64 protein-coding genes, 1 pseudogene and 1 riboswitch (1 of these 66 only partly in view) are annotated in these 52,089 nt (G+C 71.2%); of the genes and pseudogenes, 29 read left to right on the top strand and 36 right to left on the bottom strand.

Features of this window, described 5'->3' with window-relative positions; all coding sequences use genetic code 11:
• Window positions 1–116: the beginning of a metal-dependent transcriptional regulator gene (locus tag HNQ09_RS17645; RefSeq protein WP_184031780.1), read on the bottom strand. It extends 586 nt beyond the left edge of the window; the window shows 116 of its 702 coding nt (coding positions 1–116); its start codon is at window positions 114–116; its stop codon lies off the left edge, out of view.
• Window positions 117–324: 208 nt separating this feature from the next.
• Here HNQ09_RS17645 and HNQ09_RS17640 point away from each other — a divergent pair, with 208 nt between their 5' ends.
• From HNQ09_RS17640 to HNQ09_RS17615, 6 genes are read left to right on the top strand one after another with little or no spacing between them, the layout of a single operon-like run.
• On the top strand, window positions 325–873 hold the full coding sequence (locus HNQ09_RS17640; RefSeq protein ID WP_184031779.1) for an RNA polymerase sigma factor: 549 nt from the start codon (window positions 325–327) through the stop codon (window positions 871–873).
• 43 nt (window positions 874–916) lie between these two features.
• Window positions 917–1,207: a hypothetical protein gene (locus tag HNQ09_RS17635; protein WP_184031778.1), complete on the top strand. Its 291-nt coding sequence runs from the start codon at window positions 917–919 to the stop codon at window positions 1,205–1,207.
• Complete coding sequence (locus tag HNQ09_RS17630; RefSeq protein ID WP_343057944.1) at window positions 1,204–2,031, top strand: transcriptional regulator; 828 nt, start codon at window positions 1,204–1,206, stop codon at window positions 2,029–2,031. The genes HNQ09_RS17635 and HNQ09_RS17630 overlap by 4 nt, the downstream gene beginning before the upstream one ends.
• Window positions 2,032–2,072: 41 nt before the next feature.
• Window positions 2,073–3,353 (top strand): DUF1800 domain-containing protein, encoded by a 1,281-nt coding sequence (locus HNQ09_RS17625; RefSeq protein ID WP_184031777.1) that lies wholly within the window; start codon window positions 2,073–2,075, stop codon window positions 3,351–3,353.
• A gap of 35 nt (window positions 3,354–3,388) precedes the next feature.
• Window positions 3,389–4,570 carry a DUF1501 domain-containing protein gene (locus HNQ09_RS17620; RefSeq protein ID WP_184031776.1) on the top strand — a complete coding sequence of 394 codons (1,182 nt, stop codon included), beginning with the start codon at window positions 3,389–3,391 and terminating at the stop codon, window positions 4,568–4,570.
• On the top strand, window positions 4,558–5,037 hold the full coding sequence (locus HNQ09_RS17615) for a hypothetical protein (RefSeq protein ID WP_343057943.1): 480 nt from the start codon (window positions 4,558–4,560) through the stop codon (window positions 5,035–5,037). The genes HNQ09_RS17620 and HNQ09_RS17615 overlap by 13 nt, the downstream gene beginning before the upstream one ends.
• A gap of 67 nt (window positions 5,038–5,104) precedes the next feature.
• Here the strand turns inward: HNQ09_RS17615 and HNQ09_RS17610 are convergent, their stop codons facing one another.
• The 4 genes from HNQ09_RS17610 to HNQ09_RS17600 all read right to left on the bottom strand — a co-directional run bounded on the left by HNQ09_RS17610 (window position 5,105) and on the right by HNQ09_RS17600 (window position 7,193).
• Window positions 5,105–5,308, bottom strand: a complete 204-nt coding sequence (locus HNQ09_RS17610) for a hypothetical protein (protein WP_184031775.1) — start codon at window positions 5,306–5,308, stop codon at window positions 5,105–5,107.
• An 81-nt stretch (window positions 5,309–5,389) separates the two neighbouring features.
• Window positions 5,390–5,638 carry a GNAT family N-acetyltransferase gene (locus tag HNQ09_RS19050; protein ID WP_343057942.1) on the bottom strand — a complete coding sequence of 83 codons (249 nt, stop codon included), beginning with the start codon at window positions 5,636–5,638 and terminating at the stop codon, window positions 5,390–5,392.
• Window positions 5,620–6,288: a GNAT family N-acetyltransferase gene (locus HNQ09_RS17605; protein WP_246363468.1), complete on the bottom strand. Its 669-nt coding sequence runs from the start codon at window positions 6,286–6,288 to the stop codon at window positions 5,620–5,622. The genes HNQ09_RS19050 and HNQ09_RS17605 overlap by 19 nt, the downstream gene beginning before the upstream one ends.
• Window positions 6,285–7,193: a GNAT family N-acetyltransferase gene (locus HNQ09_RS17600; protein WP_184031774.1), complete on the bottom strand. Its 909-nt coding sequence runs from the start codon at window positions 7,191–7,193 to the stop codon at window positions 6,285–6,287. Before HNQ09_RS17600 ends, HNQ09_RS17605 begins: the two co-directional genes overlap by 4 nt.
• A 377-nt stretch (window positions 7,194–7,570) precedes the next feature.
• Between HNQ09_RS17600 and tkt the strand changes: the two genes are divergently transcribed.
• Complete coding sequence (gene tkt, locus HNQ09_RS17595; protein ID WP_184031773.1) at window positions 7,571–9,550, top strand: transketolase; 1,980 nt, start codon at window positions 7,571–7,573, stop codon at window positions 9,548–9,550.
• Between the two features lie 61 nt (window positions 9,551–9,611).
• Here tkt and HNQ09_RS17590 read toward each other — a convergent pair whose 3' ends face one another.
• Together HNQ09_RS17590 and HNQ09_RS17585 are read right to left on the bottom strand one after the other, a co-directional pair.
• Window positions 9,612–10,097, bottom strand: a complete 486-nt coding sequence (locus tag HNQ09_RS17590) for a hypothetical protein (protein WP_184031772.1) — start codon at window positions 10,095–10,097, stop codon at window positions 9,612–9,614.
• Window positions 10,094–10,372 (bottom strand): helix-turn-helix transcriptional regulator, encoded by a 279-nt coding sequence (locus HNQ09_RS17585; RefSeq protein ID WP_184031771.1) that lies wholly within the window; start codon window positions 10,370–10,372, stop codon window positions 10,094–10,096. Before HNQ09_RS17585 ends, HNQ09_RS17590 begins: the two co-directional genes overlap by 4 nt.
• A 126-nt stretch (window positions 10,373–10,498) precedes the next feature.
• Here HNQ09_RS17585 and HNQ09_RS17580 point away from each other — a divergent pair, with 126 nt between their 5' ends.
• Window positions 10,499–11,407, top strand: coding sequence for an SDR family oxidoreductase (locus tag HNQ09_RS17580; protein ID WP_184031770.1), 909 nt, complete (start codon window positions 10,499–10,501; stop codon window positions 11,405–11,407).
• A 68-nt stretch (window positions 11,408–11,475) separates the two neighbouring features.
• Here HNQ09_RS17580 and ahbA read toward each other — a convergent pair whose 3' ends face one another.
• The gene (ahbA, locus tag HNQ09_RS17575; protein ID WP_184031769.1) at window positions 11,476–12,543 is read right to left on the bottom strand and encodes a siroheme decarboxylase subunit alpha; all 1,068 of its coding nucleotides are present in this window, start codon (window positions 12,541–12,543) and stop codon (window positions 11,476–11,478) included.
• 581 nt (window positions 12,544–13,124) lie between these two features.
• Here ahbA and HNQ09_RS17570 point away from each other — a divergent pair.
• Entirely contained in the window at window positions 13,125–13,808 is a 684-nt protein-coding gene (locus tag HNQ09_RS17570; protein WP_184031768.1) for a YqhA family protein, read from the top strand.
• Here the strand turns inward: HNQ09_RS17570 and HNQ09_RS17565 are convergent.
• The gene (locus HNQ09_RS17565; RefSeq protein ID WP_184031767.1) at window positions 13,783–14,295 is read right to left on the bottom strand and encodes a Na+/H+ antiporter subunit E; all 513 of its coding nucleotides are present in this window, start codon (window positions 14,293–14,295) and stop codon (window positions 13,783–13,785) included. The two genes, HNQ09_RS17570 and HNQ09_RS17565, sit on opposite strands and share 26 nt — an antisense overlap.
• A 78-nt stretch (window positions 14,296–14,373) precedes the next feature.
• On the bottom strand, window positions 14,374–14,805 hold the full coding sequence (locus HNQ09_RS17560; protein WP_184031791.1) for a response regulator: 432 nt from the start codon (window positions 14,803–14,805) through the stop codon (window positions 14,374–14,376).
• Window positions 14,806–15,032: 227 nt separating this feature from the next.
• Here HNQ09_RS17560 and surE point away from each other — a divergent pair, with 227 nt between their 5' ends.
• Entirely contained in the window at window positions 15,033–15,818 is a 786-nt protein-coding gene (gene surE / locus HNQ09_RS17555; RefSeq protein ID WP_184031765.1) for a 5'/3'-nucleotidase SurE, read from the top strand.
• A 1-nt stretch (window position 15,819) separates the two neighbouring features.
• Here surE and HNQ09_RS17550 read toward each other — a convergent pair whose 3' ends face one another.
• The 4 genes from HNQ09_RS17550 to HNQ09_RS17535 all read right to left on the bottom strand — a co-directional run bounded on the left by HNQ09_RS17550 (window position 15,820) and on the right by HNQ09_RS17535 (window position 18,663).
• Complete coding sequence (locus HNQ09_RS17550) at window positions 15,820–17,049, bottom strand: hypothetical protein (protein ID WP_184031764.1); 1,230 nt, start codon at window positions 17,047–17,049, stop codon at window positions 15,820–15,822.
• The gene (locus HNQ09_RS17545; RefSeq protein WP_184031763.1) at window positions 17,046–17,375 is read right to left on the bottom strand and encodes a PadR family transcriptional regulator; all 330 of its coding nucleotides are present in this window, start codon (window positions 17,373–17,375) and stop codon (window positions 17,046–17,048) included. Before HNQ09_RS17545 ends, HNQ09_RS17550 begins: the two co-directional genes overlap by 4 nt.
• A 128-nt stretch (window positions 17,376–17,503) precedes the next feature.
• A complete protein-coding gene (locus HNQ09_RS17540; RefSeq protein ID WP_246363477.1) occupies window positions 17,504–17,758 on the bottom strand; it encodes a hypothetical protein in 255 nt (84 codons plus the stop codon).
• On the bottom strand, window positions 17,755–18,663 hold the full coding sequence (locus HNQ09_RS17535; protein ID WP_343057941.1) for a M23 family metallopeptidase: 909 nt from the start codon (window positions 18,661–18,663) through the stop codon (window positions 17,755–17,757). Before HNQ09_RS17535 ends, HNQ09_RS17540 begins: the two co-directional genes overlap by 4 nt.
• A gap of 67 nt (window positions 18,664–18,730) precedes the next feature.
• Here HNQ09_RS17535 and truA point away from each other — a divergent pair, with 67 nt between their 5' ends.
• Window positions 18,731–19,555: a tRNA pseudouridine(38-40) synthase TruA gene (gene truA, locus HNQ09_RS17530; RefSeq protein WP_184031761.1), complete on the top strand. Its 825-nt coding sequence runs from the start codon at window positions 18,731–18,733 to the stop codon at window positions 19,553–19,555.
• 59 nt (window positions 19,556–19,614) lie between these two features.
• On the opposite strand, the gene HNQ09_RS17525 is transcribed toward truA, so the two are convergent.
• From HNQ09_RS17525 to HNQ09_RS17490, 8 genes are all read right to left on the bottom strand, one after another.
• Window positions 19,615–20,169 carry a class I SAM-dependent methyltransferase gene (locus HNQ09_RS17525; protein WP_246363467.1) on the bottom strand — a complete coding sequence of 185 codons (555 nt, stop codon included), beginning with the start codon at window positions 20,167–20,169 and terminating at the stop codon, window positions 19,615–19,617.
• A 50-nt stretch (window positions 20,170–20,219) separates the two neighbouring features.
• Window positions 20,220–21,038 (bottom strand): class I SAM-dependent methyltransferase, encoded by an 819-nt coding sequence (locus HNQ09_RS17520; RefSeq protein WP_184031760.1) that lies wholly within the window; start codon window positions 21,036–21,038, stop codon window positions 20,220–20,222.
• A gap of 67 nt (window positions 21,039–21,105) precedes the next feature.
• Window positions 21,106–22,014, bottom strand: coding sequence for an N-carbamoylputrescine amidase (gene aguB / locus HNQ09_RS17515; RefSeq protein ID WP_184031759.1), 909 nt, complete (start codon window positions 22,012–22,014; stop codon window positions 21,106–21,108).
• A complete protein-coding gene (locus HNQ09_RS17510) occupies window positions 22,011–23,189 on the bottom strand; it encodes a GNAT family N-acetyltransferase (protein WP_184031758.1) in 1,179 nt (392 codons plus the stop codon). The genes aguB and HNQ09_RS17510 overlap by 4 nt, the downstream gene beginning before the upstream one ends.
• Window positions 23,174–24,247 carry an agmatine deiminase family protein gene (locus tag HNQ09_RS17505; RefSeq protein ID WP_184031757.1) on the bottom strand — a complete coding sequence of 358 codons (1,074 nt, stop codon included), beginning with the start codon at window positions 24,245–24,247 and terminating at the stop codon, window positions 23,174–23,176. Before HNQ09_RS17505 ends, HNQ09_RS17510 begins: the two co-directional genes overlap by 16 nt.
• Before the next feature lie 127 nt (window positions 24,248–24,374).
• Window positions 24,375–24,662 carry a hypothetical protein gene (locus HNQ09_RS17500; protein WP_184031756.1) on the bottom strand — a complete coding sequence of 96 codons (288 nt, stop codon included), beginning with the start codon at window positions 24,660–24,662 and terminating at the stop codon, window positions 24,375–24,377.
• 89 nt (window positions 24,663–24,751) lie between these two features.
• On the bottom strand, window positions 24,752–25,012 hold the full coding sequence (locus HNQ09_RS17495) for a hypothetical protein (RefSeq protein WP_184031755.1): 261 nt from the start codon (window positions 25,010–25,012) through the stop codon (window positions 24,752–24,754).
• A gap of 109 nt (window positions 25,013–25,121) precedes the next feature.
• Window positions 25,122–26,519 carry a ribonuclease R family protein gene (locus HNQ09_RS17490; RefSeq protein WP_184031754.1) on the bottom strand — a complete coding sequence of 466 codons (1,398 nt, stop codon included), beginning with the start codon at window positions 26,517–26,519 and terminating at the stop codon, window positions 25,122–25,124.
• A 193-nt stretch (window positions 26,520–26,712) separates the two neighbouring features.
• Between HNQ09_RS17490 and HNQ09_RS17485 the strand changes: the two genes are divergently transcribed.
• From HNQ09_RS17485 to HNQ09_RS17465, 5 genes are all read left to right on the top strand, one after another.
• Window positions 26,713–27,588, top strand: coding sequence for a hypothetical protein (locus HNQ09_RS17485; protein WP_184031753.1), 876 nt, complete (start codon window positions 26,713–26,715; stop codon window positions 27,586–27,588).
• Window positions 27,585–27,839, top strand: coding sequence for a hypothetical protein (locus HNQ09_RS17480; protein WP_184031751.1), 255 nt, complete (start codon window positions 27,585–27,587; stop codon window positions 27,837–27,839). Before HNQ09_RS17485 ends, HNQ09_RS17480 begins: the two co-directional genes overlap by 4 nt.
• Entirely contained in the window at window positions 27,836–28,462 is a 627-nt protein-coding gene (locus HNQ09_RS17475; protein ID WP_184031750.1) for an SHOCT-like domain-containing protein, read from the top strand. The genes HNQ09_RS17480 and HNQ09_RS17475 overlap by 4 nt, the downstream gene beginning before the upstream one ends.
• An 81-nt stretch (window positions 28,463–28,543) precedes the next feature.
• Window positions 28,544–28,900, top strand: coding sequence for a DUF2089 domain-containing protein (locus tag HNQ09_RS17470; protein WP_184031749.1), 357 nt, complete (start codon window positions 28,544–28,546; stop codon window positions 28,898–28,900).
• Between the two features lie 101 nt (window positions 28,901–29,001).
• Window positions 29,002–30,087, top strand: a complete 1,086-nt coding sequence (locus tag HNQ09_RS17465; RefSeq protein WP_184031748.1) for a GGDEF domain-containing protein — start codon at window positions 29,002–29,004, stop codon at window positions 30,085–30,087.
• Window positions 30,088–30,106: 19 nt separating this feature from the next.
• On the opposite strand, the gene HNQ09_RS17460 is transcribed toward HNQ09_RS17465, so the two are convergent.
• The gene (locus HNQ09_RS17460) at window positions 30,107–30,775 is read right to left on the bottom strand and encodes a flavin reductase family protein (RefSeq protein WP_184031746.1); all 669 of its coding nucleotides are present in this window, start codon (window positions 30,773–30,775) and stop codon (window positions 30,107–30,109) included.
• 43 nt (window positions 30,776–30,818) lie between these two features.
• Between HNQ09_RS17460 and xseB the strand changes: the two genes are divergently transcribed.
• The 6 genes and pseudogenes from xseB (at window position 30,819) to HNQ09_RS17430 (ending at window position 35,326) form a co-directional block, all read left to right on the top strand.
• Window positions 30,819–31,121: an exodeoxyribonuclease VII small subunit gene (gene xseB / locus HNQ09_RS17455; protein WP_184031744.1), complete on the top strand. Its 303-nt coding sequence runs from the start codon at window positions 30,819–30,821 to the stop codon at window positions 31,119–31,121.
• Between the two features lie 152 nt (window positions 31,122–31,273).
• Entirely contained in the window at window positions 31,274–31,915 is a 642-nt protein-coding gene (locus tag HNQ09_RS17450) for a lysophospholipid acyltransferase family protein (protein ID WP_184031742.1), read from the top strand.
• Between the two features lie 37 nt (window positions 31,916–31,952).
• A riboswitch (cobalamin riboswitch) is annotated at window positions 31,953–32,089 on the top strand.
• A 173-nt stretch (window positions 32,090–32,262) separates the two neighbouring features.
• The gene (locus tag HNQ09_RS17445; RefSeq protein ID WP_184031740.1) at window positions 32,263–33,141 is read left to right on the top strand and encodes an ABC transporter substrate-binding protein; all 879 of its coding nucleotides are present in this window, start codon (window positions 32,263–32,265) and stop codon (window positions 33,139–33,141) included.
• Between the two features lie 54 nt (window positions 33,142–33,195).
• Window positions 33,196–34,179: a FecCD family ABC transporter permease gene (locus tag HNQ09_RS17440; protein WP_343057946.1), complete on the top strand. Its 984-nt coding sequence runs from the start codon at window positions 33,196–33,198 to the stop codon at window positions 34,177–34,179.
• A 97-nt stretch (window positions 34,180–34,276) separates the two neighbouring features.
• A pseudogene (locus HNQ09_RS17435) lies at window positions 34,277–34,990 on the top strand (ABC transporter ATP-binding protein); the annotation flags it as partial.
• Complete coding sequence (locus tag HNQ09_RS17430; RefSeq protein WP_184031734.1) at window positions 34,991–35,326, top strand: (2Fe-2S) ferredoxin domain-containing protein; 336 nt, start codon at window positions 34,991–34,993, stop codon at window positions 35,324–35,326.
• A 412-nt stretch (window positions 35,327–35,738) separates the two neighbouring features.
• Here HNQ09_RS17430 and HNQ09_RS17425 read toward each other — a convergent pair whose 3' ends face one another.
• A complete protein-coding gene (locus tag HNQ09_RS17425; protein WP_184031732.1) occupies window positions 35,739–36,026 on the bottom strand; it encodes an antibiotic biosynthesis monooxygenase family protein in 288 nt (95 codons plus the stop codon).
• 47 nt (window positions 36,027–36,073) lie between these two features.
• A complete protein-coding gene (locus HNQ09_RS17420; protein WP_184031730.1) occupies window positions 36,074–37,828 on the bottom strand; it encodes an HRDC domain-containing protein in 1,755 nt (584 codons plus the stop codon).
• 148 nt (window positions 37,829–37,976) lie between these two features.
• On the opposite strand from HNQ09_RS17420, the gene HNQ09_RS17415 reads away from it, so the two are divergent.
• Window positions 37,977–38,975, top strand: coding sequence for a hypothetical protein (locus tag HNQ09_RS17415; protein WP_184031728.1), 999 nt, complete (start codon window positions 37,977–37,979; stop codon window positions 38,973–38,975).
• Window positions 38,976–38,996: 21 nt separating this feature from the next.
• Here the strand turns inward: HNQ09_RS17415 and HNQ09_RS17410 are convergent, their stop codons facing one another.
• Both HNQ09_RS17410 and mutY read right to left on the bottom strand, forming a co-directional pair.
• Window positions 38,997–39,827, bottom strand: coding sequence for an isoprenyl transferase (locus HNQ09_RS17410; protein ID WP_184031726.1), 831 nt, complete (start codon window positions 39,825–39,827; stop codon window positions 38,997–38,999).
• Window positions 39,828–40,257: 430 nt separating this feature from the next.
• Window positions 40,258–41,301, bottom strand: a complete 1,044-nt coding sequence (gene mutY / locus HNQ09_RS17405) for an A/G-specific adenine glycosylase (protein ID WP_343057930.1) — start codon at window positions 41,299–41,301, stop codon at window positions 40,258–40,260.
• Between the two features lie 74 nt (window positions 41,302–41,375).
• Between mutY and HNQ09_RS17400 the strand changes: the two genes are divergently transcribed.
• A complete protein-coding gene (locus HNQ09_RS17400; RefSeq protein WP_184031722.1) occupies window positions 41,376–41,567 on the top strand; it encodes a hypothetical protein in 192 nt (63 codons plus the stop codon).
• A 69-nt stretch (window positions 41,568–41,636) separates the two neighbouring features.
• Here HNQ09_RS17400 and HNQ09_RS17395 read toward each other — a convergent pair whose 3' ends face one another.
• From HNQ09_RS17395 to HNQ09_RS17370, 6 genes are all read right to left on the bottom strand, one after another.
• Window positions 41,637–42,053 (bottom strand): c-type cytochrome, encoded by a 417-nt coding sequence (locus HNQ09_RS17395; RefSeq protein WP_184031720.1) that lies wholly within the window; start codon window positions 42,051–42,053, stop codon window positions 41,637–41,639.
• Complete coding sequence (locus tag HNQ09_RS17390; protein WP_184031718.1) at window positions 42,053–43,825, bottom strand: cbb3-type cytochrome c oxidase subunit I; 1,773 nt, start codon at window positions 43,823–43,825, stop codon at window positions 42,053–42,055. The genes HNQ09_RS17395 and HNQ09_RS17390 overlap by 1 nt, the downstream gene beginning before the upstream one ends.
• A 31-nt stretch (window positions 43,826–43,856) precedes the next feature.
• Window positions 43,857–44,408 (bottom strand): cytochrome c oxidase subunit II, encoded by a 552-nt coding sequence (locus tag HNQ09_RS17385; protein ID WP_184031716.1) that lies wholly within the window; start codon window positions 44,406–44,408, stop codon window positions 43,857–43,859.
• Window positions 44,409–44,412: 4 nt separating this feature from the next.
• Window positions 44,413–44,589: a hypothetical protein gene (locus HNQ09_RS17380; RefSeq protein WP_184031714.1), complete on the bottom strand. Its 177-nt coding sequence runs from the start codon at window positions 44,587–44,589 to the stop codon at window positions 44,413–44,415.
• Entirely contained in the window at window positions 44,586–45,032 is a 447-nt protein-coding gene (locus HNQ09_RS17375; protein WP_184031712.1) for a CBS domain-containing protein, read from the bottom strand. The genes HNQ09_RS17380 and HNQ09_RS17375 overlap by 4 nt, the downstream gene beginning before the upstream one ends.
• A gap of 149 nt (window positions 45,033–45,181) precedes the next feature.
• Window positions 45,182–45,964 carry an AfsR/SARP family transcriptional regulator gene (locus tag HNQ09_RS17370; protein WP_184031710.1) on the bottom strand — a complete coding sequence of 261 codons (783 nt, stop codon included), beginning with the start codon at window positions 45,962–45,964 and terminating at the stop codon, window positions 45,182–45,184.
• Window positions 45,965–46,104: 140 nt separating this feature from the next.
• Here HNQ09_RS17370 and HNQ09_RS17365 point away from each other — a divergent pair, with 140 nt between their 5' ends.
• The 4 genes from HNQ09_RS17365 to otsB all read left to right on the top strand — a co-directional run bounded on the left by HNQ09_RS17365 (window position 46,105) and on the right by otsB (window position 50,153).
• Window positions 46,105–46,986 carry an SMP-30/gluconolactonase/LRE family protein gene (locus HNQ09_RS17365; protein WP_184031708.1) on the top strand — a complete coding sequence of 294 codons (882 nt, stop codon included), beginning with the start codon at window positions 46,105–46,107 and terminating at the stop codon, window positions 46,984–46,986.
• Between the two features lie 278 nt (window positions 46,987–47,264).
• Window positions 47,265–48,041: an SDR family oxidoreductase gene (locus HNQ09_RS17360; protein WP_246363466.1), complete on the top strand. Its 777-nt coding sequence runs from the start codon at window positions 47,265–47,267 to the stop codon at window positions 48,039–48,041.
• A 31-nt stretch (window positions 48,042–48,072) separates the two neighbouring features.
• Window positions 48,073–49,446: an alpha,alpha-trehalose-phosphate synthase (UDP-forming) gene (locus HNQ09_RS17355; RefSeq protein WP_184031704.1), complete on the top strand. Its 1,374-nt coding sequence runs from the start codon at window positions 48,073–48,075 to the stop codon at window positions 49,444–49,446.
• Window positions 49,443–50,153 (top strand): trehalose-phosphatase, encoded by a 711-nt coding sequence (gene otsB / locus HNQ09_RS17350; RefSeq protein ID WP_184031702.1) that lies wholly within the window; start codon window positions 49,443–49,445, stop codon window positions 50,151–50,153. Before HNQ09_RS17355 ends, otsB begins: the two co-directional genes overlap by 4 nt.
• Here otsB and HNQ09_RS17345 read toward each other — a convergent pair.
• Genes HNQ09_RS17345 through HNQ09_RS17335 form a run of 3 tightly spaced genes read right to left on the bottom strand, consistent with a single transcriptional unit; the run spans window position 50,150 to window position 50,950 of the window.
• Window positions 50,150–50,350, bottom strand: coding sequence for a YwbE family protein (locus tag HNQ09_RS17345; protein WP_184031699.1), 201 nt, complete (start codon window positions 50,348–50,350; stop codon window positions 50,150–50,152). The two genes, otsB and HNQ09_RS17345, sit on opposite strands and share 4 nt — an antisense overlap.
• Before the next feature lie 25 nt (window positions 50,351–50,375).
• Window positions 50,376–50,717, bottom strand: coding sequence for a type II toxin-antitoxin system PemK/MazF family toxin (locus tag HNQ09_RS17340; RefSeq protein WP_343057928.1), 342 nt, complete (start codon window positions 50,715–50,717; stop codon window positions 50,376–50,378).
• On the bottom strand, window positions 50,714–50,950 hold the full coding sequence (locus tag HNQ09_RS17335; RefSeq protein WP_184031696.1) for a type II toxin-antitoxin system VapB family antitoxin: 237 nt from the start codon (window positions 50,948–50,950) through the stop codon (window positions 50,714–50,716). The genes HNQ09_RS17340 and HNQ09_RS17335 overlap by 4 nt, the downstream gene beginning before the upstream one ends.
• Window positions 50,951–51,083: 133 nt before the next feature.
• On the opposite strand from HNQ09_RS17335, the gene HNQ09_RS17330 reads away from it, so the two are divergent.
• Window positions 51,084–51,254 (top strand): hypothetical protein, encoded by a 171-nt coding sequence (locus tag HNQ09_RS17330; protein ID WP_184031695.1) that lies wholly within the window; start codon window positions 51,084–51,086, stop codon window positions 51,252–51,254.
• The last annotated feature ends 835 nt before the right edge of the window (window positions 51,255–52,089 follow it).

Here is a 52,089-nt window from a genome sequence, read left to right as displayed (position 1 = left end):
GGCACCACGCCCAGCGCCCCGGCCAGCGCCTGCGTGTTCACCTTGCCGCGCTGGCCCAGCACATACAGGTGTTTGAGATAGTCCTCGGCAGAGGGCGAGAGCGTGCGGGGGGTCATGCTTTTATTTTAGGCATGACTAAAAGTAAAGTTCAAGGTAGAAAAAGCGGCGGCCAGCCGCCAGAGGAGGACGCTGGCTTCTGAACATGGGGCGGATGTTCGGTGCAGCTCTGCCACGAAGCCGGGGGCCGAAGCTGAATGCCCGGCGGGGCAGCGGCCAGCCGGGAACTTTTTGCCCTCCCCCTGACTCCTACCCTGTGAGGCGCCGTTGAACACCCTCACCGACCCCCAACTCGTGCCGCTGGCGGCGCACCCCGGCCCCCACCGGGAGGCGGCCTTCGAGGCGCTGGTGCGGCGGCACTCGCCCCGGATTCACCGGGTGGCGGCGGGGATGGTGGGGCCGGGCGCCGCCGACGACGTGGTGCAGGAGGTGTGGATCAGCGTGTACCGCCATCTGGCCGGTTTTCGCGCGGGGGCGCAGTTCACGACCTGGCTGCACCGGATCACCCTCAACGCCTGTCACCGGGCGCTGGCGGCGCGCTCCCATCTGCCGCTGGACGAGGCCCCCGAACCCGCCTCGCCCCACAGCCCGGTGCGGGCCGGGGAGCAGGCCGACCTGCGCGCCCGGCTGGCCTGGGCCTTGCGCCAGCTGCCGCCCGAGCAGCGTGACGCCGTGACCCTGCGCGAACTGGGGGGCCTGGACTACGCCGAGATCGCGGGGGTGCTGGGCGTGGAGCCAGGCACCGTCAAGAGCCGCCTCCACCGGGGCCGCGCGGCGCTGCGTGGGCTGCTCAGCGGCGCCGGGGTCACGCCATGACCCCAGGACCATCCCCCCGAACAGGATGCTGGAGGACCCGACCATGAACGACCGCGAACTCGACGACCTCTTTGCCCAGGCCCGCGAGGAGACGCCCGCCGACGCCGGGGCCGCCGACCGTTTCCTGAGCCGCTGGCGGGCCGGGGCGGTGCCCCCCACGCCTGCGCCCCGGCCGCGCCTGGCCCGGGGCCAGCCTACCCGGGGCTGGCCCGCCCTGCTCGCCTGCGCCGCCGTGCTGACGGGCGCGCTGGTGCTGCGGCCCCCGGCGGCCCCGGCCCTGCCCGCGAGCGCGGCCTACGACGCCTACCAGGGCGCCCTGGGGGAGGGGTGGTGAGGCGCTTTGCCGCATCCGCGTGGCTGGGCGCGCTGCTCCTCGCGGGTCCGGCCCAGGCCCAGGGGCAGACCCAGGAGGCCAGTGGGGTCAGCCCTCTGGACGAGCTGACGGCGGCGCTGCGGCAGGCACGCACGCGGGCGGCGCGCGGCACGGTGGATGTCAGCGTCTTCTTTCCGCCGCGCGCGGTGCCCACCCGCACGGCGCGGGCGCTCCCGGCCGTGCCCTTCCGCCCCGGGTTGATCGCCCAGCATTTCAGGGTGACCCGCGCCCCGGCCCCGGCCACCGTCGCGGGGCGGGACGTGACCCGCTTCGACCTCGTGCCGAAGGTCGGGCAGGCCGCCCGCTGGACGCTGTGGGTGGACCGCGCCTGGAACGTGCCGCTGGCCTTCGAGGAGCGGATGCCAGGGGGCACGCTGGCCCGCCGCGCCGCCTTCAGCGCAGTGGGTTCAGAGCTGGCGCGGGTGCAGGCCGGAGTACCGCCCGTTCCCCCCGGACTGCGCGCCGCCGTCCTGGCCGCGCTGCCGGGGCTGCGCTTTCCGCCCGGCTTCACGCCTACCGCCGCCGGACCCCGCGCGGGGGGCGGGCTGGAGGTCACCCTCAGCGACGGCGCCAACGTACTCGCGCTGGTGCTTGCCCCGAGAGACGTGCGCGCCGCGCCGGGCGTTGTCTCGCGGCGGGTCGGGAGCGGGGGCGGGCGCCGCTTCGTGTGGCTGGTCGGCAACCTGCCGGACGCGCCGCTGCGCTCGGCCCTCGCCGGGGTGCGCGGGGTCGAGGAGGCGCGGCTGGGAACTTTGCTGGCCTCGCCCGACTCCAAAGGGCAGTAAGCCGAGAAGTCCCCTGCTTTTCCCCGCCTTCTGGAGACCCCATGCCCCTGACCCCCCTTTCCCGCAAGCTCACCCCTGAGGACGCCGCGCACCTGCTGCGGCGCACCGCCTTCGGCGCGACCGACGCCCAGATTCGCGCGCTCGTCGGCCGGGAGGCCCGCGAGGTCGCCCGCGACCTTCTCTCCTTCGGCAACGAGACCGCGCCCGGCAATCCCTTCGACCCGGCGCAGGCGGCCCGCCCCGGCGCCGGAGCGCAGCTCGTGCGCGGCGCGTGGCTGTACGAACTGCTCTACGGTCCCCACCCCCTGCGCGAGCGGCTGGCCCTGACCTGGAGCAACCATTTCGTGATCGGCACCGACAAGGTGCGGAACGTACCCATGCTGACCGGGTATCTGGCGCTGCTGCGGCGCCACGCGGCTTCCGACAACTTCGCGGCCTTCACGCTCGACGTGGCCCGGCACCCCGCGATGCTGCGGTACCTCGACAACGACCAGAACCGCAAGGGCAAGCCCAACGAGAACTTCAGCCGCGAGCTGCTGGAACTGTTCACGACCGGCCTCGGCACGCCGGGACGGCCCAATTACAGCGAGGAGGACGTGCGCGAGGGGGCGCGGGCGCTGACGGGGTGGACTTTCGAGGGCGGGCGCGGCAACGACCGCTTTCTGGAAGAACCGCGCTTCGTCTTTCGCCCCGGTCAGCATGACGCGGGCCGCAAAGCCTACCTAGGCCGGGCGGGGAACCTCGGCGGCGAGGACGTGGTCCGCCTCGCGGCGACCCATCCGCAGACAGCCCTGTTCGTGGCGCGCAAGCTGCACCGCGCCTTCGTGGCCGACACGCCCGACGAGGCGGCGGTGGCGGGCAGCGCCGAGACCTTCCGGCGCACGAACGGGAGCGTCCGCGCCGTGCTGGAGGAACTGCTCGCCAGCGAGGCTTTTTACGCCCGCCGCGCGGCGATCATCCGCAGCCCGGTCGAGTTCATCGTGGGGGCGGTGCGGACGCTGGGGCAGCCGAGGCTGGAGGCCAAACAGATTCTGAACCTCGCCCAGACGGCCGGGCGCCTGGGCCAGTTGCTGCTGGAACCCGACACCGTGAAGGGCTGGGACGGGGGCCGCGAGTGGATCAACGACTCCACCCTGCTGGGGCGGATGCAGGTCGCGGCGGCCCTGACGCTGGGGGGCACGGCCCCGGCGCTCCGCGAACAGCCCACCCCGCTCGCCCTGCTGGGCCAGGAGCGCTCGCCGCTTCAGGGGGCGCTCGGCGGCCTCAGCCCCAAGCAGCGCACCTACCTGACTTTAATCAGCCCCGAATTCCAGCTCGCCTGAGCGGGCACACGCTGCTCCCTTCCGAGAGGTACCCCATGACCCTGGACCGACGTGACTTCCTGAAATACTCCGCGCTGGCGGTGGCCGCCACCAGCGGGATGCCCGGCTTCCTGGCGCGGGCGGCGACCCAGCCGGGCGGGGCGAGCGGCAAGACGCTCGTCGTGGTGCAGCTCACCGGCGGCAACGACGGCCTCAATACCCTGGTGCCCTACTCCAACGGCGCGTACTACGCCGCGCGGCCCAACATCGCCATCCCCAAAAAGGACGTGCTGACGCTGACGCCTGACCTGGGGATGCACCCGGCGCTGAAGCCCCTGACGGGCCTGTGGGACGCCGGACACCTCGCCTGGATGGAGAACGTGGGCTACCCCAACCCCACGCGGTCGCACTTCGCCTCCATGGCGATCTGGCACACCGCCGACCCCACCCAGGCGCAGGCGGAAGGCTGGATCGGGCGGATTGCCGAGCAGATCGGGGACCCCTTCTGCGCCTCGAACCTCGGGGGCGTGGCCCCGCAGGCGCTGCGGGCGTCCGAGTTCAGCCTGCCCAGCATCGACTCGGTGGACAGCTTTCAGGTGAAACTCCCGGCGGGGCTGGAAGGGGCCTTCGGGCAGATGCTGGGCGCCCCGCGCACGGGCGAGGCCGCCTACCTGGGGGAGGCCACCCGCCGGATGCTCGCCAACACCGGGGCGGTGCAGAAGAACGTGTCCAAGTACAAGGCAGGCGCCAAGTATCCTGGGGGCCGGTTCGCGTCCCAGCTGCGCGACGCCGCCCGATTGATCGCCGCCGGAACTGGGCAGCGGGTGCTGTACGTCTCGCTGGGCGGCTTCGACACCCACGCCGGGCAGCGCGCCGAGCAGGACGAGCTGCTCGCTCAGCTCGCCTCGGGCCTCGCCGCCTTCCAGGCTGATCTGGAGGCGCAGGGCCTCGCGGACCGGGTGCTGGTGATGGGTTTTTCCGAGTTCGGGCGCCGGGTGGCCGAGAACGCCAGCGCGGGCACCGACCACGGCCAGGGCAGCGTGATGTTCGCCCTCGGCCAGGGGGTGAGGGGTGGCGTCCACGGCAGCAGCCCCGATCTGGAAGACCTCGCGGACGGCGACATCAAGTACCGGCAGGATTTCCGGGGCGTGTACGCCGGAGCGCTGACCGGCTGGCTGGGCCTCGACGCCCGCGAGATCCTGCGCGGCGACTTCGCGGGGCCGCCGTGGCTCGCTTGACGCCCAACCCGCAGGTCAGGCTGGGCGCCGCGCTGCTCGCCGGGCTGGTGCTCCTCTCCGCGCCCGCCGCGCTGGGCCTGCCCAAATACCGCACCCAGGCGGCCCAGCAGCTCGGCCACGACAAAGACGACCCGCTGTGGCAGCTGTCGGGCAAGGTGATGCCCTGCGTGACCTGCCACACCCGGCCCCAGGGCGGTCAGGGCTGGAACGCTTTTGGCGAGCGCCTGCGCGCGGGTTTTCGCGAGCAGCCCACCGCGAAGTTCGGCGCCGTCCTCTTCGCCGTGCTGGAGGAGGGGGCCGACGCGGACGGCGACGGCTTCCCCGACGCGCTGGAGTTCTACGCCCGCACCCTGCCCGGCGATCCGAAGAGCAGACCCGCCCAGGCGCTGGCGCTCCTCCAGGCCGAGTTCGGCAAAGCGGGCGGCCTGAACCAGTACCGCCCGAAAGCCGGTCCGCCCCGGAACTAGCCTCCCCTCCCGGACCGCAAAAACCCCGCCGGAGCGGGGCAGGGGTTTTTCTGGAAGGGTGGCGGCTTCAGGCGGCGAGTTCGGCCTGGATCACCTGAAGCAGGCGGCCTCCGGCGAGTTGCTGCACGATCTCGTGGCGCAGGGCGTTGGCCTGCTCCAGCCCCAGCTCGTCGATCAGGCGCACGAAGTCGATGTCCTGGTAGGTGCGCCCGGTGCCCTGCTGCGCGTGGGAGAAGTAGGCGACCAGTTCCTGGAGGGTCAGGGGCGACATGGCCTTAAGATAAGCTTTATTTTCTGAACAGACTCTGACAGGAGTGAGAAGGGCGGCCCCGGCGCGGCCCCAGTTTCCCGGCTACAGCCGACGTTCCCAGGTCACCCACAGGGCTTCCGGGACGTACCCCAGCCGGGTGTTGACCCGCAGCATGGGCAGGTTGAGCACCGTGCCGCCGGTGCTGGCGTGGGTGAAGCCCTCCCCCTGCGCCCAGGCGAGCGCGTGCGCCTTCAGGGCGGTGGCGAGGCCCCGGCCCCGGTGGGCACGGGCGGTCACGGTCTGTTCACTCTCGGCCCTGGGGCCGCGCCCGGTCAGCCGCGTGCAGGCCACGATTTCCCCCCGGTACCGGGTGACGAAGGCCGCCTCCTCCCCGCGCCGCGCCGTACGGTGTCCCGCAGGTCCGCCAGCGTCAGCGGGTCGGGCGTGGTCGCCGGATTACGCGGCGCGTCCGCCAGACCAAGCAGATGCAGCGCAGAGAGGGCCGCCCAGTCGGCCTCCGGGGCGTGCGCGGGCAGACGCTCTGGCCCGTACCCCGCCAGGTAGAGGCGCTCTTCCAGCCGGGCGAAACGGGCCGGACTGAAGTCACGCAGCCCCAGGTGCGCCCCCCACGACTGCCAGGCGTTGCGAAAGCCCGCCACCTGAAAGAAGGCCCCGGCCTCCGGCCAGTCCTCGCGGGTGACCCCCAGCAGCCGGGTGAAGCCGGGCGGCCTCCGCGCCCACTCCGCGAGGTACAGTGCCAAGAAGGCCGCCGGGTCGCCCGCCAGGTCGAGGCGCAGCGCGTCCGGCGCGCCGGGGCCGAAGGGGGAGAGGTGGGCGGTGGCCACCACCTCGCTCCCGCGCTCGGCGACGAGGCGCACCCGCAGCAGGTCGCTGGATTCGCGGAACTGCTGCGGCGTATAGCTCCACTGCCCCCGCACACTCGCCGTGACCAGCCGGGCGACGGCGGGCGCGTCGGCCTGCCGGAAGGACCGGACGATCACACGTCCCGTTCCCAGGCGACCCAGTCGGGTTCGAGGTGCGCGCCCAGCCGCCGCAACACGCCCAGGTACGCCGCGTCCCGCCCGCTGCCCGCCACGTTCAGGAAGGGCACGTCCTGGGCTTGCAGGCGGCGCGCGACCCGGGCCAGCAGCGCCGTCGCCAGGCCCCGGCGGCGGTGCCCCGGATGCACGGTCAACACGGCGTTCCAGGCGGCCAGCCGCGACCGCTCCGGCAGGGCGAGGCCCACCAGCGTCTCGCCCTGCCAGGCCAACCACGCGGCGTCCCAGAGAGCGTCCCCGTCCGGCAGCCTCTCGGCGGCGGGCGGGATGGTCGGCGCGGCGTTGACCTTGTCCTCCCGGGTCAGGGCGTACAGGGTGCCCAGACGGGGGTCGTCCCGGAAAGGGGCGGCGGGCGTGAAGGTGTAGCCCTGCCGCTCCAGTTCGGCCTCCAGCCGGGCGGTGTTCGCCGCCCACCCGCGCAGGTGGAACCCCCCGCCGAAGGTGCGGTGCACCTTACGGAAGCCCAGCGCGGGCAGGTCGGGCCAGCTCGGCAGGTAATCCGTGCGGACGCTGGCCCACAGCCGCTCCCGCCCGGCGGCGCGGGCCTGCGCGGCGAGCGCCTCCAGCAGCGCCGCCGGGGTGCCGTCCGCGCGGTGGTCGGGGTGCAGGTGCAGGCCCACCCAGGCGTGGGTGGGGTGGAAGTCCGGCAGCCAGAGCGTGCCCAGGCCCGTCAGGCGACCCGCCGTTTCGGCCACCACGGAGCCGTGGGCCTCGCCCTCCAGCGCCCCCGCCAGCCGCGCCGCCGTGCCGTGAAAGTGCGGCTCCTGCGACGAATTGTTCAGCAGCACGGCGAGAAAAGCGTCGTGGGGCCGGGCCGGGCGGACGGGGACAGCGGAAGCGGCGCTCATGCCGCCATCCTGCCGCGACCGGGCAGCAGGGCGCCAATCCTGACCCTAGGCCGAATGGCGTAGGGCTGCATATGCGCCCCTCGCTGGCGGGGCGTTTGCGCTGCCGGGCGGCATCCAGCCCGGCCCCCTGCAATTCATGAGCAAGTTACATTCACGGAATCACTTGACAGGATTACGGCTGGGGCGTATTCTGCCCTTACCGGAATGGAGGCGCCGTGGTTGTGCCTGTTTCCCGAACCGGATGGAGCCTGACGGCCCCGCAGCTTTTCCTCTGACCGCGCCCCCCCCTATTCGTGAGGTGGGGGCGCGTCTTTGCTCAACCCGGGCGGCCCCCACCGTTTCCCGCGCCAGGGGGGCCGCCCGCTACACTGCCGGACATGACAGCCATCCAACAGGGCGTGGAACAGCTCAGCGTCAACACCATGCGGACGCTCGCCATCGACGCGGTGCAGGCCGCCAACAGCGGGCACCCCGGCGCGCCGCTGGGCGCCTCCCCGATGGCCTACGTGCTGTGGCAGCGCTTCTTGCGCCACAACCCGCAAAACCCCGAGTGGGCGGGCCGCGACCGCTTCGTGCTGTCGGCGGGCCACGCCTCCATGCTGATCTACTCGCTGCTGCACCTCACCGGCTACGACATGCCGCTGGAGGACCTGAGGCGCTTTCGGCAGTGGGGCTCCAAGACGCCCGGCCACCCCGAGTTCTTCCACACCAAGGGGCTGGACGCGACCACCGGGCCGCTGGGCCAGGGCGCGGCGATGTCGGTGGGCATGGCGATGGCGGAGGCGCACCTCGCCGCGCGCTACAACCGCCCCGGCTTCCCGGTCTTTGGCAACCACGTCTATTCCATCCTGGGTGACGGCGACCTCCAGGAAGGGATCAACCACGAGTCGGCGGCGCTGGCCGGGCACCTGAAACTCGGCAAGCTGATCTGGCTGCACGACGACAACGCGGTGCAGCTCGACACCGCGACCGACAAGGCCGAGTCCGAGGACACCGCCGCCCGCTACCGCGCCTACGGGTGGGAGGTGCTGCGCGTGGAGGACGGCAACGACCTGGACGGGATCGAGGCCGCGATCCGTCAGGCCCGCGAGAACCCGGACCAGCCCACCCTGATCCAGGTCCGCACCGTGATCGGCTTCGGCAGCCCCCGCGCGGGCACCTCCAAGGCGCACGGCGAGCCGCTGGGCGCGGAGGGCGTGGCCGAGACCAAAGCGGCGCTGGGCTGGACCTTCCCGCCCTTCACCGTGCCGGACGAGGTCAGGACTCATATGGACGCCCGCGAACGCGGCGCCGCGCAGGAGGCCGAGTGGCAGACGATGCTGGACCGCTACGCCGCCGAGCACCCCGAGCTGGCCGCCGAGGTCCTGGCCCTGCTCAAGCGCGAACTGCCCGCGAACCTCGCGGACGCCCTGCCGAGCTTCGAGGTCGGCGGCAAGGGTGTCGCCACCCGCAATGCCAGCGGCGAGGTCATCAACGCGCTGGCGGGGGTCGTCCCCGGCCTGATGGGCGGCAGCGCGGACCTGTCGGGCAGCACCAAGACCACCATCAAGGACGGCGGCACGCTGGAACCCGGCCACTACGGGGGCCGCAACGTCTACTTCGGGGTGCGCGAGTTCGGCATGGCCGCCGCCGCCAACGGACTGGCGTTGTACGGCGGCCCGCGTCCCCTCGTCGGCACCTTCCTGGTGTTCGCCGACTACCTCAAGCCCGCCTTCCGCCTCTCCGCGATCCAGATGCAGCCCGTGACCTACGTGCTGACCCACGACTCCATCGGGCTGGGCGAGGACGGCCCCACCCACCAGCCTATCGAGCAGCTCGCCATGCTGCGCGCCGTGCCAGGTGCCCACGTCATCCGCCCCGCCGACGCCAACGAGACGGCCGCCGCCTGGCTGATGGCGCTGGAATACGGCAAGGGACCGACCGCGCTGGCCCTCTCCCGCCAGGACCTGCCGGTGCTGCCGCGCAACATCGAAGGGGTGAAAAAGGGCGCCTACGTGATCCGCGACGCCGAGAACGCGGCGGTCGTGCTGGTCGCCTCCGGCTCGGAGGTCAGCCTCGCGCTGGACGCGGCGGAGGCGCTGGCGGCGGCCGGAACGCAGGCGCGCGTCGTCTCGATGCCCTGCATGGAGGTCTTCCGTGAGCAGGACCGCTCCTACCGTGACTCGGTCCTCACGCCCGGCGTTCCCCGGGTCGCCATCGAGGCCGCCAGCAAGTCGCCCTGGTACGAGTGGGTCGGCGAAGGCGGCGCCGTGATCGGCATGGACACCTTCGGCGCGTCGGCGCCCGCCAGCGTGCTGATGGAGAAGTTTGGCTTCAACGTCGAGAACGTGGTGAAGGTGGTCCAAGGCGTGTTGTAACTTCAGACGTGAGCGGCGCCTACCCCCGCTCGGGAAGGTGGGCGCCGCTCAATCATTCGCCTCAATCCGCTTCCGGTTCGTTCAACGCCGCCACGATGCGCGGCAGGGCGTCGAACAGGCTGACGACCACGACGATGAACAGCGCCGTGGCAACCTCCACGTTGGCCCCGGCAAAGGGGTTCAGCGCCGGGACCGTACGGAGCAGACCGCCCCCCAGCAGGAACGCCGCGAAACTTGCCCATAGCAGCGGTCCGGAGACGGCATAGGCACGGGCGACAAAGGCGTTGCGGGCGTGGGTCTCGTATTCGTCCAGCTGCTCTGTCCGGCGAAAGAGGCGGTTCCAGACCCAGGCCCGCGAGGTCAGGCCGTGCAGGCGAAACGCGATCCCCGGTAGCAGCAGCAGCGGCCAGACGCCCGCCCAGCGGGTGGAATCCATTCCCGGCAGGAAAATTTGGGCGAGCAGAACGCTCATGCCCAACACGGCAGCGAGGCGGCGCCTTCTGGTCAGCGGCTGGGTGCGGCTGTAGGCGGGGGCAGTCAGCGTCATACAAGCTCCTTTTTGCTGTCTTTGCCGTAGACCTGCGCGCTCAGCGGCGGCAGCGGCGCGAGGGAGAAGACCGCCTCGACCGGCAGCTCGAACACAGCGGCGATCTTCAAGGCGAGGACCAAGCTGGGGCCGTAATCCCCCCGCTCGATAAAGCCGACCGACTGAGGGTTCACGCCGACAGCAGCAGCCAGTTGGCTCCGTGAGAGGCCACGTTCGGCACGCAGGGCCGCCAACCGATTGTGCAAGCGGGCGTCTTCCTGCTGTTTTCCCCCCATGACAGTACGTTATGTATACGCAATACATCTGTCAAGTGGCCTGTCCTCTCAGCGCGGCCTTTACACCTCCTGAAAGATGTGAGCTGGGGGGCGCGGCTCGGGGGCAGGGCGTGTGAGAGTGCCGCCATGACCAATTCCGGAAAGGGCCAGAACGACAAACCCGAAACCGCCTCCACCGGGGACTACCCGCAGGAAACGCCCGTCGAGACGCAGGGCACCCAGCCCGGCAGCGAGGCCGAGATGAACGTCCAGCCAGTCGTCATCCGCGAGGACTACCGGGGCAGCGGCAAGCTGGAGGGCAAGGTCGCTCTGATCACCGGGGGCGACAGCGGGATCGGGCGGGCGGTCGCCGTGCATTTCGCCCGCGAGGGCGCCGACGTGGCGATCCTTTACCTCGACGAGCACCAGGACGCGCAGGACACGGTGGCGATGGTGGAGGCCGAGGGCCGCCGGGCCGTTGCCATCGCGGGCGACATCGGGGACGTGGCCTTCGCCCGGCAGGCGGTTGAGCAGACGGTCGAGCAACTGGGCCAGCTCGATATCCTGGTCAACAACGCCGCCGAGCAGCACGAGCAAAAGAGCATCACTAACATCACGCCTGAGCAACTGGAGCGCACCTTCCGTACCAACATCTTCGGGATGTTCTACCTGACGCAGGCCGCGATGCCGCACCTGAAAGAAGGCTCGGTCATCATCAACACGACCAGCATCACCGCCTACAAGGGCAGCCCGGAGCTGATGGACTACGCCTCGACCAAGGGCGCCATCGTGGCCTTTACCCGCAGCCTCAGCCAGAACCTCGCGGAAAAGAAGATCCGCGTGAACGCCGTGGCTCCCGGCCCGATCTGGACGCCCTTGATTCCCGCCACCATCAGCGAGGACAAGCTGGCGAGCGACTGGGGCGAGACGCCCCTGGGCCGCCCCGGTCAGCCTGCCGAGGTGGCGCCCGCCTACGTGTTCCTGGCGTCGGACGACTCCTCGTACTTCTCCGGGCAGGTCCTGCACCCCAACGGGGGCACGGTCGTCGGCGGCTGAGGATCAGCCAAAGACTGGAAAGGGCGCTGCGGCCAAAGCTTCAGCGCCCTTTCCCTTGGCCCCTGCCCTCAAGCCTGGGTGCCCAGATTCTCCCGCTCCCACGCATAGAACTCGGGCTGGTAGAACTCCAACCGGACCTTCTTGTACTCCTTGGTCGAGTACAGGATCGCGTGCTCGACGCCGGGCGCGACCTCCTGCTCGATGGCCGCGATCTTGCCGAAGGCTTCTTCCTTGGAGCGGCCGTGGACCATCGTGAAGATGGTGTAGGGCCACTCGGGGTAAGTCGGGCGCAGGTAACAGTGGCTAACAGCCTTGAACTCGGCCATCTGGCGCCCCACCTCGGCCACCTGCTCCTGCGGCACGGCCCACACGCCCATCGCGTTGAAGGTAAACCCCGCCTTCTGGTGCCGGAACACCGCCGAGACGCGCCGCAGCGCTCCGGCGGCCTTCATCTTCTGGGCGTGCGCGGCCACCTCGTCGATGGTTAGGCCCAGCGCGGCGCAGGCGTCCGCGTAGGGTTCTTCCGTCACGGGCAGGTCTTTCTGGAACTCCACGACAAAGGCCCGGTCGAGGTCGGTGACCGCGTAGCCCAGGTTGCGGTCGGCGTTGGTGTACTGGGGCGCGGCCTTGGCGTTCCAGTCCTCCTTGCCGGTCATGTCGAACTCCACGCCGATCTTGAACAGGTGCAGGGTGGGCATCAGGCGCGTGACCTTGGCGCCGCTCAGCTCGTGCAGCTTTTGCACGTGCGCCTGGAGGTCACTCTCGGGCGGCACGGCGATGGTGTACCACAGGTTGAAGCTGTGGTTGCGCTTGTAGTTGTGGCTCACGCCGGGGTGCCCGTTGACGACCTCGGCCCCGGCGTCAAGCTGGTCCTCGGCGTACTCGGCGGCGACGAGGCTGGACTGGTAGCCCAGGGTCCGGGTGTCGAAGATCGCGCTGACCTGCCGCAGCACGCCATCCGCCTTCACCTCGCGCAGGATCGCCAGCGCCTCCTGCTCGGTCAGCCCGACCTCCTCGGCCAGGGCGCGGTAGGGCCGCTGCACGATGGGAATGTCCTTCTGGATGCGGTTGAGCAGCTGCTCGCGCGGCGTGACTGTGGAAGACGCCGGGGCGGGCGCAGGGGCGGAAGCCGTCATGCCTCCAGGGTACGGCTCCGCGCGGCGGCGAACGTCCCCGAACGAGCGGTCAGGTGGCGGGAGGCGGCCACGCCGAAGTCGTCAGGCCTGCCCGCCGTCAGGTCTGCCCGGCGCCGGGCGCCTCCGCGAAGAAATCCACCGCTCCGGTGGCGCTGTCGTGGCGCCCGCCGACCACCAGCAGGTCGGGCACAGCCCGCGCAGCACCTCCGCCCCGCGAATGGTCTGCACGGTGCGTTCGATGTGGAGGCGCAGCACGGCTTCGGCCAGGGCCTCGGCTGGGTCCTCAGCTGGGTCCTCAGCTGGGTCGGCCCTACCCCCGTCCTCCGCCCGCAGGCCCAGCTCCTTTCCCTGCCTGAGCCGTTCGGGGGCCTCCGGCACCGTCTGGGGCCGCAGGTACCCGGCGCCGAACAGCCGGGGCAGCAGGCCGGGGAAAAAGCGGTGACCCGGCATCACGCGGGCAGTCCAGCGGGGCCGCCCCGCGACGTGGAGCGGGCCGGGCGGGGGCCGGAGCCACACATGGGGGAAGCGATTCTCTTCAGGGATACAGCACCGGGCAGAGCGGGGCGGGCATGATGGCAGCCATGACCCGCACCCGGTCCCAACCTGCCGAAGAACCCTCCAAGCGCGAGTGGTTCAGTGACCTGATCGGCCGCACGCGCTTCGTGGTGTTGATCGCCGTGATCGCCGTGCTGCTGGTTGCCTTCAGCCTGTTTTTGCAAGGCACGCTGCTCGCGCTGACGACCATCTACGAGACCTGGCGCGAGACCTTCGAGCGCGGCATCACCAGCCAGTCGAGCACGCTGGCGGTCGAGTTTCTGGAGGTCGTGGGCACCATGCTCAAGGCGGTGGTCTTTTACCTGATCGGGGTGGGGCTGTACTCGCTCTTTATCACGCCGCTCAACCTGACCTCGGCGCTGGGGGTCGAGAGCCTGTCGGACCTGGAGCAAAAGGTCATCTCGGTGGTAATCGTGATTCTGGGCGTGACCTTTCTGGAGCACTTCATCCGCTGGGAAGAGCCGCTGGAGACGCTGTACTTCGCCGGGGCGCTGGCGCTGGCCGGCGGGGCGCTGGTGTTTTTTCAGCAGGTGCACAAGGGCAGCGGGGGTGACCTCCAGCAGCCGGAGGCCAAGATCCGCGCCCGGCGCGAACTGTTCGAGCACGACACCGAGCAGCGCCACATCGCCGAGCAGGAGGTGGCGCGGGCCGAGCGCGCCACCAAGGCCAAGGCCGAGGGCCGGGTCAGCGCCGAGGAGGGCGCGGAGTAGCCTCCTCGGCGCCGGAACCGCCGGTCAGGCGCAGCAGCCGCCGCTCGACCGCCAGCACGCTGGCCCGCGCCGCGCGGGCGTCGTCCATGCCCAGCGCGTGGACATACAGCACCCGGCGGTCGGGGGAGAAGCCCAGCGCCACCGTGCCCGGCAAAAGCCCCGTCAGCGAGGCGAGCAGGGTCAGCGGCACGTCGCCTTCCAGCCGCAGCGGCACGCCCACGATCAGCGGGTTCAGGCGCGGGTGGGCGCGCAGGGCCAGCAGCGCCATATGCAGGTTGGCGCGCACCAGTTCCCACAGGAAATACCCGGTGAGCGCCAGCGCCCCCAGCACGCTGCGGACATAGGGGGTGGCCCCCAGCGCCCGGCGAAACAGCGCCAGAATCACGAAGCCGATCAAGAAGCCCAGCGCCAGCGACCGCAGGCTGACTTCGCCCAGAAACAGCGCCCAGACCAGCGCCAGCAGCAGGTTGAAGCCTGCACTTCTCAAGGTCTGGCTCCGCTGGGCGACACCGTCATGGCCTTACAGTACGGCAGCGGACCTGTTCAGCGGGCGCGCCCGCCGGGGTCAGGCGGTCGCTTCGGGCCAGGAGGTCAGGCGGGTCTTGGTCCAGAACTCCAAGAAGCCCTCGACCTGGGCCACGAACTCCTGAAAGTTCACCGACTTGATCAGGTACGAGCTGGCATGCAGGGTATAGGCCCGGGTGATGTCCTGGTCGTGGTTGGAGGTGGTCAGCATCACCACCGGAATCTGCACCAGCTGGGGGTGGGCCTTCATGGCGCTCAGCACCTCGAAGCCCGACATGCCCGGCATGTTGATGTCCAGCAGCACCACGTCGGGCAAGGTCGCGCCCGGCGCCAGCAGGGTATCGAGGGCCGCCTGTCCGCTGGCGACGGTGCTCACCCGGCACAGCTGGGCGTAGTCGGCAAAGACCTCCTCGGCCAGGTGGCGGTCCATGAAGCTGTCGTCGACCAGCAAGAGACGCAGCGGCCGGGTCACACGCGCCACGCCGGGCCGCCGCGACACGGGCGCCTGTGAGAAAAGAGCTTTAATCGCATCATAAGCTGCCCTCATGGTAGCCCGGCGCCGGGGAGACCGGGGGCTAAGTTGCCCAATCTCGGTTGCCCAGTCTCGGCGCAGTTTCAGCTCTCGGCGCGGCCCAGCGCGGGGCAGGCTCCTGGGCCCGGCCCAGGGGTCTGGGGGGCCACGCGCTACCCTGAGGCGCTATGACTTCCCAGCCTCTGACGGGTCGCCCGCGACTGCTGGTCGCCAACGACGACGGCATCTTCTCGCCCGGCATCAAGGCGCTGGCGCTGGCCCTGGCCGACGTGGGCGAGGTGGTGGTCGTCGCGCCCGACGTGGAGCAGTCGGCGGTGGGGCACGGCATCACCATTCGCCGCCCGCTGCGCTTCAAGCACACGGCGTCGGCGGGTTTCGGGGCCATGCCCGCGTACCGGGTGGACGGCACGCCCGCCGACTGCGTGGTGCTGGGGGTACATCTGCTGGGGACCCCCGACCTGGTGGTCAGCGGCATCAACCTGGGACCGAATCTGGGAGACGACCTGACGCACTCCGGCACGGTCGCGGCGGCCATCGAGGGGCTGGCGCTGGGCATTCCCGCCATCGCCCTGAGCCAGCAGGGCAGCCCCGAGGGCGAGTACAGCTTCACGGCGGCGGCGGCCTACGCCGCGCGGCTGGCGCGCGAGGTGCTCGAACAGGGGCTGCCGCCGCGCGTGCTGCTCAACGTCAACTTTCCGGCCCGTCCGGCGCGCGGCGTGCGGGTGACCCGGGTGGGCGAGCACCGCTGGGAAGATTCCATCGTGACCCGCCAGGACCCGGAAGGCCGCGAATACCACTGGGTCGCGGGCCAGAGCCAGGCCCCCGACGCCCACGACCTGAACACCGACTATGGCGCGGTGCACGCCGGGTACGTCAGCGTGACCCCCGTGCGCCTCGACCTGACCGCCCGCGACCTGCTGGACGAGGTCGCGGGGTACGTGCCGGAGGTATAGATCAGGGTCGGGAAGGTGTCAGGCGGACCTGCCCGGCAGGCACCGGAGTCAGCTTGAGGTTACGGAGGTCGCTGGGGTCGAGGCGGTAGACAAGGAGGGCCGCTTCTTTGCGCTGGGTGGCCGTCAGCAATTCGGCAGGACTGCTCACGATGCGGAACTCTCGCGTGGAGCCGGACCTGTTGGGAACCTGAATCCGTTCATTCTGTACGCGGCGAACGCTGAGCGAAAACCAGTCGCAAACGCAATTCGGGAGAGGCTGCTGAAGTGTCAGAAGTTCGTTGCTCACGAGGGCGTACAGGGTGCCGTCCGGCGCGGACAAGTTCAGGGCCTGGACGGGGCCGAGATAGTCCTTGTTCTCAGGAAGAACGGCGAACCTGACCGGCAGGTCGTGGGGCGCGACCTCCTTCAGGAGGTATTCCAGGTCTTCCAGCACCGGGAAGGCGTAGATATCTGTGGCAAGGACGGGCGTGGACGGCGTGCCGAGTTGAAGTTTCGCGGGGCCAAGCTGCAATACCGGGTTGACCAGCCCTTCAAGTCTCAGAGGCACCTTCGTCACGGACTGGCGCAGACGACCCAGCAGCACCAGCTTTGAGACGTAGGCCTGCCCGCCGACCTGTTTCAGGCTGTGGCTCAGGTCCAGGCCCTGGGTGTTCTTGCCGCCAGGGAAAGACAGGATCAGGTAGCCCTCCACGCCGTCCAGCATGTCGACCTGGACACCACCTGCCTCAAGGGCCACGACGATGTCCTTCAGGCTCAGCAGGTCACTTCGCTGGTCCACCTGCTGCTGACACCACGCCACTGCACCTTCAGGACCGCCCTTGGATTGTACGAAGGCGTCGTAAGTTTGCCGTTGCTGGGCGGTCAGGGTTTGCCGAGCGGCGGGGCTGAGGGGGCGGCACTCCTCCGTTTGACGTTCCGCAATGGCCCGCACCGTCGGCACCTGCGCCAGCGCCTGCACCCCCAGCAGGCCAGCGACCCCGGCGAGCAGCGCCGCGCGGGCCGCGTGGGGCAGGCTGTGAACCCGGCTCAGGTCGCGGGCGATGGCGTGCGGGCTGCCCAGGTCGCGCAGGGCGGCCTGCACGGCCTCCGGCCCGTCGAGGCCCAGCAGGGAAAAGCGGTAGACCTTGTCCTCGACGGCGCCGCGCAGTTCCAGCCGGGCGTCCCGGCGGGCCTGACCCCACAGGCCACGGGTGGCCCGGTCGAGGTAACGTTCGGTGTCGCGGTCACTCATGCCGGTCGCCCGATCACGCCGCGCACGGCGGCGCTGAAGCGTTCGTAGCGCTCGCGCTGGGCGCTCAGTTCGTCCCGCCCGCCCGGCGTGAGGGCATAGACCTTGACGGGCGAGCCGCCGCGCGGCAGCACCTGAAACTCCCCCCTGATCCACCCGGCCCTTTCCAGCCGGTGCAGCGCCGGGTACAGGGTTCCTTCCCGCAAGCTGAAATACCCGTCCGTGCTGGCCTGCACGTCGGCGATAATCTGTCCGCCGTAGCGCGGCGCGTGTTCGAGGCTGGCGAGCAAAAGCAGGTCGAGGTGGCCTTTGAGCTGCTGGGCGTCCATGCACGTTCCTTTCCCTGAGCACCCCACCGGAAAGCGGAGCTTCAGGCATCGCCTGGCGATGTGGTGGCATCGTAAGCCGATGGGCATCGGAAAGCAAGGGTGAGATGAAGAGTCTTGGGTAGGCGACCTCACAGCGCTTGGCGCACCTCAAAGACCCAGGCCCGCACGCCCCCCGGCAGCGGCAGCGGCGGCACCTCGCCCGACCAGCGGCTGGCGACCAGGGCCAGGCCGGGCTGCGCGGGGCTGACGAGCAGCTCGGCGCCCAGGAAGCCTGGCAGAGCGGGCAGCGCCCGCAGCAAGGCCGCGAGGTCGCGCTCGGCCGTCTCCCCCTTCGCCTCGGCGTAATGCACCCGCAGGGGAGGCGGGGCGTGGCCGGGGGTCACTCGTAGAGGCTCAGGGGGTCTTTGGGATTCCAGCGCAGGTAGGTGCCGAAATGCAGGTGGGTGCCGGTGCTGCGGCCGGTGTTGCCCACCCGGCCGATCACCTGACCCTGCGCGACCGGCTCGCCGGCCCGGATCAGGTTGGCGCTGAGGTGGGCATAGCGGGTGATCCAGCCGTCCGGATGCTCGATCACGACCGTCCAGCCCCAGCCTCGCTCGAAGTCGGCGCGCGACTCGATGACCCGCCCGGAGCGGGCCGCCCGGACCGGCGAGCCGTGCGGAGCCACGATGTCCACCCCGTAGTGCATCTCGCGCTCGCCCTCCAGCACGCGCGGGCCGAAGTCGCTGCTCACGGCGGCGTACCCCCGCACCGGCCACAGCCACCCCGCCGAGGAGGCGGGAGCCGCGCTGACCCGGATAGAAGCGGCCCGCACGGTCGCCGCGCCGCCGCTGCGGGCCGGGGCAGTGCGGGCCGCCACCCGGCGCGCCGGAATCTTCAGGGTGGCGCCGATGCGGACCACCCGGCCGCCCCGGTACTGCGGATTGGCGTTCAGCAGCCCCGAGAGCGTCAGGCCGTGGCGCCGCGCGATCACGGTCAGGTTCTCCCCGCTGCGGACCCGGTACGTGCGGGCAGGCAATTGGCGGTCGGGAACCCGCAGCACCCGGCCCGCCTGCACCTGATTGGCGTTGCGCAGGCCGGGGTTGGCGGCCCGCAGCGCCGAGAGGCTCACGCCCGCCCGCGCGGCGATCACGGTCAGGTTGTCGCCGGGGCGGATGCGGTAGCTGCTGGCCGCCCCGGCGGCGGGAGCCAGCAGGGCGCCCACCAGCAGCGCCGCCGCGAGCAGGCCGCGCCGCGCCGCCAGAGGCCGGGAGACTCCCGAGGAGCGCCGGATGAGAACGGGGTTCACGTCACCGAGCATAAGGGGGGCACCCGGCCCTTTGGGTGAGGAGGCGCCCCGGCGCTAGCCTGCGCCCATGCTCCCCCGGCCCAGCTACGCCCCCCCGCCCGGCTTCGTGCGCCTGCGCCTGCTGCTCGCCTGGGACGGCAAGGACCTGGCCGGATGGCAGTCTCAGCCCCACGCGCCGAGCGTGCAGGACACGCTGCATGTGGCCTTCACCACACTGGGGGGGGAGGGGGTGTTCCGCCCGGTCGCCGCCGGACGCACCGACGCCGGAGTCCACGCCGAGGCGATGCCCGCCCACATCGACGTGCCGCAGGCTTTCCGCGTTCCCCCGACCAAACTCGCCCGCGCGCTCAACGGCCAGCTGCCGCCCGCCGTGGCTGTGCTGGAGGCGGAGCAGGCCCCTCCCGGCTTCCACGCCCGCTTCTCCTGCACCGAGCGGCGCTACAGCTACCGGCTGCTGGCGGCTCCGCAACGCCATCCGCTGTGGGCGGGCCGCGCCCTGCATGTGCCGGGGCCGCTGGACGTGGACGCCATGAACGCCGCCGCCCTCCCGCTGATCGGCACCCACGACTTCGCCGCCTTCGCCACCCAGGAAGACCGGCAGACGGTGCGTGAGCTGCGGGCGCTCTCGGTTCGGCCCGGTCCCCAGGTCCACGGCGGACAGGTCTGGGAGGTTCAGGTCGCGGGCGAGAGCTTCCTGCGCCACATGGTGCGCGGGCTGGTGGGCACCCTGCTGCTGGTGGGACAGGGCAAGCTGCGCGGGGAGGACGTGCCCGCCATCCTCGCCGGGCGCGAGCGGGCGCGGGCGGGGGCGAACGTGCCCGCGCAGGGGTTGACGTTCACGGGGGCGAGTTACGACGCCCCGGCGAGCACCACATACCGCTCCTCGCGGTAGCTCAGGCCGCGTGGGGTGGCCCGCGCCTCCCACTCCTCCAGCCTCGCCTCTTCCTCCATTCACGCGCAGCGGGTCGCCCAGTCCGACAGGGTCGGTGCCCAGGCCCGCACGGACACGCGCCACTCGCCCAGCAGGTCCCAGCCGACCCCGCGCAGACGCTCCGGCACCTGGGGCACCTCCAGCCTCGGCCCCACGTACAGGAACCGGGCACCCGGCGCGGCGAGTTCGGGCAATCGCAAGATCACGCCCGTCGGCCCCCGGCGCGACACGATCAGGTCGAAGGGGCCGCGCAGCGCGTCGGGCACCGCGCCCTTGCCGTCCCAGAGGTGGAACTCGGCGTGGGGCGCGTTCACTCGGGCCTGCGCCAGCAGTTCCGGCACCCGGTCGTAGGCCATCCAGCGCCCAACCTCGCCCCCAAAGCGAGCCGCGTCGGGGCCGTGGCCGCAGCCCGCCTCCAGCACCCGCACCCCCGGCCCCAGCCGCCCTTGCAGCAGGGCGTCAAAGGTCAGTTCGGGGTCGGGGCCGTCCAGCTCGCGGGTCCAGGGATGGCGGTACCCGCCCAGTTCACGGGCCAGGCGGGCATACCACTCGCGGGAATGGGGACGGTGGGGCATCTGACCAAGGTAGGGCGGCGACTCTAGGAGCGCGTCGGCCGAATGGCGAGTTACGCGGGATTCGAGCCGACCGCCAGCAGGTGGGCGCTGATGCCGAAGAGGGAAGGGTCCTCCTCGGTACGCCGCACCGCGTCCAGCAGACGCCCACGCTGCTCGGGGTCGTTCCAACGGGCCTCGAAGTCCGGGACGAGATTGCCCAGCCCTTCTATCGCGTAGAGCCGCACACCGCTGAACCCGGCTTCCTCCAGCTCCTGCCGCAATTCTTCTGGTCGGTGGAAGTAGGCACGGGTAAACCAGCCCTGCGCGGCGTCTGGTGGATCGTGCAGGCCGCTCTCCAGCGTCTGGTCCCGCATCTGCCGGAAGCGCTCGTCGGCGTCCAGTCCCGCCAACAGCCCGTCGAGTGTGCTGGCCGTGCGGGTGATGCAGGCGGCGAGAAGGACGCCTCCCGGCTTCAGGCACCGCCGCACTTCCCGCAGCGCGAGCAGCCGGTCCTCGCGCCGGGTCAGGTGGTACAGCGGCCCCAGCAGAAGCGCGGCGTCGGCGGAAGCGTCCGGGTAAGGCAGGGCGCGGGCGTCGCCCACATTGGCTGAGGCCAGCGCGTCCAAGCTGGGGTCGGCGCGGACCCGTTCGATGTGCAGGGGCACCACGTCCAGCAGATGCACCGCATACCCGCGTGAGAGCAGCCAACGGGCATAGGGGCCGGTCCCGCCGCCCACATCGAGGACCGTCGCCGGAGGCGAGGGCAGCCAGCGCGAAACGAGTTCCTGCGTCCGCTCGAATTCCAACTGGTTGCTGCCCCGGCTCAGTCGAAGGTGTTCCCGGTCCTGCCCGTAATAAGCCCCTATCCCGTTCAATGCGGCTTCGTCCATAAGACAGGGTAGGAAAGGGAGAGTCGGGAAAGCATCGGCCAGATCGCTGAGCCGTCCTTCTCTCTCCTCAGCCCCGCCGGGTCACCCCGTCCGTCGTCAGCAGCGCGCCGTACAGCTCGGGGCGGCGGTCGCGGAAAAAGCCCATCCCTGCGCGGAATTTTCTTGCTTCCACCAGGTCGAGGGTATGCAGCAGCGGCCCCTCCTCGGTCTCGCCCAGTTCGGCCACGATCTCGCCCGTGTAGTCGGAGATGAAGGAGTGGCCGTAGTAGGTCTGCTCCAGGTCCCCCACCCGCTCGGTGCCGATGCGGTTGCTGGAACCGACGTAGGTCGAGTTGCTCACCGCGTGCCCGACCATCGCCCGCTGCCACATCTGGTAGGTGTTGGGCGTCTCGACCTCGGCAGGCTCACTGCCGATGGCGGTGGGATACAGCAGGAAGTCGGCGTTCAGCAGCATCATCGCGCGGGCGGTTTCGGGGTACCACTGGTCCCAGCAGATGCCCACGCCCACGCGCCCGAAGCGGGTCGGCCAGACCTTGAAGCCGGTGTCGCCGGGGGCGAAGTAGTACTTCTCCTCGTAGCCGGGGCCGTCGGGGATGTGGGTCTTGCGGTAGTTGCCCAGCACCGTGCCGTCGGCGTCGATGCACACCAGCGAGTTGTAGTGCGCCTGCCCCGCCTGCTCGAAGTACGAGAGGGGCAGCACCACGCCAAGCTCAGAGGCCAGATTCTGAAAGCGCCCGATAAAGGGATGCCCCTCCAGGGGATGGCTCAACGCGAAGTAGTCCTCGCGCTCGACCTGGCAAAAGTACAGGTTCTCGAACAGCTCGGGCAGCAGCACGACCTGCGCGCCCTGCCGGGCCGCCTCGCGGACATGGGCCTCGGCGCGGGCCACGTTGTCTTCGAGCTGGCTGGACATGTGCATCTGGATCACGGCCAGGCTCACGTGCTGGGGCGCCTGCTTGGGGGGCGTGGGGGTCATGCCTCATCCTCGCTCAAATCCAGGCCCAGGCGGCGGGCCACCTCACCTTTGGGGCCCATCAACCCGCTGCGAAGGTCCATGTACTCGCGGTACGGGCCGCCGAAGCTGTAGACCAGCACCGCCATGACGCCGTGGTGGTTGACCTCCAGCCCTTGCAGGCGAAAGCCCGCGCGCAGTTTGGGCACCAGCACGGCGTTGTTGGTGGCGTGGTGGTGGCTGCGAATCAGCGTGTAGCCCTCGCCCTCGAAGGTGGCGAGCAGGGCGGGCAGCAGACGGGTGTACAGTCCCCGGCCCCGGTGGGCGGGCAGCAGGGCCGTGTTGCTCATGTAGAGGGTGCGCTCGTCCCACTGCCGCGCCGAGTGCCAGCCCACGACCTCTCCCGCGTGGCCGATCAGCCACGCGAAAGCCGGGTGCCCGGGCCGGGTCAGCCCCGGCGTCTCGCCCCAGTCGAACGTCACCGTGTCGTAGGCGGCGTCCTCCAGCCGCGCGTAGATCTCGCGGTACACCGCATTGGACACGCGCCGCAGGGTGTACCCGCCCCCCAGGTCCAGGTCCTCGCCCTCGGCGGGGGGCAGGGGCAGCCGGGGCACCTCCGGCCCGGCCCGCTCCGGCGGTCCCGCGACCCGCAGGCCCAGCCGCCTCGCCGCCTCGCCCGTCGCCTGCCTCAGCCCGCTGCGGACGTGCATCGCCTCGCGGTACGCAGGGTCCAGGCTCAGCGTCAGCGCCACGTTCAGGCCGCCCTCGTAGAGGTTCAGGCCCTGAACGAAAAACCCCGCCCGCAGCTTGGGCACGATCACCCGGTTGTTGGTCGCCCGGTGGCGGCTGGTGACCAGGGTGTAGCCCGCCGCGTGGAAGGCGTCCAGCAGGTGCGGCAGCAGGCGGGTATACACGCCGCGCCCCTGGTGCTCGGGCAGCAGGCCGGTGTCGGCCATATAGACCGTCCGCTCGTCCCGCTGGTGGGCGTGGTGCCAGCCGATCAGGTCCTGACCGTGGTACAGGCCCCACTGGAAGCTCTCGCCCAGCGGCGGCGGCGCCTTGGCGGGCGGGTCGAAAGCGTAGAGCCAGGTTCCGCCGAAGATGCGCCCCTCCAGCCGGGCGCAGGCGTCGCGGTAGGTGTCTAGCGTGATCGGGCGGGCCTGGTAGCCGCCGCCCAGCGGGGTTACTCCCCGGTCCACAGCGTTCCGGCAGGCTGCTGCTGGGTCATGCAGTGAAAGGACCCGCCGCCCTCGATGATCTTGCGGCTGGACAGCCCGATCACCTCGCGGCCGGGAAAAAGGGGCCGCAGCACCTCCAGCGCGCGGGCGTCGTTGGGGTCGCCGTACAGCGGCACCACCACGAACCCGTTGCCGATGTAGAAGTTCGCGTAGGTGGGCGGCAACCTTCCCTCCGCGCCCTCCAGCCGGGTCGCGGGGAGGGGCAGCTCCACGACCCGGAAAGGCTGGCCGTGCCGGTCGGTCATGCCGCGCAGCTCGGCCAGATTCTTCGCCATCACGGGGTGGTTGGCGTCCGCCTCGTCCCCGGCCACGCTGGTGACGACCGTCTGCTCGTCCGTGAAGCGGGTGATGGTGTCGATGTGGCCGTCGGTGTGGTCGTTTTCCAGGCCGCCGTCCAGCCACAGCAGCTTTTCGACCCCCAGGGTCTCCCGCAGCCGCCCGGCGTAGTCCAGCTCGGTCAGGCCGGGATTGCGCGTCGGGGTCAGCAGGCACGACCGCGTGGTCAGGCCCACGCCCGCGCCGTTGACCTCCAGGCCGCCGCCTTCGAGCACCTCGGGGCGGTCCCAGTGGGGGAGCCGCAGGTGCGCGGCGACGTACTCGGGGACGCGGTCGTCGTGCTGCCACTCGAACTTGCCGCCCCAGGCGTTGAAGCGCCAGTTCACCAGCGACACCCGGCCCCCGGCGTCCCGCACGAAGATCGGGCCGTTGTCCCGGACCCACACGTCGTCGAGGGGCACGCGGTGCAGGGTGACCGGAAAGGCGAACGCGGCGAGGTCGCCCAGCCGCTTCCGCGCGTCGGCCTCGCTCTCCTCGTCGCGCACCAGCAGCTCGACCGGTTCGAAGCGGGCGATGGTCCGCACCAGCTCCGCGTATTCCTCCCGCACCCCGGCGAGGTGGCCGAACCACAGGTCGTCGTTAGCGGGCCAGCTCATCCAGGTCGCGGCGTGCGCGGCCCACTCGGGCGGCATGGCAAAACCCAGGTCGCGGGGCGTGGGGTCGCTGGGGGAGAAGTGACGCATAGCCGCCATTAAAACAGAGGGTCCAGGGCCGGAAGGGGAGCGGGGGGACCCTTCAGCGCGGCCACTCGCCGAAGGTCAGGCGCGGCGGGCGGCCAAAGGTGGCGTCCTCCAGCCGTACGGGGAGAAACTAGCCGTCAAGAGCTGACGTGACGAGAGGCGCGGGCAGCGTCAGCCGCAGCAGCGCAAGCCGCTCTCCCCGGCGCACGAGCACCGACGCCCGCACGTCGCCCGCCTGGACGCACTGCACCTCCGGGCGGCAGCGGCTGTCCTGCACCCGCAGCAGCGTCAGGGTAAAGTCCCCCAGCCTGCCCGTCTGCCCGGGCGAGAGCGAGAGGGTCGCGGCGCCCGCCGCGCCCAGGGAAGCCACGAGCAGGGGCAGCAGTCGGCGCAGCAGGGGCCGGAGCAGGAAGCGCATGGCTCCCACTGTGCCTCCCGAAGTTGAGCGCGGTCTGACGCGCCGCCCAGCAGGCCCAGCCCCGCTCAGGCGAAGGCGACCCCGCCCAGTCAGCCCAGCAGCGAGGTGTCGCCCGCCCCGGCCAGCGCGCGGAAGTGGCGGGCCTTTTCGGCCAGGCCCATCTGCTCGTAGCAGGCGGCCAGCTTCAGCGCGAAGAACTCGACCGCCTGGCAGTCCTCGCGGCGCTCGGCGGCCTCCAGGCAGGCGCGGTAGTGCAGCACCGCGAGGTGGTACTGCGCTCCGGAAGCGGCGTGTTCGGCTCGGCAGTGGCTCATCCTGAGGGACACGATGTCGGTGGGCACGCCGTTCATGGAGGGCAGTGTAAACACAGCCGCCGAGAGATGAATGAAAGGTGAACCCGATTCTGGCGCTTGGATGGGGTGCGACGGTGTCCCCGCCGACAGCGTTTTGCTTCCGCCTTCAGACGACCCTGGCCCGCACGGTCAGGGCCGGGAGATTCACGTCCGTCAGGCGCACCCGCAGCGCTGTGCCGACCGGGGCCGGGGTGCTCAGCGGCAGGTCGAAGGCGAGGTCGGGGATCAGCAGGGTGGCCCCCGGGCCGCGCCGGTCCACGACCACCGCGTCCCACTCGCGCTCCGGCTGGGCCGCCACGAAGCGCAGGGTGTGGTGTCTGCGGCTGAGGCGCTCGGCCTGGCGGGTGGCGTCGGCGTTCATCACGGCCTGCGCGACCCGCGCGGCGACCTCCTTGCCGGGGAGGAGCGGCGTGCCGGTCAGGTGCGCCCGCAGCTGCTGGTGAACCACCAGATCGAGGTACCGCCGCATCGGGCTGGTCGCCTGCGCGTAGAGGTCGAGGCCCATGCCGTGATGCGGCCCCGGCGCAGGCTGAAAGCGGGTGCGCGCCAACGTCTTGCGCCGCGCCCACTGGGCACCCAGCGACTCGCCGCGCACCTCGCGGGTGGGCGCGTCCTGGGTGGCGAAGGGCAGCGGGAGGCTGTGGTCGTCGGCGTAGATGGCGGCGGCCCAGCCTGCCAGCGTCATGCATTCCTGCACCACGAAGCGCATCTCGGGCTTGGGCAGCGGCGTGACCGAGGCGCCGTCCGCGCCCGCCTTGACCCGCACCTCCGGCAGGTCGATGGACAGGGCGCCTTCCGCCTCGCGCAGCTCGCGGCTGGCGCGGGCCAGGCGGGCCAGGGTCACGAAGGGTTCCTCGCCCGCCTCCAGCCGCTGCTGGGCCTCCAGGTAGCTCAGCCGGGTCACCCGCACGGTGGTGAGCTGCACGTCCACCGCGTCCGCGTTGCCGTCCGGGTCGAGGTCCAGCGAGATCGAGAGCGCCGGGGACGTGTCCGCCAGGCCCAGGCCGCTGCGCTCGACCAGGGCGTCGGGCAGCATCCCAATGGTCTGGTCGGGCAGGTAGAGGGTCGCCCCGCGCGCCCGCGCTTCCTCATCCAACGGGCTGCCCGCCGGGGCCAGCGCCGCCACGTCGGCCACGTGGACCCACAGCCGGGTCAGGCCGCCCCCCAGCGCCTCGATTCCCACCGCGTCGTCGGGGTCGCGGTTGCCCTCGTCGTCGATGGCGTAAGCGGGCAGGTGCGTCAGGTCGAGCCGGGGTTCCTCGGCAAAGGGCGGCACCTCCAGCGTCACCGGTTGCAGAGCCGCGCCCAGCCGGTCGGCGTAGGGCGTGCGGGCCTCGTCCCACAGGCCCAGCCGCAGCAGCAACGCGTGGGCCGCCTCGGGCGTCTCGGGCTGCCCCAGCTCGCGCAGGGTCCGGCTTTTAGGCTGCTTGCCGCGCGCCACAAGTTCCACCTCCGTGCGCTGCGCGGGGGTCAGGTCCGGAACGGCGGGCGAGGCAGAGGTCATGCCCCCGAGAATACGCGGGCCGGTTCAACCTCAGCGAAAGGCAAGCCGGGTTTTACAAACACATGAAGCCGTCCACGCTCGCGCCTTGTGGAGGCCGTCTGGGACGCATCCGCCCCGCCAGTCTCCGTAATAACGGCAAATCACGCTTGACAATCTGTGATCTCCGTGTTTCTATTTAGGCAAGGAGGAGCGCATGAATGAACATGTGGACGAGAGCTTCCGTGCCCAGGTCGAGCGTCTGGTGGCCGAGGGCAAACTCACCGCCGAGGAGGCCGCCGGGTTGCTGGAAGGCAGTGCGGGCGAGGCCGGGGCGGAGGCCCTGACCAGCCCGCCCCCGCCCGCCACGGCGGACGCGGGGGGGGACACGCCGCCGGACCTGATCCTCAAGGTCAGCGGCTACACGCTGACGGTGGTGCACGACGCGGCCACCACGGCCCCGCAGCTCAGCGCCAGCCAGGAGGGCGAAGTGCGGCTCACGGCGGGGCCGGAGGGCTGGCGGGTCGAGCGGGTCGGCCGCCATCAGGGGAACTGGGCCTCGCTGCGGGCGATCCTGAGCGTGCCTTTCGTGCCCCGGCACGTGCGGGCGCGGGTGGACGGCGGCAACCTCACGCTGCCGGACCTCGGCGGCGAGATGGTCGCGGACGTGAACGGCGGCAACCTCCGCATGGGCCGCGCGGCCAGCCTGAAGGCCGACGTGAACGGCGGCAACCTGACCGCCAGCGAGATGGACGGCCCCACCCACCTCAGTGTCAACGGGGGCAACCTCACGCTGGAGGACGCGTCCACCCTGAATGCCAGCGTGAACGGCGGCAACCTGAAGTGGGTCGGGACGCTCCGCAGCGGCCAGCACCGCGTCGAGGTCAACGCCGGAAACGCTGCCCTGCACCTCTTGCCCGGCAGCAGTGTCCAGTTGGACGCCGACATGACGGTGGGGGCCTTCAAGGCCGACTTTCCCACGCAGAGGCAGGGCGGCTTTCTGAACACCCGCCACGCCGGGCAACTGGGCGGCGGCGAGGCCCACCTCTCCTGCCGGGTCACGGCCGGGCAGCTCAAGGTGGTGACGGCGTGATGCGCCTGCCGCTGCCCGCCCGCGTTCTGGTTCCCGTCCCGGCGCCGTGGTCTGCGGGGCGGCGGCTGCGGTCGGTCCTGCTGCGGCTGTGGGCCGGGCTGCGGCCGGACCAGATCCCCGAGGCCTGCCTGAGGCGCGCCCGCGCCCACGCCGCGTTGCAGGCTTCGTACGAGGCCCGCCTGGAGGTGTACCCGGCCACACCGGGGCGCCGCGCGAGACAGGCCGCGCTGCGTGGAGGTGAGTGGTCATGAGAGAAAAGATCAAGCGGATTCTGGACCTGGTGCGGGCAGGCAAGCTCACGCTGGAAGACGCCGCGCCGCTGCTGGCCGCCCTGAACGCCCGGCTCGCCCTGACCGAGAGTGACCGCGAACTCGTCGCCTCGCTGCTGGCGCGCGGAGAGCTGGACACCGCCCAGGTCGCCGAACATCTGCTGCTGCTGCGCGGGGTCAAGGACTTCCCTCAACCCCCCCTGCCGCCCCGCGCGCCCGGCTGGGAAGGCCGGGTCAGGATGGGCGGACGGGACTTCCCCATCGATATGGAGGGCATCATGGACCGGGTCAATTCGGCGATAGGCCGCGTGGGCGACGCCGTGGGCGGGACGGAGGCAGGGGCGCAGCATGGCCGCGCAGGCTCGGCCCGCATACTGCGCGTGCAGGTCGAATCCAGCGACGGCGACGAGTACAGCGCCAACCTGCCGGTCAGCCTCGCGGGGCACCTGCACAAGCTCATTCCCGGGCACGGCATCCGGGCGCTGGAACGCGCGGGCCTGAGCCTCGAGGCGCTGAGGCTGCTGATCGAGGCCGACCCGCCTCCCGGCGACCTGATTCAGGCCGAGGACAGCGACGGCAACAGCGTGAGCCTCACGCTGAAGTGAGCGCGCTGGCGGCAGGGCGGGGCGCGGAACGCCGGACGGCACCCCGCACCGCCCTCCCGCCCCCCCGCGTACCCTGACCCCATGCCCAGACCCCTGCCCCTGCCCTTTCCCGACGAGACGGAAGCCCCGCTGGTCACCGAGCTGCGGTTTCCGACCAGCGGCGTGACCGTGCGCGGCGTGTTTGACCTCAACGAGTTCGCCACCCTCTCGCCCGAGAACCTCGACTTTCTGCGCCTCTACATCCGGGTGCGCGGCAACCTCAAGGAGGTCGAGCGGGTGCTGGGGGTCAGCTACCCGACCGTCCGCGCCCGCTTCGACACCCTGCTGCGCGCCATCGGCTACGAACCCGAGGCCGCCGATCCCCAGGCCGAGGTGCTGCTCAGCCTGGAGCGCGGCGAGATCACGCCCGACGAGGCGGCGCGGAAGCTGCGGCGGTAGGGGGCGCGGCCCCCCCCCCGCCCCCCGACTGCCGCCAGCGGCTCCCGAGGCAACCTTCATGCAGGTGTTCTGTCAGAGCGCCGCGCTTAGCATGGCGCCTTATGGCGTGGCGCGTTTCCCCAGCAGCCCAAGCGACTCCGGAATTCCAGTTCCGGCGCCACTCGCTGCTGGTGATTCTGGCGTGCGTGATGCTCGCGTCGGGGCTGACGCTGGGCGTGTCCTCGGAGTGGATGTTCACCGCGCGGGACCAGGGCGTGCTGGGCTTTATCGCGGTCAAGAACGTGGCGCTCTTCGTGTGGCTGTGGCGGCGGCCCGGCGCCCTGCGGCTGGTGGGCCTCACCGAACTGCTGCTGGAGGGCACCGGCGGCGTGCTGAGCCTGGGCGAGACGCTGCTGGTCGAGCGGGCGGCCTCCGGGTTGGGCGGGTACGCCTACTGGCTGGTCCTGAACTACTTCGTCGCGGCGCTGGTCTTTTCTCCACGCACGGCGCTGGGGGTGTCGCTGGGGTGGTTCGCGGCGCTGCTGGGGCTGGGCGGCGCGTACTGGCTGTCTGCGGCGACTCCGGCGGCGCTGCGCGCGCAGTGGGGCAACGATCTGCTGCAACTGTACCTGACCCACGCGACCTTTATCGCCTTTCTGACGCTTCAGGGCGGGTTGCTGCGCCGTTACCTCCAGGCCATGGTGCAGGCCGAGCGCGCCGCCCGCGCCGCGCTGGTGGACGACCTGACGGGCCTGCCCAACCGGCGGCAGCTCGACTTGTGGTTGCAGGCCCAGCAGGCGCGGGCCGGGCAGACCGGGGACCTCTGGAGCGTGATCCTTTTTGACCTCGACCATTTCAAGCGGGTCAACGACACCTTCGGGCACGCGGCGGGCGACCGGGTGCTGCGCGCCGCCGCCCAGGCCGCCGGGGGGGTGCTGGAGGAGGGCGACCGGCTGGGCCGCTGGGGCGGCGAGGAATTTCTGGTGATCGTGCCGGGCCAGGGCCGCGCGGGCGCCGAGCGCCTCGCCAGGGACCTTCAGGCGGCGGTCGCGGCGCAGCCGCACGGCGAGGTGGGCCAGGTCACGGTGAGCTGCGGCGTGGCCCAGAGCCAGCCCGGCGAGCGCTACCCCGAGCTGCTGGAGCGGGCCGACGCGGCGCTTTACACGGCCAAGCGCGCCGGCCGCGCGCTGGTGGTGGTGGCGTCCTGACTGCCCGGCGGCGGGGCGCTCACCCCAGCGGCGTGTCCTCCCGCGCCCGCTGCCACTGGGCGTAGGTGAAGCGCTCCAGGGTAAAGGTGTCGCGCGTGCGGGTGTAGCCTCCCCGGCCGCCCATCCGTCCCACCAGATCGAGGGCGGCGGTGTCCACGTACTTTCTGGCCTCGTCGAGCAGGGCGTCGGCGCGCAGGTGCAGGCCCAGGACTTCGCCCAGCACCACGCGGGTGCGCCCGATCTGCACGGTCTGGACCTCGCGGCATTCCAGGGCGGCGGGGCTGGCGGCCACCCGGGGAACCTGCACCCGCACGCCGGGCGCCAGGGCCACGCCGACCTCCCCCGGCTCGCCCAGGCCGTAGGGAAAGTCGGTGGCGGTCGCGTTCATCACCTCCGCCAGCTCGGCGCTGACCAGATTCACGGTGAATTCGCCGCCAGCGCCGATATTCAGCGCCGTGTCCTTGGGGGTGCCGCCGGGGCGGTCGCCGGGCGCAAAGGCCACCACCGCCGGGTCCGACCCCATCAGCCCGAAAAAGGAATACGGCGCGAGGTTCACCTCCCCGCCCCGGCCCAGGGTGCTCACCCAGGCGATGGGACGCGGCACGACCACCGCCGTCACCAGCTTGTAACGGTCGGCGGCGCCCAACCCCGCGAAATCGAAGTGCTTGAAGTCTGGAAGGGGAACCATGCCTTCAGGGTACGGCTCCCCTCACGGCGCTATCCTCGGGAGGATGCCGGACGCTTCCCCGCCCCTGTCCTACCGCGAGGCCTACGCCCGGCTCGCGCGCATCGCCGCCGAGCTGGAAACGGGCGAGGCCGACCTCGACCGCGTGCTGCCGCTGCTCGAAGAAGCCCGCGCCGCCTACGCCGCCTGCCGCGAACGCATCGAGGCCGTGCGCGAGGTGCTGGCGGGCGAGTGGACCGAGGGTGAGCTGGCGGCAGACGACCAGGAAGGGCGCGCCCCCGACCCGGACAGCCCGGACCCGGACGGCCCAGACACGGACAGCCCGGACGCGGACGACGAGCCGTACTGAGTTCCGCCCCGGCGCTGAAGCCTGGTCGCCCCAGCTGGAGGGAAGGCGGCTGAAGGCGCCCGCCTCCGCGCCTCCCAGGGCCGGGGGACGCGCCTCCGGCGCGCGCGCGGCCACGTCCGCACGACGCGCGGCGGAGGCGTATCCTCTTTCTCATGAGCGACGCCCGCACTCCTGCCTCTGCCCCGGCCGAAGCGGCCAGCGCGCCGCGCGTCACGCCCTGGGTCTACCGGGCCGTCGTGTTCCTGACCACGCTGCCCGTGCTGCTGCGCGGAGGCCGCATCGAGGTGCGCGGGCGCGGGCATGTGCCGCCGCCCGGCACGCCGCTGATCGTGGCGGCCAACCACCGCAGCGCCTTTGACCCCTTCCTGATCGCGCGCAGCCTGCCGCCCGGAAGGTACCTGCAATTCATGGCGAAAAAGGAGCTGTTCGTGCCGGTGATCGGGGCGATTATCCGCGCGGGCGGCTCTTTTCCGGTGGACCGCCGGGCAAACGACCTGGGCGCGGTGCGGACCAGCCTGCGCATCTTGCAGCGGGGCGGCACGCTGGGCATCTTCCCGGAAGGCACGCGCGGCGGCGGCGAGGTGCAGGGCGGGGTCGCGCTGCTGGCCCTCAAGGGCAAGGCCCCGGTGCTCCCGGTCGGCCTGCGGCGCGAGGGACGGCGCTGGATCGTGGAGTTCGGCCCGCCCATCGCGCCTGCGGGGGGCCTGAAAGCCCTGACCGCCGAGGTCGGCGAGCGGCTGGGCGAGTTGGCCGGGGCGCCGATGGTGCACCGCCGGGACCAGTCCGGGGCGTAAATCGGGCATCGGGCTGGGAACCGTCTGCCGCGCCCCAGCCTCCGCGCCCGGACGCGGCGTATAGTGTGCCCCGACGGGCGCAGGGAAAGCCGGTGAAAGTCCGGCACTGTCGCGCAACGGTAACCTCCCCAGAGGGGAAGAAGTCCGAACACCGGCCCCGTCCTGGCCTCCTCCCGACCGGGGAGGGCCAGTCGGCCTGACCTCTCGCGGAATGGAGGAACCGCCCTGGCGCTGCCGCCTGCCCTCACGGGGGGCCGCCGCCCTGGACGACCCGGACTTTCCGCCCCCCTTTGCCGGGGCGGCGTTTTGTTTTCCCCAGTTTCAGCGGAGGAGAGGAGGAATCCCCTATGAAGACTCTCCTGCCCAAGACCGCCTTCACCGCCTCGCTGCTCGCGCTGCTGCCCACCGCCGCGGCGACGATCTATCCCCTGACCCTCACCGACGACCTGGGCCGCAAGGTGACCCTGAAGGCCGAACCCGGGCGCATCATCAGCATGGTGCCCGGCCACTCGGAGACGCTGTGTGCCGTCGGGGCCTGCGGCAAGCTCGTCGGCGTGGACCGCTACAGCGACTATCCCCAGCAGGTCGCGCGGCTCCCGAAGGTGGGTGACCTCTTTGCGCCCGACGTGGAAGCGATGGTGGCGCTGAGGCCCGACTTGGTCCTCGTGAGCCAGTACAGCAAGCTCGAAGGGCCGCTGACCCAGGCGGGCATCCCGGTCTTCGCGCTGGATATGGAGAAGTACGACGAGGTCTTTTCCAAGACCCTGACCCTGGGCCGGGTCGTGAACCGCGAGGCGCAGGCCAGAGCGCTGACGCTGAACATGCGCCGCGAGATCGCCAGAGTCGAGATCCTGACCAAGAACGCCGTCCGCAAGCCCACGACCTACCTGGAGATCGACCCCACGCCGTACTCGGTCGGGCCGAACTCCTTTATGGGCGTGCTGCTCGGCAAAGCGGGCGCGCGCAACATCGTCCCGGCTGCTCTCGGCGACTTTCCCAAGGTGGACCCCGAACTGATCGTCAAGGCCAACCCCCAACTGATGCTGGGTCTGGACCGGCGGGCGGCGGCGGCCCGGCCCGGCTGGGCGGGTTTACAGGCGGTCCGCACAGGCCGGGTGCTGGACATCCCCAAGGACCTGAACACCATCCTCAGCCGCCCCGGCCCCCGGATGCCGCAGGCGCTGCGCGGGCTGGCGCGGCTGGTCCACCCGGAACTGTTCAAGTAGGCCGTGGCCCTGAAGCAAGGTTCGTCCCGGCCCGCCCCCGGCCCCGGCTGGCGGGTGCTGGGGCGCACGGCGGCGCTGGTGCTGGCCCTCTGCGCCGCCGTGGTGCTGGCGGTGGGGCTGGGCAGCGTGACCATCCCGCCCGGCGAGGTGCTGGGCGCCCTGGGCCGGGGGGTGGCGGGCCTCTGGACAGGGGCGGAACTGACCGGCAACGACGTGATCGTGTGGCAGCTCCGATTGCCGCGTGTGGCGATGGGCGTGCTGGTGGGCGCCTGTCTGGCAGTGTGCGGCGGGGCCTTTCAGGGGGTCTTCCGCAACCCGCTGGCCGATCCATACCTGCTGGGCGTGGCCAGCGGGGCGGGGCTGGGGGCCACGGTCGCCATCGTGGCGGGCTGGCCGAGGGGCAGCATCCCGCTCACGGCGCTGGCGGCGGCGCTGGCGGCGGTTTCGCTCACGCTGACGCTGGCGCGCGAGGGCCGCCGCTTTCCGCCCACCCGCCTGATTCTGGCGGGCGTGGTGGTGGGGAGCGTCCTGAGTGCCTTCACCACCTTCCTGATCCTGCGCGGCGAGGACCGGGCGCGGCAGGTGCTGGCCTACACCCTGGGCGACCTGGGCTTCAGCGGCTGGCCCGACGTGCTGACCGTGCTGCCCTACGCGCTGGCGGGGTGCGGCGTGCTGGTCTTGCTGGGGCGCGCGCTCGACACCCTGGGGCTGGGGGACCTGACCGCCCGCAGCCTGGGCGTGCCGGTCGAGCGGCTGCGGCTGCTGGTGGTCGTGGCCGCCAGCGTGGCGACCGCCGCCGCCGTCGCCTACGTGGGGATCATCGGCTTTGTCGGCCTCATCGTGCCGCATGTGGCGCGGCTGGCGTGGGGCGCGGGGCACCGGGTCCTGTTGCCCGTCTCGGCGCTGCTGGGCGGCACGCTGCTGGTGCTGGCCGACCTGCTGGCCCGGACCACGGTGCTGTCGCAGGTCGGGGTGGTCACCACGCTGCTGGGGGGGCCGTTTTTCCTGTGGCTGCTGCGGCGGGGGCGGCATGAGTAAGAGGGGGAGTGGGCAGGGGGAAGTGGGAAGTGGGGACACGCTGGAAGCGCGCGACCTGCACGTCCGGGCGGGAAGTTTTCCGGCGGTGCGGGGGGTCAGCGCGACCTTCCGGGCAGGGGAATTCGCGGCCGTGATCGGACCGAACGGGGCGGGCAAGAGCACGCTGCTGCGGGCGCTGCTGGGCCTCAGCCTCCCCGACGCGGGCGAGGTCCGGCTGCTGGGCCGTTCGCTGCGTGGGTGGTCCCGGGCCGAGCGGGCGCGGACGCTGGCGTACCTCGCGCAGGGCGAGGGCCTGCCCGAAGGGGCGCGGGTACGCGATGTGGTCTCTCTCGGGCGGGGCGCCGGGGCCTGGACCTGGGGCCTGATCCCCACCCGCCCCTGGACCGGGGCCGACGAGGACGCGGTGACGGACGCGCTGACCCGCACCGATACCCTGCGTTTCGCGGCCCGGCGGGTCGGCGAGCTGTCGGGCGGCGAGCGCCAGCGCGTGGGCCTCGCCCGGGCGCTGGCCGCCGGACCCCGGTTCCTGCTGCTCGACGAGCCGACCAACCACCTCGACCTCGCCTACGGCCTGGAGGTGATCCGCCACGCCCGCTGCGAGGCCGCCGGGGGCCTGGGGGTGGTGGCGGTGCTGCACGACCTCAACCTCGCCGCCCGCGCTGACCGCCTGCTGCTGCTCCACGGGGGCCGGGTCCTCGCCGGGGGCACGCCGGAGGAGGTCCTCACCCCTGCCCACCTCCACGCCGCCTACGGCCTGCGCGCCCGCGTGGTGCAGGACGGCAACCGCCTCATCGTCATCCCGGAGGACTGAATGCCGCCGAAATACTTCAAAACGTCCGGCCACCTGCTCGTCTGCCAGGGCCAGAACTGCCAGGCACGCGGCTCGGCGCTGCTGTACAGGGCACTCTGGAATCACTTGGAGCGCGCGAGTCTGGCCTATTACAAGACCGGCGGCACCGTGCGCCTCACCGAAAGCGGCTGCCTGGGTGCCTGCTCCTCCGGCCCCGCCCTCTGCGCCTATCGCCAGCGGGAGGGGAAGCTGGAGGAAGGCTGGTACGCGGCGGTAGATTTCCCGCTGGCGGTTCGAGTGGCTCAGGCCGTGCATGAGGGGGCCGCGTTGCCGGAGGAACGGAAATACGGGCCGTAAACCTGGCCTGCGGGCGGGTGGCATGACCAGCGGGAAGCGGAGAGGTCATCCTCAGAAAAGAGGAAACCCCAGTGTTGGCCGCCCTGGGGCACCGAAAGGTGGGGATTCTCCGTTAAGAAGTGCAAGAAGTTTGCCATGCTTTGCAGACGCCGTCAAAAGCTGACACCGAAACGGGTAACGGCCTGGGCCGGGGCAGTTTCCGCTGTCCTGCTCGCCGTTGAGCTTCTTGGTGGAGATCATCCAACTGATCTTCCTCCCTTAATCTGAAGCTCTCGCCAAAGGCCCGCCGCGTTCCCAATTCACCCAAAGGCAAAGCCCCCGATCTCCAGGGTCGGGGGGTTTCTGCTGATGCGGGGCAATCACCTGACCTGCTTCAGGGGGCGGCCTGCTGACCCTCTGGCCGCGTCACCCTTTACCCCGGCAGGTCGGCCAGCGCGTCGAGAAAAAGAAAATCCGGCCGTCCCACCGTGCCGCTCGACTGCATGGTGGCGCGGACCTCCGGGTCGTTCAGGAAGCCCTCGAAGGCCTCGCGGCTGTCCCACTCGAACAGGACCCGGACCTGACTCGGGTCTCCAGGCACGGCAAAGACGCGGCTGCTCCGGCTGCCGTGCTGGCGGCGTGCCCTGGCCCCCGCAGTGGCGAAAACCCCGACGAACTTCTCGAGGTCCCCGATCTCGACCGTTGCCCAGATGTGGATCATGGCGCGCCCCTCCCTGGCATTCCCCCGCCCCTCCGGCAGAAGTGATCCTACCCCCGCACCACTTCCAGCATCTTCTCGCCGTACTTGCGCAGCCGCTCCGGCCCCATGCCCTTGACGGCCTTCAGGTCGTCCATCGTGTAGGGCACCCGGCGGGCGATCTCGGCCAGGGTGGCGTTGCTGGCGATGATGAAACGGCTGACCTCTTGGCGCCGGGCCTCGGCGTTGCGCCACTCGCGCAGCCGGGCGTAGATCGCGGCCTGCTCGTCGGTGAGGTCGGCGGCGGGATCGGGAGGCCCGCCCTCGCCGCCCGCCTCCAGCGTGGGGAGGTCCGGGGCCAGCGTCAGGCCAGAGGCGGCCGGGGCCTCGTCGGCCGGGCTGGGTGCTGCTGGGCTGGATGCTGCTGGGCTGGGTGCCGCTCCGGCCCGGGCTTCGGGCGCCGGTTCCCCGGCGGAGGGCGCCGGGGCCGTCTGGTCTGGCCCAGTCTCGGGCGCAGCCAGTGGGGGCGTGACCTCCAGTTCCGGCTCGTCGGGACCGCCGCTCACCGGGATGGGCAGCGGCGCGGGGTCGGCCGCCTGCCCGGTGCCGCTGAAGACGATCTCGGGCGTCCAGCTCTCCTCCTCGGCAGGAGCGGCGCCGGGCGCTTCAAAGGTGACGCGGGAGAGCGAATCGGGGTGCGGCGCGTCGGCCAGGGGGCGGTCGGGGCGGGCCTGATCGGGCTGCGGCCGGGTCTGGGCCACGGGGGCCTGCTCGGTACGGGGCGGGGCCGCCTGATCCCGGCCAAACGGCACCCGCTCCAGCGGCTCCCGCCCGTTCTGGGATGGCCCGGCCCGCCCCTCCTCGTCCTGCGCCTCCTCGGGGCGGAACCGCTCGGGGCGGTCGGCGCGGTCGCGGCGAAAGCGGATCTCGCGGCGGGGCGGGCGGCCCTCGCCGGGGGCCTCCGGCTCGGCCAGGTCCTGCGGGGCGCCGACGGGCCGCTCGCGCACCAGCGGCTGCGGCTCGCCCAGCGGTTGCGGGCGCCCGCGCAGCAGCGCCAGCGCCGTGTCCACATCTTGCAGGCCGGGCGAGAAGACCACGCCGCCGTCCACGCTGCGGGTGGCGGCCAGCACCCCGCCGGGGGGCCAGGGGGTATCGGGCGCGGCGTCGGGCGGCAGCAGCAGCGCGGTCGGGCCGAAGGGGAGCGCCGCGCCGCCCAGCCGCTCGGCCAGTTGCGAGACGGTGCGGGCCGCGCGGGCCAGCCGCAGCGGCAGGGTCGCCACGTCGCGCAGTGCCAGGGCCACGGCGGTGTCGGCGGGGGCGGGGGCGGTGGGCGCGGGCGCCTCGCCGCTGCCGAACAGCAGGGCCAGCTGCCCGTCCGCGAAGCCGGTCAGGGTCACGGCGTGGCGGTAGACGACCAGCGCCGCCCCCTGGGGAAACCAGCCGCCCCCCGGCGCCAGCGTGGCGTCCACGATCACCGGCACGCCCGCCCGCTCGGCGCGCCGCAAGAGCCGCTCGTCGGGTTCGGCCAGCCACACGGCGCGGGCGCCGGTCCAGTCGGCATCCAGGGTGGCTGCCGCCAGGCCCTGCCCCGCCAGCGCCGCGCGGTCCACGCCCAGCCGCTCGTCCACCCGCAGCACGCCCTGGCCCAGCAGCGCGGCGAGTTGCCGGGCCAGCGCTCCTTCGCCCGCCAGCGTCAGGCCCCAGTCGGCGCCCTCCAGCGCCGCGAGCGCGCCCGCCAGCCGGGCGTGCGGGTCGCCCCGCTCGGCGTGCAGGGCCACCAGCCGGGCATCGGGGCGGGGGGAGGCAGAGAGGTGCTCAGCAGTCATGGCGCCCATTGTGCCGCAGCCAGCGCCCCCTGGGCGGCCCAGGCCCGCGTGGGCACCGGCAGCGCCCCGGCTCCATGAAGCCTTGACGAACGTGTTCAGCACCCTGAATGCGCCTGCCCCGGAACGCGGCGCCGCGTACCCTGGGGCCATGCGACCCCTGCTGCTGTCCGCGCTGCTGCTTGCCGCTCCGGCCCTCGTGCCCGCCGCCGGGGCGCAAGCTGCCTGGACCTTGGCCCAGACCCAGGCCGCGCCCGCCCGCGCCGCCGTGCTGACCCTCTCGGCCCCAGTCGGCGCCAGCGTGGAGCTGAACACCCAGACCACCACCCGCCTGGAGGTCGAGGACGTGCAGGTCAGCGGCGGGAATGCCCAAGAAGCGGCCCGGACGCGCGCCGACCTGACGCGCCTGTTCGGCGCTCAGGGTCCCCAGCGCGTTTCCGGCAAGGCCTTTTACCGGGTGCAGTCGCGCGGCGCGGACGGCCGGGCGGTGCTGCTGAACACGGTCGTGGTGGCGCTGCCAGGACAGGGGGACGTCAATATCCGCATCCTCCAGACCCTGCGCCCCGACGGCGCCCTGACCGACCTGCGGATCGAGAGCGACAACCCCGCCTTGCAACAGGTCTTCGGTAGCTTGAAACCGGAGATACTGCGCCAGCAACTCGGGCAGGGCGGCGGCCTGGAGGGGTTCTACGGGCGGCCGCTGGTGCCCGGTCAGGCGCGGACTGCCACGGCCACGGTGGACATGCAGGCCCTGCTGGCGGGCCTGTTCGGCGGTCTGGGCGCCGCGCTCGGGGAGGGCCCCGCCGCCTTCGCGAACGTGCAGGCCTCGCCCCTGACCGGGCGGACCACGACCACCTACCGGGGCCTGAACGCGGCCCGCCAGCATGTCTTCGACACCACCACCACCTTTGGCGACTGGGCGATCAGCGTCCGGGGCCAGGGCGAGGCAGCCGCGCTGAGCTTCCGGGCCGAGCTGCTGTCACAGGGCAGCCGGATGACCACCACCAACCTCTTTCGTGCGGATGGTCTGCCGGTCGGCGGCAGCGCCGCTCAGATCATGCGGATGCGCGTCACCATGACCGAGCCGGGCGGCCAGCAGGTGCAGCTCACCTACCGCATGACCACCGAGGCGACCCTGCGCGCCCGCTGAGGCGCGGGGAGGCCCAGCAGATCAGCGCCCGAAGCGGCGGTCGCGGCCCTGAAAGTCGCGCAGGGCGCGCAGGAAGTCCACCCGCCGGAAGCCCGGCCAGTACACGTCGCAGAAGTAGAACTCCGAATACACGCTTTGCCACAGCATGAAGCCGCTGAGGCGGATCTCGCCGCTGGTGCGGATGATGAAATCGGGGTCGGGCGTGCCCGCCGTGTAGAGGTGCGCGCTGATGTGTTCCGGTTCCAGCGTCTCGGCCACCTCGGCCAGCGTGTGGCCCGCCTGGGCCTGCGCGGTCAGGTGCTGCTTGACCGCGTCCACGATCTCCTCGCGGCCCCCGTACCCCACGGCGATGTTCAGCAGCATCCCGTCGTACCCGGCCGTCTTTTCCTCCAGCTCGCGCAGGGCGCCCAGCACCTGCGGCGGAAAGGCCTCGTGCTGCCCGATGGCCCGCACCCGCACCCGGTTGGCGTGGATGCGTGGATCGGTGGCGAGGTTGCGGGCCTCGCGCTCCAGCAGGCTGAGGATGTGGGCGAGTTCCCCGGGGTCGCGCCCCGCGTTGTCGGTGGACAGCACCCAGATGGTGGCCGCCGGAATGCCCAGTTCCAGGCACCATTGCAGCACCTCGTGGGCCTTGTCGGCGCCGAAGGTGTGCCCCAGCTCGCGCTGCATGCCGCTGGCGCGGGCAAAGCGGCGGTTGCCGTCGAGAATCAGGCCCAGGTGGCGGGGCAGCTTGCCGTGCGCGCGGACCTCGCGGGCCAGGCGCCGCTCGTAGCCCCACAGCAGGGCGCCGCGCGCCGCGTCCCGCGTCTTTTTGGCGGTGCGGAGGGCGGTTTTGACGGGCTTGCGGCTCATGACGGGCGTCAGTGTAGCGCGTAGGGGGAGAGGGGAACTCCTCCAAAAGGGGCAGGGTGTCTTGCTTCGGTTTGCCCCCACCCCCAGCCCCTCTGCAAGCAGCTCTGCGAGTCCTCCAAAGGGGGCAGGGGAGCAACACTGCGCTGGGCAAGGACACACGGGCGGCGCTGGTGGGGCGTGGTCGTCGAACGGAATGTTTGATCTTGGTGCGGCCTCTGTCGGCGTGTTCCTGTGCGGCATCCGCTGTACCCGTTTTTGAAAGGCTTCAGCTTGAGCACTTGTGCTCCTCCCCCTTGAGGGGGGAGGTTGGGAGGGGGTGAGCTGGCCTGGCGTCCCAGCGCTACGAAGCAGACCTCCACAGTTTCGTAGGAGAACAGGCCGCCCTCCGCACCTCCCCGCCTGACGCCTCGGCCTTCTCGAACTCCCTTTTTCAGCTCTTCCTCTCGGCGAACAGCGACCCCTCCCGCCGCTCCCACAGCGCCAGCGCCTTGTGGTCCAGCCGGGAAAGGGCCTCGGCGGCGACGGGGGTACGCGGGGGGCCGCCCTCACCGCCGTACACGCTCAGGGTCACGCGGCGGTGGGTCATGGTATGGGTGACGGTGCCCAGTTCGCCGGTCACGCGGGCGCCGAGGCGGGCGGCGAGACGCTCCAGGGCCGCCGCCGGTAGCTCATCCGGGGCGAGCAACTGGGTGGGCAGGCCCATCAGGCCGCCGAGGAGGGTTCCCTCGCGGCGTTCGAGCACGGCGGCCTGCGTGTCGCCCAGCAGCAGGGCCACCGCGCGGACCTCGCGCACCTCCGCCCGGACCTTGGGCGCCGGAAAGGCCGCCGGGTCGCCCGAGGCGAGGGCCGCACACGATGCCGAGACCGGGCATTCCGGGCACTTCGGGTTTTTGGGCGTGCAGACCGTCGCGCCCAGGTCCATCACCGCTTCGTTCCAGGCGCCGGGGCGGGCGGGGTCGAGCAGTTCGTCGGCGCGGGCCTGGACCCAGCGTTCAGTCGGCTGGCGCTCGCCGCCCAGCCGGGCCAGCACCCGCCGCACGTTGCCGTCGTTCACGGCGCGGGCCTCCCCCCCCGAGAGGCTCGCCACCGCCGCCGCCGTGTACGGCCCCACGCCCGGCAGCGCCCGCCAGCCCGCGTAATGCGCCGGGAAACCTTCCTGCGCGATGATCCCCGCCGCCCGGTGCAGGTTTCTCGCCCGCGCGTAGTAGCCGCAGCCCTCCCAGGCCTTCAGCACGGCGTCAATGGGCGCCGAGGCCAGCGCCTCCACCGTCGGGAACGCCTCCATGAAGCGCTCGAAATACACCCGCCCGCGCGCCACCTGCGTCTGCTGAAGCAGCACCTCGGACACCCACACCCGGTAAGGGTCGCGCCCGCCTTCCGGTCCCACCCGCCACGGCAGCGCGCGGCCCGAGCGGTCAAACCACGCCAGCAGCGCGGCGCGCAGGGCAGGGAGGTCGGTGGGGGAGGGAGTCACCGGGGGAGTGTAGCGGGAGCGGCCTGGCGGGACCGGGGCCGGGCGCCCATTGGCCGTCTCTATCCTGGGAGCCGATGACTTTCTGGACATTGGTCCTTCCCAGCCTGGGGCTGCTGGTTCTGGGTGGGCTGGCCGGGCGCGAGGCACACCGGAACCCGGCGTGGCGGCCCCTCGCGGCCGTTCTCTTCGTGTTGGGCGGACTGGGAACGGTGGCGGCGCTCGTTGGGCTGGTCCTGCTCGTGCTCTACACGCAGACCACGCAGTGAACACCGCTTTCCACAAGAAAACGGACGCCCCCAGCCAGGAGCGTCCGCGTGTTGGGGGGTCCGGGAGGCTTACAGCCCCTTGACGTAGGCGTGAATCGCGCCGATCTGTTCGGGCGTGGCGTCCTTGCCGTCGAGGCCCGCCTCTGCAAAGCGCGGCATGACGGGCGCGAGGGTGCGCCCGCCCGCCCCCTTGCCGTGCAGGACGGCGGCCTGGAAGTCGGCCTCCGACCACGCGGCGCTGTTCGCCAGGCCGGGGCCGACGCCGCCCTGCGCCTGGGCGCCGTGGCAGCCCGCGCAGTTGCCCACATACAGCGCCTGCCCGTTGACCGGGGCACTCGCGACGGCTGCCGCGACCTCGGCCCCGCCGCTGCCGCCCGCCACGTTCAGGCCCGAGCGGTACGAGACCAGGGCGGTGGCTCCGGCCAGCACCACGAAGGTGAGCACGGCGGCAATCTCGCGCCCGCTGAAGGAACGGTCCTCACTCATCAGTACAGCCTCCAGCCGGGCACGAGTTGCAGGTTGGCGATCATGCGGCCCAGGACCGGGCCGTACATCATCAGGACCAGCACCAGGGTCAGCAGCCACAGCGCCATCAGCGGCTCGGTGTAGCGGACCAACTTGCCCGCCGTCGCCAGGTTCTCCCCGGCGGGGCTGATCTTCTCGCTGTAGGGAATCGGCGCGCTGACCTCACCGTTGTCGACCCGCTTCGAGAGCAGCATCTTGAACAGGACATAGAAGTAGAGAATGGCGCTGACGAGCAGGATCACGCCGCTGATCGCCGTCAAGGCGACCGGCAGCCCGATGGGCATGTCGCGGTACACGTCCTGCGCGGTCGCGCTCACGAGCGCCCGGCGCGTCACCCCGTACAGCCCCTGCCAGTGCATCCCCAGCGCGAAGACCATCATGCCGACGAACCAGGTCCACACCGCCCACGACGCGAGTCTCATGCTGGGCAGCCGCTTGCCGGTGAGGTGCGGAATCAGCCACAGCGCGATCCCCATGAAGCTCAGGGTCGTGGCGGTGCCCACCGTGATGTGGAAGTGCCCCGGAATCCAGGCGGTGTTGTGGACCACGCCTGCAAAGGTGGAGCTGGCGTTCACGATGCCCCCCGCGCCGCCCAGGATGAAGGAGATCATCGCCAGCACCTGCGCGCTGAAAATCGCGTTGCCCCAGGGCAGCTTGGTCACCCAGCCCACCAGGCCGCGCCCGCCCCTGGCCCGCGCGCCGTCTTCCAGCGAGGCGGTCACGCTGAAGGCGGTGAGCAGGCTGGGCACCGCGATCAGGAAGGTCAGGAACATGTGCAGCGTCTTCCACAGCACCGAGATGTTGGGGTCCGAGTACTGGTGGTGCAGGCCGACGGGGACGCTGTTGAGCAGGAACAGCACGAAAGTCAGCCGGGTCAGCGGCTCGGAGACCGTGCGGCCCCCCGCGTGCCGGGGCACGAAGGCGTACCACGAGATGTAGGCCGGAAGCACCCAGAAGTACACGATGGCGTGCCCGGTCCACCAAAAGAGCGTCTTGGAGAGCAGCGGGTCCACACCGCCGACCAGTCCCAGCGACCAGGGGATCAGCAGCACCACGACCTCGATCACGATGCCCAGCGAGGCGACGGCCCACATCATCCAGACCGACACGCTCATGAAGGCGACCAGGGGCGTGACCCGGCCGGGGTTCTCGCGCTTCCAGCGCAGCCACATGTTGACGACCTGCCCGACGACCAGCAGGCTCGACCCCACCATGATCGCCGCGCCGATGTAAAAGAGGGCGTCGCCCTGCATCGGCGGATAGAAGGTGTACAGCAGCGTCGAGCGGTTGGTGAGCAGCGGCACGGCGGCCAGCAGCAGCCCCAGGGTCATCAGGGCGTAGGTGAACCACGCAAAGCGCATGTTGATGCGCATGCCGAGGTCACGCACCGGCAGGTACAGCATCCAGCCCGAGATGAAAAACTGGGTGAACACCAGCGCGTTCAGCACGCCGTGCAGCGAGAGACCCTGGTAGTAGGACTTCAGCAGGTTGCGGATGATGGGCAGCTCGTAGACGTTGATGCCGCCGTAGTTCAGCGCCTGGAGGGGGCCGATCAGCACCCCGACAAAGAGGGCCAGGAAGGCCGTCACGACGTAGTACTGGGTGACTTTTTTCAGGCTGGCGAGGTAGGCGGCGTCCGCGATGGGCGGCGCTTGCCGCGCGGCGGTGGAGGCCGCGCCAGGCGGCGGCGCGGCGGCGGGGCGGGACCGCGTGGGCAGGGGAGAGGTCGTCACAGGGGGGTCTCCAGGGGACTTGGGGGGGCTTTCAGGGCTGCGCGGTTTCCACGACCACGCGGCCCAGCATGTTGTGGTGACCGGCGCCGCAGTACTCGTTGCAGATCACGCTGTGGTCGCCCGGCTGGCGGAAGGTGGCGGTCAGGCTGGCGACCTGGCCGGGCACCACGTTCACGTTGATGTTGGTGCCCTCGACGTAGTAGCCGTGCATCACGTCCGCCGAGGTCACGTGGATAGTGACCGGGCGCCCGGCGGGCACGCGCAGCACCGGCGGGTCGTAGGCAAAGGCCCGCGATACCACGAAGGCTTCCAGCGTGCCGTCGGGGTTCTCGCGCAGGCCCGGCTGGGCAAAGGGCGTCGCCGCGAGGTTGCGCGGGTCGAGCCGCCCGTTGGTGACGCCGGTGATGTGGTGGGCGCCCTCGCCCTGAACGGCCGAGTAGGTGCCGCTGATGAAGCTGGTGAGCACCGCGACAAAGAGCAGCACCGACATCACGACCGCGATGCCGAACCAGATGTTCTCGTAGCGCTCCAGCGTGTGGTGTTCGAGCCGGGGAACCGGCGCCGGGGAGGCAGGACGGCTCATCGGCTCAGGCCCGGCCCTGCTGGATGCCCAGCACCAGCATCCACAGCCAGATGATCGAGAGCAGCAGGACGGCGATCAGCATCAGGGTGCCCAGCGGCACCACGTGCGCTTTCTCGCGCGGCGGCTCGGGCGGCACGGGGGCGCCCGGCACGGCCTCAGGCGGGGTGGGGGGACGGGTCATAGGGGAGCCTCCGGGCCGCTGTGGGCGGGGTCGGTGGGTGAGGGGACTTCGGGAGGGCGGGCGGAGGCGTAGTCGCGCAGCAGGTCGGTCACGGTGAGCATCCCGACCACCCCGCCCGAGCGGTCCACGACCGGCATTCCGCCGATGCGGCGCTGAAGCAGGGTGCAGGCGGCGCCCCGCGCGTCCGCGTCCGGGGTGGTGGTGACCACGCTGCGGCGCATCACGTCCCCCACGCACACGCCCGGGGACGCGGCGGTGGCCTCCCACAGGCTCAGGGTGCCCGCCTGGCCGGGCAGGGCCTCGCGCAGGTCACGGTCGGTCACGATGCCGACCAGGTGCTGGCCCTCCAGCACCGGCAGGCGGCGAATGCCCCGCACGCGCAGCAGCCGCGCCGCGTCGGGAACGCTGTGCCCCGGCGTGACACACACGGGAGAACTGGACATGAGATCAGCGACAAGCAAGGATGAACCTCCTCGCGCCGAGGCTCGCGTCCCTCTATTACGGGTGCATTACGGGCAACAGGTCAGGGCAGGCCCACGGCAGGAGTGGGCCGGGCGGGCGGCGCGTGCCGGAGGAGACCCTTTCCCCGCGCCTAGCCCGGCTGCTCGGCCTCACGGCAGACCAGGTCGCCCGCCTTGAGGCGCTCGGCGAGTTCCACGGTGTCCGGCATGGGGGTGTCGCCCACCTCGTCGCGCAGGTAGCGGCGGTAGCGGCGGTAGTGCTCGACCGCCTCGAAGCGCCCGCGCGTCTGGGCCAGGCAGGTCATCAGGCGCTGGTGGTGGTCTTCCCCGATCAGGGGATCGGACTGCACCGCGCGCCCCAGCGTCTGCACCGCCAGCGGGCACTCGCGCCGCGCGCAGTGCAGCATCGAGAGCGAGACGTAGGCCCGCACCCGCGCCGCCCGGTGGTACGCCCGCGCGCCCTCGACCCAGTCGGCGCGCACCTGCGGCAGATACTCGCCGTCCACGCAGGCCAGCGCCCGGCGCAGCGCGTCCTCGCGCTCGGCCTCGGTGCGGGCCAGGTCGGCGGCCCGCAGCCCGGCGTGCAGCGCCGCCGTGTCGCTGGCGGCCAGCAGGTCGGGGTGCAGCAGGTAGCGCCCGCGCACCTCGGCCACCGCGTCGGCGCGGCCCAGCGCGGCCCTCAGACGGTGCAGCGCCACCCGGAAGCGGTTGGCGGCTGCCGGGTCGTCGTCCAGGCCCCACAGGTCGGCCAGCAGGTCGGCGCGGTAAGCCCCGTCGGGGTGCGCGTGCAGGTACCACAGCAGTTCCTCGGCGCTGCGGGCAGGCCACACCAGCGGCTGCCCGCGCAGCATCACCGCCGCGTCGCCCAGCGTGCGCAGGTGGAGGGTGGGGGAGGAAACGGCAGGCTCGGTCATCTCTCGTGACTCCCTTCACAAGTAGGATGCAACTCCTGTGACAGTCAGTTGTCCCCCGCTGTGCCGGGGGTATTCTACTTCCTGACCGCCTGGCCGCGCACGCGCCGCCCAGCGAGGCGCCCAGGGGCCAGAATGCAGGCATGACCCCCCTGACTGCGACCCGCCCCGAGTTTCTCGACCTGTTTCCCCCCGGCGCCGAGCTGACCCGCCTGGCCGGGGACTTCACCTGGGCAGAGGGGCCGACCTATGTGCCCTCCCGCCAGGCCGTGGTCTTCAGCGACGTGCGCCAGAACCGCACCTGGCGCTGGACCGACGCCGGACGGCTGGCAGAGGAACTGCACCCCAGCGACCACCAGAACGGACATACGCTGGACGCGCAGGGCCGCCTGGTCGCCTGCTCGCACGGCCAGCGGGCGCTGCTGCGCCAGGAGGTGGGCGGCGGGTGGACCGTCCTGGCCGACCGCTTTGGGGGCCGGCGCCTGAACAGCCCCAACGACGTGGCCCTGCACCCCGACGGCAGCCTGTGGTTCACCGACCCCACCTACGGCCTCGACAAGCCCGAGGAGGGCTACGGCGGCGAGAAGGAGCAGCCCGGCAACTTCGTGTACCGCCTCGCGCCCGACGGCACGCTGAGTGCCCCCATCCGCGACCGCAAGATGCCCAACGGCCTGGCCTTTCAGACGCCTGGCCTCCTGCTGCTGGCCGACACGGGCAGGGACGACGGCCAGATCCACGCCTACCGGGTGACCCCGGACGGCGGGGCCGAGTACCGGGGCATCTGGGCCACCGTGCGCCCCGGCAAGACCGACGGCCTGCGGGTGGACGGGGCCGGGCGGGTCTGGAGCAGCGCCGGGGACGGTGTGCACGTCCTGTCCTCGGAGGGAGAGGAACTCGGCCGTATCCAGGTGCCCGAGACGGTCGCCAACCTCTGTTTCGGCGGGCCGGAGGGAAGCAGCCTCTTCATGACCGCGAGCACCAGCCTCTACCGCATCGAGACGCGGGTGCGCGGGCTGGAGTTCTGACAGCCGGAGGCCATCCCGGGGCGGACAGGGACCGGAGGGTCCCGCTCGCTGAACAGGCCCGCCGCGCGGAATTCTGGCGGCCCCGCCCCAATGAGGCTGCCCCAGTGAGGCTGTCGCCCCCACCTGACTGGCCGCGCCGGGAGAGGCGAAGGTTACCGGATGCCCAAGAACCCTATCAGGCGGCGGCGAGAGGCGGGGGGTAGTGTGCAGCCGTCTGGTTCGGCGCGCGGCAGGCAGCAGCGGCGCGCTGGAAACCGAAAGGAGCGGGGAGCATGGGCATGTTGAACGGGAAAGTCGCGTTGGTGACCGGAGCCGCCAGCGGCATCGGGGCGGGGACGGCCCGCCGCTTCGCTCAGGAAGGCGCCCGCGTGGTGCTGGCCGACGTGCAAGACGAGGAAGGCCAGCAGGTGCAGGGCGAGATCACCGGGGCAGGCGGGCAGGCCCTCTACGTCCACTGCGACGTGTCGGACGCGGACTCGGTGCGGCGGGCGGTGGAAGCCGGGGTGCAGGCGTTCGGGCGGCTCGACATCGTGTTCGCCAACGCGGGCGTCAACGGGGTGTGGGCGCCCATCGACGAGCTTCAGCCCGACGAGTGGGACCAGACCCTCGCCATCAACCTGCGGGGCACCTACCTGACGGTCCACTTCGCGGTGCCGCACCTCAAGCGGGCGGGCGGCGGGAGCATCATCATCACCAGCAGCGTGAACGGCAACCGCACCTTTTCCAGCCCCGGCGCGAGCGCCTACAGCACCTCCAAGGCCGGGCAGGTCGCCTTTATGAAGATGATCGCGCTGGAACTGGGCCGCGACGGGATTCGCTGCAACGCCGTGTGCCCGGGGCTGATCCACACCAACATCGAGGAGCGCACCGAGCACAAGGGCACCGAGAAACTCGGCATCGAGGTCGAGCTGCCCGAGGGGAGCCCGGCGCTGAACGAGGGCGAGGGCGAACCCGTGGACGTGGCCGACACCTGCCTCTTCCTGGCCTCCGACCTCAGCCGCCACGTGTCGGGGGTCGAGCTGTACGTGGACGGCGGGGCCTCGCTGCTGCGCTGAGGGCGCGCGCCCCCCTGCCGGGAGGACCACCATGGGACTCATCGTCGTCTCCAACCGCGAACCGTACGCGCCCCAGCGTGGGGAGGGCGGCGAACTGCGCTGGACGCCCTCCATCGGTGGACTGACGGCGGCGCTAGACCCGGCCTTGCAGCGCGCGGGCGGCACCTGGATCGCCTGGGGCGAGGCCCGGCCCGAGATCACCCAGGTGGACCTGCCCCAGGGTGACCCGCGCTACCGCCTGAAGCGGGTGCGCCTGGGCGAGGCCGAGGTGCGCGAGTACTACCACGGCTTTTCCAACCGGGCGCTGTGGCCGGTGAGCCACTACTTTATCGAGCGGACGAGCTATCAGGCGGCCCAGTGGCGAACCTACGTGGAGGTCAACCGCCGCTTCGCGCAGGCCGCCGTGGAGAGTGACCAGGGGGGCGACGCCATCTGGGTTCACGATTACCAGCTCGCGCTGGTGCCCCGCATGGTCCGCGACGCGCTGCCGAACGCCCGCATCGGCTTTTTCTGGCACATCCCCTGGCCGTCTTCCGAGGTGTTCCGCACCCTGCCCTGGGACCGCGAGCTGCTGGACGGCGTCCTGGGCGCCGACCTGATCGGGATGCACACGCCCGATTACGTGCGGCACTTCCTCTCGGCCTGCCGCCACGTGCTGGGCGCCGAGACGGAGGGGGACACGGTGCGCTGGCAGGGCCGCGTCTCGCGGGTGGTGGACCGGCCCATCGGGATCGAGGTGGAGGCCCTGGAGACCCTGGCGGCCAGCCCCGAGGTCGAGGAAGCCGCCGACCGCATCCGCCGCACGCTCCAGACCCAGATTCTGCTAGGCGTGGACCGCCTGGACTACACCAAGGGGATTCCCGAGCGCCTGGAGGCCTTCGGCGCCTTTCTGGACCGTCACCCGGAGGCGCGCGGGCGGGTCACGCTGCTCCAGATCGCGGTGCCCAGCCGCGAGCAGGTCGAGTCCTACCGCCAACTGCGGACGCGGGTGGAAGGGCTGGTGGGCCGCATCAACGGCCGGCACACGCGGGACGGCTGGTCGCCCATCCAGTACATCTACCGGGGCATGGGCCGGGACGAACTGGTGGCCCACTACCGCGCCGCCGACGTGATGGTCGTCACGCCCCTGCGCGACGGCCTGAACCTCGTCGCCAAGGAGTTCCTGGCCTGCTCACGCGACGGCGTGCTGATCCTCTCGCGCTTCGCTGGGGCCGCCGACGAACTCCCCGAAGCGGTGCAGGTCAACCCCTACAGCCCCGAAGGGCTGGCGGAAGCGTTCCTCCAGGCCCTGAACATGCCTCTGGACGAGAAAAAAGCCCGGCTCCAGCGGCTGCGGGGGCGCCTGCATGGAAGTGACCTGAAAGCCTGGACCGACGGCTTCGTGCGGGAGCTGGCCGGAGCATGAGCCTGCCCCCCGACCTGCTGACCCTGGGCGAGCGCCCGCTGCTCGTCCTGGCCGACTACGACGGCACCCTGGCCCCCACCGTCCCCCGCCCGGAGCAGGCGTGGCCGGAGCCGGGAGCGCGGGAGGCGCTGGCGCGGCTGCTCGCGGCGGGGCGGCACCGCGCGGCCGTCGTGACCGGGCGCCGAGCGGAACAGGTTCACGCCTTCCTCAACCTCCCCGACCTTCCGGTGGTCGGCCTGCACGGGATGGAGTGGCCCGGCGAGGACCTGTCCACCCCCGACCCGCGCCCCCTGCGTGAGATCGCCGCTTGGCTGCCCGACGTGCCTGGCCTGCGCCTGGAGGACAAGGGCTGGACCCTGGCCGTCCACTTCCGTGAGGTGCCGGGGGAGCAGCAGGCCGAGGTGGAAGCGGCCCTTGCTGCCATCCCCCTCCCCCCCGGTTGGGAGGCCATCGCCGGAAAGAAGGTGCGCGAGTTCCGGCCCGGCGGCTTCGGCAAGGGCCGCGCGGCGGGGCGGCTGGCGGGGATGCACCCCGATCACCTTCCCGTTTTCCTGGGCGACGACGTGACCGACGAGGAAGGCTTCGTGCGGCTGCGGGCGCTGGGCGGCGTGACGGTCAAGGTGGGGGAGGGCGAGACCGCCGCCGAGTACCGGGTGGGCAGCCCCGCCGACGTGGTGCCGCTGCTGCGGGCCTGGGCGGGCGCCTAGCCTTCCGCGCCCACGACCACCTGCACCCGCCCCACCTGCCCGGAGGTCAACCGCACCTTGATGCCGTGCGGGTGGGTGGGCGACTTGGTGAGCAGCGCCGCGACCACGCCGCGCGTGAGCTTGCCCGTGGGCTGGTCCTGCTTCTGCACGATGTCCACAGTAAGGCCGGGGCGAATCTGGGAACGGGAAGGGGGCATGGGGGGAGGATAGGGGAGGCTCGGCCTACAGCCCCAACACCAGCCGTAGCCCGGCCTCGACCTCTTGCATGGCCGTGATGCTGAGTTCGGAGACCCGTTCGGTGAGTTCGGGCTTGTTCAGCGTGACCAGCGCCGAGACGTTCACCACGCTGTCTTTGGGAAGACGTGTGCGGTGGGTTTCTAGAAGGACGTTGCCTGGCGCTTCAGCCAGCGCGAGGTTACTGGTCATCACGGCGACGATGACGGTGGCGATGCGGCTCCGGTTGAAGCTGTCGGCCTGGAGCACCAACACCGGGCGGATGAAGGCCGGACGGCTGCCCACGGGTTCCCCCAGGTCCGCCCACCAGATCTCGCCCCGTGAGGTCACCACTCGTTCGCCTCGAAGGTGCGCCGGGCCGCCTCGCGCCGCACGTCATCTTCTGATTCGCCGCCTGCCCCATACACGCGGTCGAGGGCCGCCGTCACATCCTCGCCGCTATGCCGGGCCAGATACTCGCGCAGGGCCGCCCGGTACAGCTCGCTCCGGGTGAGACGGAGTTTCTGCGCCAGAGCCTCGGCCTCGGCGAAGGTCTGGTCGTCAAGGGAGATGGCAGTTTTCATGGGTTGAGTATAACTTGGTTATACCCTTGTCGAACAAACTGGAGCCTCAGAGCCACCTCTCCTGATCTCCCCACGCCCCAGCCGTTCCAGATCCTCCGGCCCCGCGTACAGGCACACCCCGAGCTGGTCCCCCATGCTGAACGCCGCACCCCGGCAGCTCACGCGCCCGCGCTCCACGCTCGCCCCCCACGCCAGCGTGAACGACCCGGCAGACGACGGTGCCCCGTGGTCCCCTTCCACCGCTGCCCGCACCCGCTCGGGCGTGGCTTCCTGCACGGTGTACCGCATCCGGAACCACCGATAGCCCGCGTCTTGCACCAGCACCACGCGCCCCCAGCCTGGCCGCCCCATGATTCTGCCCCGCCTGTGCGAGTACGATCTGGGCGAGCTGGAGGGCCTGAGCGTGCCCGAGATGCTCCACCCCCCGGCTTTGCCGCTTGGCAGGTCGACCCGTGGCACATGCCTGCGCCCGGAGGCCAGAGCCTGAGCGATCTGGCGCGGCAAGTGCGCGGCTGCCCCGAAGACTTGTCAGACGGCGCGTGGGTGGGCCTTCTCGCACCCCATTGCCATCCGCACTCTGCTGGTGGACTTGTTCGGCCTGCCGCTGGTGCTACAGCCGACTTACCCCATCCCCTACGGCTTGAGGGTGGACATACGGAGAAGGTGGAGTTGGAAAGGGGAGGGGTGAGGTGGGGGCGAGTGGTTATATCAAACAATATTGCGAATCTTCCGTCGAAGTCTTAGTATATTAGCTTCTCAAATTCGTCCACGAGGCTTGCATTTGAAGTGTTAGGATCTATTCCCAAAAGAGTAGAGAGTCGACTCGATGAGTACTGTTCAATATTGAGTATGTCGTCAATATAGTTAATCATTCTCTCCGCTCCCAGAGAATTGCTGTTTGATACTAATATGGCTCTATGTGGTTTAAGATCTATAAATGATCCCACTAAACTTCTGGGATGAGTAAGGCCTAGCGACGCATGAAGTTTGCACTCAATAAACACTGTTAACCTACGAAAAGCCTCCTTCTTAAGAGTATTTCTTTGCTCTCTAGGGGTCAAAAGTGGCAAGGCAATCGGGGAAGGCCCTTCCAGTGCTGCGTTTCGAGTTGCTGAGCACGGCACGAAGGGCATCAAGGC

This window comes from Deinococcus budaensis, assembly GCF_014201885.1.
GTDB lineage: Bacteria > Deinococcota > Deinococci > Deinococcales > Deinococcaceae > Deinococcus > Deinococcus budaensis.
This window is presented reverse-complemented; position numbering and strand designations above follow the sequence as displayed.

Coding starts and splice junctions, on each gene's coding strand:
- HNQ09_RS17635 (WP_184031778.1), top strand. CDS start 917: ATGAACGACCGCGAACTCGACGACCTCTTTGCCCAGGCCCGCGAGGAG.
- HNQ09_RS17625 (WP_184031777.1), top strand. CDS start 2,073: ATGCCCCTGACCCCCCTTTCCCGCAAGCTCACCCCTGAGGACGCCGCG.
- HNQ09_RS17620 (WP_184031776.1), top strand. CDS start 3,389: ATGACCCTGGACCGACGTGACTTCCTGAAATACTCCGCGCTGGCGGTG.
- HNQ09_RS17610 (WP_184031775.1), bottom strand. CDS start 5,308: ATGTCGCCCCTGACCCTCCAGGAACTGGTCGCCTACTTCTCCCACGCG.
- HNQ09_RS17600 (WP_184031774.1), bottom strand. CDS start 7,193: ATGAGCGCCGCTTCCGCTGTCCCCGTCCGCCCGGCCCGGCCCCACGAC.
- tkt (WP_184031773.1), top strand. CDS start 7,571: ATGACAGCCATCCAACAGGGCGTGGAACAGCTCAGCGTCAACACCATG.
- HNQ09_RS17590 (WP_184031772.1), bottom strand. CDS start 10,097: ATGACGCTGACTGCCCCCGCCTACAGCCGCACCCAGCCGCTGACCAGA.
- HNQ09_RS17585 (WP_184031771.1), bottom strand. CDS start 10,372: ATGGGGGGAAAACAGCAGGAAGACGCCCGCTTGCACAATCGGTTGGCG.
- HNQ09_RS17580 (WP_184031770.1), top strand. CDS start 10,499: ATGACCAATTCCGGAAAGGGCCAGAACGACAAACCCGAAACCGCCTCC.
- ahbA (WP_184031769.1), bottom strand. CDS start 12,543: ATGACGGCTTCCGCCCCTGCGCCCGCCCCGGCGTCTTCCACAGTCACG.
- HNQ09_RS17570 (WP_184031768.1), top strand. CDS start 13,125: ATGACCCGCACCCGGTCCCAACCTGCCGAAGAACCCTCCAAGCGCGAG.
- surE (WP_184031765.1), top strand. CDS start 15,033: ATGACTTCCCAGCCTCTGACGGGTCGCCCGCGACTGCTGGTCGCCAAC.
- HNQ09_RS17550 (WP_184031764.1), bottom strand. CDS start 17,049: ATGAGTGACCGCGACACCGAACGTTACCTCGACCGGGCCACCCGTGGC.
- HNQ09_RS17545 (WP_184031763.1), bottom strand. CDS start 17,375: ATGGACGCCCAGCAGCTCAAAGGCCACCTCGACCTGCTTTTGCTCGCC.
- truA (WP_184031761.1), top strand. CDS start 18,731: ATGCTCCCCCGGCCCAGCTACGCCCCCCCGCCCGGCTTCGTGCGCCTG.
- HNQ09_RS17525 (WP_246363467.1), bottom strand. CDS start 20,169: ATGCCCCACCGTCCCCATTCCCGCGAGTGGTATGCCCGCCTGGCCCGT.
- HNQ09_RS17520 (WP_184031760.1), bottom strand. CDS start 21,038: ATGGACGAAGCCGCATTGAACGGGATAGGGGCTTATTACGGGCAGGAC.
- aguB (WP_184031759.1), bottom strand. CDS start 22,014: ATGACCCCCACGCCCCCCAAGCAGGCGCCCCAGCACGTGAGCCTGGCC.
- HNQ09_RS17505 (WP_184031757.1), bottom strand. CDS start 24,247: ATGCGTCACTTCTCCCCCAGCGACCCCACGCCCCGCGACCTGGGTTTT.
- HNQ09_RS17500 (WP_184031756.1), bottom strand. CDS start 24,662: ATGCGCTTCCTGCTCCGGCCCCTGCTGCGCCGACTGCTGCCCCTGCTC.
- HNQ09_RS17495 (WP_184031755.1), bottom strand. CDS start 25,012: ATGAACGGCGTGCCCACCGACATCGTGTCCCTCAGGATGAGCCACTGC.
- HNQ09_RS17490 (WP_184031754.1), bottom strand. CDS start 26,519: ATGACCTCTGCCTCGCCCGCCGTTCCGGACCTGACCCCCGCGCAGCGC.
- HNQ09_RS17485 (WP_184031753.1), top strand. CDS start 26,713: ATGAATGAACATGTGGACGAGAGCTTCCGTGCCCAGGTCGAGCGTCTG.
- HNQ09_RS17475 (WP_184031750.1), top strand. CDS start 27,836: ATGAGAGAAAAGATCAAGCGGATTCTGGACCTGGTGCGGGCAGGCAAG.
- HNQ09_RS17470 (WP_184031749.1), top strand. CDS start 28,544: ATGCCCAGACCCCTGCCCCTGCCCTTTCCCGACGAGACGGAAGCCCCG.
- HNQ09_RS17465 (WP_184031748.1), top strand. CDS start 29,002: ATGGCGTGGCGCGTTTCCCCAGCAGCCCAAGCGACTCCGGAATTCCAG.
- HNQ09_RS17460 (WP_184031746.1), bottom strand. CDS start 30,775: ATGGTTCCCCTTCCAGACTTCAAGCACTTCGATTTCGCGGGGTTGGGC.
- xseB (WP_184031744.1), top strand. CDS start 30,819: ATGCCGGACGCTTCCCCGCCCCTGTCCTACCGCGAGGCCTACGCCCGG.
- HNQ09_RS17450 (WP_184031742.1), top strand. CDS start 31,274: ATGAGCGACGCCCGCACTCCTGCCTCTGCCCCGGCCGAAGCGGCCAGC.
- HNQ09_RS17445 (WP_184031740.1), top strand. CDS start 32,263: ATGAAGACTCTCCTGCCCAAGACCGCCTTCACCGCCTCGCTGCTCGCG.
- HNQ09_RS17430 (WP_184031734.1), top strand. CDS start 34,991: ATGCCGCCGAAATACTTCAAAACGTCCGGCCACCTGCTCGTCTGCCAG.
- HNQ09_RS17425 (WP_184031732.1), bottom strand. CDS start 36,026: ATGATCCACATCTGGGCAACGGTCGAGATCGGGGACCTCGAGAAGTTC.
- HNQ09_RS17420 (WP_184031730.1), bottom strand. CDS start 37,828: ATGACTGCTGAGCACCTCTCTGCCTCCCCCCGCCCCGATGCCCGGCTG.
- HNQ09_RS17415 (WP_184031728.1), top strand. CDS start 37,977: ATGCGACCCCTGCTGCTGTCCGCGCTGCTGCTTGCCGCTCCGGCCCTC.
- HNQ09_RS17410 (WP_184031726.1), bottom strand. CDS start 39,827: ATGAGCCGCAAGCCCGTCAAAACCGCCCTCCGCACCGCCAAAAAGACG.
- HNQ09_RS17400 (WP_184031722.1), top strand. CDS start 41,376: ATGACTTTCTGGACATTGGTCCTTCCCAGCCTGGGGCTGCTGGTTCTG.
- HNQ09_RS17395 (WP_184031720.1), bottom strand. CDS start 42,053: ATGAGTGAGGACCGTTCCTTCAGCGGGCGCGAGATTGCCGCCGTGCTC.
- HNQ09_RS17385 (WP_184031716.1), bottom strand. CDS start 44,408: ATGAGCCGTCCTGCCTCCCCGGCGCCGGTTCCCCGGCTCGAACACCAC.
- HNQ09_RS17380 (WP_184031714.1), bottom strand. CDS start 44,589: ATGACCCGTCCCCCCACCCCGCCTGAGGCCGTGCCGGGCGCCCCCGTG.
- HNQ09_RS17375 (WP_184031712.1), bottom strand. CDS start 45,032: ATGTCCAGTTCTCCCGTGTGTGTCACGCCGGGGCACAGCGTTCCCGAC.
- HNQ09_RS17370 (WP_184031710.1), bottom strand. CDS start 45,964: ATGACCGAGCCTGCCGTTTCCTCCCCCACCCTCCACCTGCGCACGCTG.
- HNQ09_RS17365 (WP_184031708.1), top strand. CDS start 46,105: ATGACCCCCCTGACTGCGACCCGCCCCGAGTTTCTCGACCTGTTTCCC.
- HNQ09_RS17360 (WP_246363466.1), top strand. CDS start 47,265: ATGTTGAACGGGAAAGTCGCGTTGGTGACCGGAGCCGCCAGCGGCATC.
- HNQ09_RS17355 (WP_184031704.1), top strand. CDS start 48,073: ATGGGACTCATCGTCGTCTCCAACCGCGAACCGTACGCGCCCCAGCGT.
- otsB (WP_184031702.1), top strand. CDS start 49,443: ATGAGCCTGCCCCCCGACCTGCTGACCCTGGGCGAGCGCCCGCTGCTC.
- HNQ09_RS17345 (WP_184031699.1), bottom strand. CDS start 50,350: ATGCCCCCTTCCCGTTCCCAGATTCGCCCCGGCCTTACTGTGGACATC.
- HNQ09_RS17335 (WP_184031696.1), bottom strand. CDS start 50,950: ATGAAAACTGCCATCTCCCTTGACGACCAGACCTTCGCCGAGGCCGAG.
- HNQ09_RS17330 (WP_184031695.1), top strand. CDS start 51,084: ATGCTGAACGCCGCACCCCGGCAGCTCACGCGCCCGCGCTCCACGCTC.